This is a genomic window from Paenibacillus oryzisoli (assembly GCF_050467285.1).
GTDB classification, from domain to species: domain Bacteria; phylum Bacillota; class Bacilli; order Paenibacillales; family NBRC-103111; genus Paenibacillus_E; species Paenibacillus_E oryzisoli_A.
Genome location: NZ_JBCMUN010000026.1, coordinates 1 through 57,671, shown reverse-complemented (window position 1 = coordinate 57,671; position 57,671 = coordinate 1). Strand labels below are relative to the sequence as shown.

58 protein-coding genes, 1 tRNA gene and 2 riboswitches (1 of these 61 running past the window's edge) are annotated in these 57,671 nt (G+C 53.8%); of the genes, 6 read left to right on the top strand and 53 right to left on the bottom strand.

Annotated elements, in window-relative coordinates; all coding sequences use genetic code 11:
* The 27 genes from ABE504_RS30765 to ABE504_RS30635 all read right to left on the bottom strand — a co-directional run.
* A protein-coding gene (locus ABE504_RS30765; RefSeq protein ID WP_430096346.1) for an S-layer homology domain-containing protein crosses the window boundary here: on the bottom strand, positions 1 to 1,126 show its beginning. The gene continues 2,819 nt to the left of window position 1, outside the view; the window shows 1,126 of its 3,945 coding nt (coding positions 1-1,126); it begins with the start codon at positions 1,124 to 1,126; its stop codon lies beyond the left edge, outside the window.
* 259 nt (positions 1,127 to 1,385) lie between these two features.
* The gene (locus ABE504_RS30760; RefSeq protein WP_430096344.1) at positions 1,386 to 2,489 is read right to left on the bottom strand and encodes a glycosyltransferase family 4 protein; all 1,104 of its coding nucleotides are present in this window, start codon (positions 2,487 to 2,489) and stop codon (positions 1,386 to 1,388) included.
* A gap of 134 nt (positions 2,490 to 2,623) precedes the next feature.
* On the bottom strand, positions 2,624 to 3,409 hold the full coding sequence (locus ABE504_RS30755) for a WecB/TagA/CpsF family glycosyltransferase (protein ID WP_430096342.1): 786 nt from the start codon (positions 3,407 to 3,409) through the stop codon (positions 2,624 to 2,626).
* Between the two features lie 33 nt (positions 3,410 to 3,442).
* Positions 3,443 to 4,606, bottom strand: a complete 1,164-nt coding sequence (gene csaB, locus ABE504_RS30750) for a polysaccharide pyruvyl transferase CsaB (protein WP_430096341.1) — start codon at positions 4,604 to 4,606, stop codon at positions 3,443 to 3,445.
* Positions 4,579 to 6,630 (bottom strand): DUF5693 family protein, encoded by a 2,052-nt coding sequence (locus tag ABE504_RS30745; protein ID WP_430096339.1) that lies wholly within the window; start codon positions 6,628 to 6,630, stop codon positions 4,579 to 4,581. Before ABE504_RS30745 ends, csaB begins: the two co-directional genes overlap by 28 nt.
* Positions 6,631 to 6,817: 187 nt before the next feature.
* Complete coding sequence (locus ABE504_RS30740) at positions 6,818 to 8,512, bottom strand: phospho-sugar mutase (RefSeq protein ID WP_430096337.1); 1,695 nt, start codon at positions 8,510 to 8,512, stop codon at positions 6,818 to 6,820.
* Positions 8,513 to 8,543: 31 nt separating this feature from the next.
* On the bottom strand, positions 8,544 to 8,972 hold the full coding sequence (gene fabZ, locus ABE504_RS30735) for a 3-hydroxyacyl-ACP dehydratase FabZ (protein WP_126144918.1): 429 nt from the start codon (positions 8,970 to 8,972) through the stop codon (positions 8,544 to 8,546).
* 159 nt (positions 8,973 to 9,131) lie between these two features.
* Entirely contained in the window at positions 9,132 to 9,659 is a 528-nt protein-coding gene (locus ABE504_RS30730) for a CDP-alcohol phosphatidyltransferase family protein (RefSeq protein ID WP_430096334.1), read from the bottom strand.
* A 104-nt stretch (positions 9,660 to 9,763) separates the two neighbouring features.
* Positions 9,764 to 9,991 carry a DNA-directed RNA polymerase subunit beta gene (locus ABE504_RS30725; RefSeq protein WP_164716833.1) on the bottom strand — a complete coding sequence of 76 codons (228 nt, stop codon included), beginning with the start codon at positions 9,989 to 9,991 and terminating at the stop codon, positions 9,764 to 9,766.
* A 26-nt stretch (positions 9,992 to 10,017) separates the two neighbouring features.
* Positions 10,018 to 10,884, bottom strand: a complete 867-nt coding sequence (locus tag ABE504_RS30720; RefSeq protein WP_430096332.1) for a flagellar hook-basal body protein — start codon at positions 10,882 to 10,884, stop codon at positions 10,018 to 10,020.
* Between the two features lie 23 nt (positions 10,885 to 10,907).
* Positions 10,908 to 11,801, bottom strand: coding sequence for a flagellar hook-basal body protein (locus tag ABE504_RS30715; protein WP_430096330.1), 894 nt, complete (start codon positions 11,799 to 11,801; stop codon positions 10,908 to 10,910).
* Between the two features lie 31 nt (positions 11,802 to 11,832).
* On the bottom strand, positions 11,833 to 12,834 hold the full coding sequence (locus ABE504_RS30710) for a rod shape-determining protein (protein ID WP_126144922.1): 1,002 nt from the start codon (positions 12,832 to 12,834) through the stop codon (positions 11,833 to 11,835).
* A gap of 167 nt (positions 12,835 to 13,001) precedes the next feature.
* Positions 13,002 to 13,292 carry a sporulation transcriptional regulator SpoIIID gene (spoIIID, locus tag ABE504_RS30705; protein ID WP_126144923.1) on the bottom strand — a complete coding sequence of 97 codons (291 nt, stop codon included), beginning with the start codon at positions 13,290 to 13,292 and terminating at the stop codon, positions 13,002 to 13,004.
* Positions 13,293 to 13,575: 283 nt separating this feature from the next.
* The gene (locus ABE504_RS30700; protein ID WP_430096328.1) at positions 13,576 to 14,316 is read right to left on the bottom strand and encodes a peptidoglycan DD-metalloendopeptidase family protein; all 741 of its coding nucleotides are present in this window, start codon (positions 14,314 to 14,316) and stop codon (positions 13,576 to 13,578) included.
* Between the two features lie 84 nt (positions 14,317 to 14,400).
* Complete coding sequence (gene spoIID / locus ABE504_RS30695) at positions 14,401 to 15,450, bottom strand: stage II sporulation protein D (RefSeq protein WP_430096326.1); 1,050 nt, start codon at positions 15,448 to 15,450, stop codon at positions 14,401 to 14,403.
* Positions 15,451 to 16,446: 996 nt separating this feature from the next.
* Positions 16,447 to 17,766, bottom strand: a complete 1,320-nt coding sequence (gene murA / locus ABE504_RS30690; protein WP_430096324.1) for a UDP-N-acetylglucosamine 1-carboxyvinyltransferase — start codon at positions 17,764 to 17,766, stop codon at positions 16,447 to 16,449.
* A gap of 286 nt (positions 17,767 to 18,052) precedes the next feature.
* A complete protein-coding gene (locus ABE504_RS30685) occupies positions 18,053 to 18,313 on the bottom strand; it encodes a DUF1146 family protein (protein ID WP_241242909.1) in 261 nt (86 codons plus the stop codon).
* A gap of 24 nt (positions 18,314 to 18,337) precedes the next feature.
* A complete protein-coding gene (locus tag ABE504_RS30680) occupies positions 18,338 to 20,866 on the bottom strand; it encodes a S8 family serine peptidase (protein WP_430096321.1) in 2,529 nt (842 codons plus the stop codon).
* A 339-nt stretch (positions 20,867 to 21,205) separates the two neighbouring features.
* Entirely contained in the window at positions 21,206 to 22,720 is a 1,515-nt protein-coding gene (locus ABE504_RS30675) for an NADH-quinone oxidoreductase subunit N (protein WP_430096318.1), read from the bottom strand.
* A 4-nt stretch (positions 22,721 to 22,724) separates the two neighbouring features.
* Positions 22,725 to 24,347 (bottom strand): complex I subunit 4 family protein, encoded by a 1,623-nt coding sequence (locus ABE504_RS30670; RefSeq protein ID WP_430096316.1) that lies wholly within the window; start codon positions 24,345 to 24,347, stop codon positions 22,725 to 22,727.
* Positions 24,337 to 26,262: an NADH-quinone oxidoreductase subunit L gene (gene nuoL, locus ABE504_RS30665; RefSeq protein WP_430096314.1), complete on the bottom strand. Its 1,926-nt coding sequence runs from the start codon at positions 26,260 to 26,262 to the stop codon at positions 24,337 to 24,339. The genes ABE504_RS30670 and nuoL overlap by 11 nt, the downstream gene beginning before the upstream one ends.
* Before the next feature lie 15 nt (positions 26,263 to 26,277).
* Positions 26,278 to 26,589, bottom strand: coding sequence for an NADH-quinone oxidoreductase subunit NuoK (gene nuoK / locus ABE504_RS30660; RefSeq protein ID WP_430078698.1), 312 nt, complete (start codon positions 26,587 to 26,589; stop codon positions 26,278 to 26,280).
* A 2-nt stretch (positions 26,590 to 26,591) separates the two neighbouring features.
* On the bottom strand, positions 26,592 to 27,128 hold the full coding sequence (locus ABE504_RS30655; protein ID WP_430096313.1) for an NADH-quinone oxidoreductase subunit J: 537 nt from the start codon (positions 27,126 to 27,128) through the stop codon (positions 26,592 to 26,594).
* A complete protein-coding gene (gene nuoI, locus ABE504_RS30650) occupies positions 27,121 to 27,573 on the bottom strand; it encodes an NADH-quinone oxidoreductase subunit NuoI (protein WP_126141947.1) in 453 nt (150 codons plus the stop codon). Before nuoI ends, ABE504_RS30655 begins: the two co-directional genes overlap by 8 nt.
* Positions 27,574 to 27,586: 13 nt before the next feature.
* Entirely contained in the window at positions 27,587 to 28,591 is a 1,005-nt protein-coding gene (nuoH, locus tag ABE504_RS30645; protein ID WP_430096312.1) for an NADH-quinone oxidoreductase subunit NuoH, read from the bottom strand.
* Entirely contained in the window at positions 28,591 to 29,691 is a 1,101-nt protein-coding gene (locus tag ABE504_RS30640) for an NADH-quinone oxidoreductase subunit D (RefSeq protein ID WP_430096310.1), read from the bottom strand. Before ABE504_RS30640 ends, nuoH begins: the two co-directional genes overlap by 1 nt.
* 3 nt (positions 29,692 to 29,694) lie before the next feature.
* Positions 29,695 to 30,144 (bottom strand): NADH-quinone oxidoreductase subunit C, encoded by a 450-nt coding sequence (locus ABE504_RS30635; protein WP_430096308.1) that lies wholly within the window; start codon positions 30,142 to 30,144, stop codon positions 29,695 to 29,697.
* Between ABE504_RS30635 and ABE504_RS30630 the strand changes: the two genes are divergently transcribed.
* On the top strand, positions 30,134 to 30,796 hold the full coding sequence (locus ABE504_RS30630; protein WP_430096307.1) for a hypothetical protein: 663 nt from the start codon (positions 30,134 to 30,136) through the stop codon (positions 30,794 to 30,796). The two genes, ABE504_RS30635 and ABE504_RS30630, sit on opposite strands and share 11 nt — an antisense overlap.
* Here the strand turns inward: ABE504_RS30630 and ABE504_RS30625 are convergent.
* Entirely contained in the window at positions 30,732 to 31,250 is a 519-nt protein-coding gene (locus ABE504_RS30625; protein WP_126141951.1) for a NuoB/complex I 20 kDa subunit family protein, read from the bottom strand. The two genes, ABE504_RS30630 and ABE504_RS30625, sit on opposite strands and share 65 nt — an antisense overlap.
* Positions 31,235 to 31,603: an NADH-quinone oxidoreductase subunit A gene (locus tag ABE504_RS30620; protein ID WP_206438423.1), complete on the bottom strand. Its 369-nt coding sequence runs from the start codon at positions 31,601 to 31,603 to the stop codon at positions 31,235 to 31,237. The genes ABE504_RS30625 and ABE504_RS30620 overlap by 16 nt, the downstream gene beginning before the upstream one ends.
* A 297-nt stretch (positions 31,604 to 31,900) precedes the next feature.
* Between ABE504_RS30620 and ABE504_RS30615 the strand changes: the two genes are divergently transcribed.
* On the top strand, positions 31,901 to 32,200 hold the full coding sequence (locus ABE504_RS30615) for a hypothetical protein (RefSeq protein WP_430096304.1): 300 nt from the start codon (positions 31,901 to 31,903) through the stop codon (positions 32,198 to 32,200).
* Between the two features lie 72 nt (positions 32,201 to 32,272).
* Here ABE504_RS30615 and ABE504_RS30610 read toward each other — a convergent pair whose 3' ends face one another.
* The 13 genes from ABE504_RS30610 to ABE504_RS30550 form a co-directional block, all read right to left on the bottom strand.
* On the bottom strand, positions 32,273 to 32,677 hold the full coding sequence (locus tag ABE504_RS30610; protein ID WP_430078689.1) for a F0F1 ATP synthase subunit epsilon: 405 nt from the start codon (positions 32,675 to 32,677) through the stop codon (positions 32,273 to 32,275).
* A gap of 67 nt (positions 32,678 to 32,744) precedes the next feature.
* The gene (gene atpD, locus ABE504_RS30605) at positions 32,745 to 34,142 is read right to left on the bottom strand and encodes a F0F1 ATP synthase subunit beta (protein ID WP_430096303.1); all 1,398 of its coding nucleotides are present in this window, start codon (positions 34,140 to 34,142) and stop codon (positions 32,745 to 32,747) included.
* A 49-nt stretch (positions 34,143 to 34,191) separates the two neighbouring features.
* Complete coding sequence (atpG, locus tag ABE504_RS30600) at positions 34,192 to 35,049, bottom strand: ATP synthase F1 subunit gamma (RefSeq protein WP_430096301.1); 858 nt, start codon at positions 35,047 to 35,049, stop codon at positions 34,192 to 34,194.
* A 119-nt stretch (positions 35,050 to 35,168) separates the two neighbouring features.
* Positions 35,169 to 36,683, bottom strand: coding sequence for a F0F1 ATP synthase subunit alpha (gene atpA / locus ABE504_RS30595; protein ID WP_430096299.1), 1,515 nt, complete (start codon positions 36,681 to 36,683; stop codon positions 35,169 to 35,171).
* 33 nt (positions 36,684 to 36,716) lie between these two features.
* Positions 36,717 to 37,250, bottom strand: a complete 534-nt coding sequence (locus ABE504_RS30590; protein ID WP_430096298.1) for a F0F1 ATP synthase subunit delta — start codon at positions 37,248 to 37,250, stop codon at positions 36,717 to 36,719.
* Entirely contained in the window at positions 37,247 to 37,732 is a 486-nt protein-coding gene (atpF, locus tag ABE504_RS30585; protein ID WP_430096296.1) for a F0F1 ATP synthase subunit B, read from the bottom strand. Before atpF ends, ABE504_RS30590 begins: the two co-directional genes overlap by 4 nt.
* 77 nt (positions 37,733 to 37,809) lie before the next feature.
* Positions 37,810 to 38,034 (bottom strand): F0F1 ATP synthase subunit C, encoded by a 225-nt coding sequence (gene atpE, locus ABE504_RS30580; RefSeq protein WP_430096294.1) that lies wholly within the window; start codon positions 38,032 to 38,034, stop codon positions 37,810 to 37,812.
* A gap of 75 nt (positions 38,035 to 38,109) precedes the next feature.
* Positions 38,110 to 38,808, bottom strand: a complete 699-nt coding sequence (atpB, locus tag ABE504_RS30575) for a F0F1 ATP synthase subunit A (RefSeq protein WP_430096293.1) — start codon at positions 38,806 to 38,808, stop codon at positions 38,110 to 38,112.
* A gap of 45 nt (positions 38,809 to 38,853) precedes the next feature.
* Positions 38,854 to 39,231, bottom strand: a complete 378-nt coding sequence (locus ABE504_RS30570; protein WP_430096292.1) for an ATP synthase subunit I — start codon at positions 39,229 to 39,231, stop codon at positions 38,854 to 38,856.
* On the bottom strand, positions 39,231 to 39,455 hold the full coding sequence (locus ABE504_RS30565) for an AtpZ/AtpI family protein (RefSeq protein WP_430096290.1): 225 nt from the start codon (positions 39,453 to 39,455) through the stop codon (positions 39,231 to 39,233). The genes ABE504_RS30570 and ABE504_RS30565 overlap by 1 nt, the downstream gene beginning before the upstream one ends.
* A gap of 216 nt (positions 39,456 to 39,671) precedes the next feature.
* Entirely contained in the window at positions 39,672 to 40,814 is a 1,143-nt protein-coding gene (wecB, locus tag ABE504_RS30560; RefSeq protein ID WP_430096288.1) for a non-hydrolyzing UDP-N-acetylglucosamine 2-epimerase, read from the bottom strand.
* A gap of 24 nt (positions 40,815 to 40,838) precedes the next feature.
* The gene (upp, locus tag ABE504_RS30555; RefSeq protein ID WP_430096286.1) at positions 40,839 to 41,468 is read right to left on the bottom strand and encodes a uracil phosphoribosyltransferase; all 630 of its coding nucleotides are present in this window, start codon (positions 41,466 to 41,468) and stop codon (positions 40,839 to 40,841) included.
* A gap of 140 nt (positions 41,469 to 41,608) precedes the next feature.
* Positions 41,609 to 43,453: an ABC transporter substrate-binding protein gene (locus tag ABE504_RS30550; protein ID WP_430096284.1), complete on the bottom strand. Its 1,845-nt coding sequence runs from the start codon at positions 43,451 to 43,453 to the stop codon at positions 41,609 to 41,611.
* Between the two features lie 183 nt (positions 43,454 to 43,636).
* Between ABE504_RS30550 and ABE504_RS30545 the strand changes: the two genes are divergently transcribed.
* Positions 43,637 to 44,941, top strand: a complete 1,305-nt coding sequence (locus ABE504_RS30545; RefSeq protein WP_430096282.1) for an MFS transporter — start codon at positions 43,637 to 43,639, stop codon at positions 44,939 to 44,941.
* A 111-nt stretch (positions 44,942 to 45,052) separates the two neighbouring features.
* Here ABE504_RS30545 and glyA read toward each other — a convergent pair whose 3' ends face one another.
* From glyA to ABE504_RS30490, 11 genes are all read right to left on the bottom strand, one after another.
* Positions 45,053 to 46,303, bottom strand: coding sequence for a serine hydroxymethyltransferase (gene glyA, locus ABE504_RS30540; RefSeq protein ID WP_430096281.1), 1,251 nt, complete (start codon positions 46,301 to 46,303; stop codon positions 45,053 to 45,055).
* Between the two features lie 79 nt (positions 46,304 to 46,382).
* Positions 46,383 to 46,988, bottom strand: a complete 606-nt coding sequence (locus ABE504_RS30535; protein ID WP_430096279.1) for a TIGR01440 family protein — start codon at positions 46,986 to 46,988, stop codon at positions 46,383 to 46,385.
* Positions 46,989 to 47,003: 15 nt separating this feature from the next.
* Positions 47,004 to 47,462 carry a ribose 5-phosphate isomerase B gene (rpiB, locus tag ABE504_RS30530; protein WP_126141968.1) on the bottom strand — a complete coding sequence of 153 codons (459 nt, stop codon included), beginning with the start codon at positions 47,460 to 47,462 and terminating at the stop codon, positions 47,004 to 47,006.
* A gap of 105 nt (positions 47,463 to 47,567) precedes the next feature.
* Positions 47,568 to 47,648: riboswitch (ZMP/ZTP riboswitch) on the bottom strand.
* Positions 47,649 to 47,730: 82 nt separating this feature from the next.
* The gene (locus ABE504_RS30525) at positions 47,731 to 48,309 is read right to left on the bottom strand and encodes a low molecular weight protein arginine phosphatase (RefSeq protein ID WP_430096277.1); all 579 of its coding nucleotides are present in this window, start codon (positions 48,307 to 48,309) and stop codon (positions 47,731 to 47,733) included.
* A 53-nt stretch (positions 48,310 to 48,362) separates the two neighbouring features.
* Positions 48,363 to 48,923, bottom strand: a complete 561-nt coding sequence (locus tag ABE504_RS30520) for a manganese efflux pump MntP family protein (protein ID WP_430096276.1) — start codon at positions 48,921 to 48,923, stop codon at positions 48,363 to 48,365.
* A 168-nt stretch (positions 48,924 to 49,091) separates the two neighbouring features.
* On the bottom strand, positions 49,092 to 50,171 hold the full coding sequence (locus ABE504_RS30515; RefSeq protein ID WP_430096275.1) for an L-threonylcarbamoyladenylate synthase: 1,080 nt from the start codon (positions 50,169 to 50,171) through the stop codon (positions 49,092 to 49,094).
* A 15-nt stretch (positions 50,172 to 50,186) separates the two neighbouring features.
* On the bottom strand, positions 50,187 to 50,987 hold the full coding sequence (gene spoIIR, locus ABE504_RS30510; RefSeq protein WP_430096273.1) for a stage II sporulation protein R: 801 nt from the start codon (positions 50,985 to 50,987) through the stop codon (positions 50,187 to 50,189).
* A 682-nt stretch (positions 50,988 to 51,669) separates the two neighbouring features.
* Complete coding sequence (gene prmC / locus ABE504_RS30505) at positions 51,670 to 52,548, bottom strand: peptide chain release factor N(5)-glutamine methyltransferase (RefSeq protein WP_430096271.1); 879 nt, start codon at positions 52,546 to 52,548, stop codon at positions 51,670 to 51,672.
* Complete coding sequence (gene prfA / locus ABE504_RS30500; protein WP_430096270.1) at positions 52,548 to 53,624, bottom strand: peptide chain release factor 1; 1,077 nt, start codon at positions 53,622 to 53,624, stop codon at positions 52,548 to 52,550. The genes prmC and prfA overlap by 1 nt, the downstream gene beginning before the upstream one ends.
* Before the next feature lie 32 nt (positions 53,625 to 53,656).
* A complete protein-coding gene (gene ychF, locus ABE504_RS30495) occupies positions 53,657 to 54,757 on the bottom strand; it encodes a redox-regulated ATPase YchF (RefSeq protein ID WP_430096268.1) in 1,101 nt (366 codons plus the stop codon).
* Between the two features lie 161 nt (positions 54,758 to 54,918).
* Positions 54,919 to 55,647 (bottom strand): PilZ domain-containing protein, encoded by a 729-nt coding sequence (locus ABE504_RS30490; protein WP_430096266.1) that lies wholly within the window; start codon positions 55,645 to 55,647, stop codon positions 54,919 to 54,921.
* Between the two features lie 127 nt (positions 55,648 to 55,774).
* A riboswitch (cyclic di-GMP riboswitch) is annotated at positions 55,775 to 55,864 on the bottom strand.
* A gap of 252 nt (positions 55,865 to 56,116) precedes the next feature.
* Here ABE504_RS30490 and tadA point away from each other — a divergent pair.
* From tadA to ABE504_RS30475, 3 genes are all read left to right on the top strand, one after another.
* Complete coding sequence (tadA, locus tag ABE504_RS30485) at positions 56,117 to 56,584, top strand: tRNA adenosine(34) deaminase TadA (RefSeq protein WP_430096264.1); 468 nt, start codon at positions 56,117 to 56,119, stop codon at positions 56,582 to 56,584.
* Positions 56,585 to 56,703: 119 nt separating this feature from the next.
* Entirely contained in the window at positions 56,704 to 57,429 is a 726-nt protein-coding gene (locus ABE504_RS30480) for a stalk domain-containing protein (RefSeq protein WP_430096263.1), read from the top strand.
* 88 nt (positions 57,430 to 57,517) lie between these two features.
* Positions 57,518 to 57,594: transfer RNA gene (locus tag ABE504_RS30475), tRNA-Arg, on the top strand.
* Positions 57,595 to 57,671 lie beyond the last annotated feature (77 nt).

Here is a 57,671-nt window from a genome sequence, read left to right as displayed (position 1 = left end):
TCGAGAGTGTAGGAATACTTACTGTTACGTTTCTGACAACATACTCTTGACTACGAGTAAGAGAAGAACTTGTGCTGCTATAGGTTGCTCCGGTCACATTCGTATCTGATGTGTTTGAGAGACTTGCCAAATCAAACGTACCTACGGCACTATCATTCACGGCAACATCCACATAACGATAACGCAACGATGAGCCCGACGAATCGTAATCACTTTTCAGGCCTGCCGTAAACGTCAGCGCACTCGTTTGGAACGTTGGAACAGTAATCAAATCCTTGGTAGTTGTAACACTGCCAACAGTGCCCGAAATTATCCCGTTAAACGCAAACGGCTGCCCGTTATCGTACCACAGCTTTTTCACCGCTTGATACTTATTCGTATCGTTACTCGCGGTAAAGCTGATAATGTTATCTCCTGGCGTCAAACAGAAGCTCGTTACCGAGGCGCAAGTCGAAGAGGATTTATTCTTGTCATCACCTGTGAAATAGAAATAGCCGTCATTGCTCTTAAAACCTTGCTTTGGCAAACTATCTCCTGTCAGGGTCGCCTGAACAGCGCTCGCATTAGACGCTTTCGTTTTGATCTGAATGCCCGTCGTACCCGCTTTTAGCGGACCGCGGTCGACCGGATAGATTTTGCCGTCTTCCAGTTGCACATCATTGACCGTAATGTCCGACAAATTCGTTGTCGGCGCATAGTAGAGCCAGCCCGGAGCTGATGCAATGGCATTGGATTCGCCCAGGTACACGACGACTTTGTTCAGACCTTCGGTCAGTTGGATGTTCTCGAATTTCACCAAATTGGCGCTTACAGTCTGCGCCTTATTGTTCTTCTCGGTCACCACCGCACCGGAGTTCATATTGGTAATCTCAAAATAAATCGATGAGATCTGGGAATCCGTCACGTTTGTCGTTTCTACGTTCAACGTAAACGGCAGTTGGGTAACTCGAGTCACCAGACTGGTATCATGCGGTGCCGCTGTCGACTGCCCAGCATTATCCGTGTCCGTGTACAAGTTCTTAATCACAAGCGTAGAAGCCGCGCTTGCCGACATCGCAGGCAAAAGGCTGATCATCAAGCTCATGATCAACACAATGCTCGCCAGTTTCGTGTGAAGTCGTTTCAAAGCAAGTTCCTCCTTAATGGTTTATCTAAATGTGGTTAGCATTTGTATGTACCTGCAAGCCTCGTTCATGTCTACCGTTCGACAATCCCTCCATTTTCCTTCCAGCTTTCTACAGTATTAGACGCGGTATTTCGCCAAAAGTTGTTGTAATTTACTTATCGGTCAAAGCCGAGGAAATGTTTAGAGGAAGCGAATTTTTCATAAAATTGAAAAAAAACCCAACCACAAGGGTTGGGTTCGAAAAATCAACGATAAAGTGCTATTTCCCATCGCTTTGAACTTGCTTACCGACCAGACGCTGCAGGAAGCTCAGCACCGGCTTGCGGCTTTTACTAATAATGCCGATCGCTTCCGCCCCGACGAGCATGCCCATGAACAGCGCGATAATAATCAGAATCAGACCCCACGTGGAGTTCTGGGAAATAAAGACGGAGCAGATGACCGCGCTGCCGCCGAACATCGCTGCAATGCCGTAAATAATGAGCACGCTGGCGCGGTGGCTGAAACCGAGCTGCAGCAGGCAGTGATGCAGGTGGCTTTTATCCGGTGCGGAAATCGGAAGCTTGTTCACATAACGGCGCAGCATCGCGAAGAACGTATCCGACAGCGGAACGCCGAGAATCATAATCGGAATCAACAGGGACACAACCGCCGCCTGCTTAAAGCCGAGGATCGACAGGGTCGCCAGGGCAAAGCCCAGGAATAAGGCACCCGAATCGCCCATGAAAATTTTCGCGGGATGGAAGTTGAAGAACATAAAGCCGGAGATACTGCCGAGCAGAATCACGCACAGCAGAACAACCGTCACATTGCCCATCATCAAGGCAAGGATAAGAATCGTTGTCGTGGCAATCCCCGATACCCCTGCAGACAGGCCGTCGAGGCCATCAATCAGGTTAATCGCATTGGAAACGCCAACGATCCAGAATATCGTAATCGGAATACTGAGCCAGCCAATCGGCAGGTTGGTCGTTCCGAACGGAATGTTGACCAGGTCAATTTTGAGGCCAAATGCAACAACGATGCACGCGGCAATCAGTTGGCCGAGCATTTTCCATTTGGGTGAAAGTTGAAAACGATCATCCAGCGCTCCTGTCACCACAATCACCAGACCGCCGAGCAGCAACCCGTAGGCTGCATTCGAGTTCAGCGCATCGAGTGCCGGAGAGACGATAAAGTATGCAGCGACAAAAGCGAGAAAAATAGCTAGCCCGCCAAGACGCGGCATAATTCGCGTATGTACCTTGCGTTGGTTAGGGGCATCAACCGCGCCTACCCAAAAGGCAAATTTTTTGACCAGGGGTGTAAGCAATAGCGCAATAATCAACGCTGCGACAAACCCTATCACATATAATCCATACATGTCTTCTTCACAGCTCCTCTTGTCATGGGTGGCAGATGACCGCCGAAATGAATTATACTCCCATTTGTCCACAAATACTACTGCTAAATTCCACTGAAATGACCGTTTTCAGGCAGTTTTCAGAAAATTTTTCATCATTTTGTGACGTTATCTTTATCGCGCATCACTTTCACTGCGAATTTCGGCAGCAGAAGCATTCGCTTGTAGCGCCAAGGCTCTTGCAGAAGGCGGTAAAACCATTCCAGACGCAATTTTTGGAAAACGATAGGCGCTCTTTTTAGCTTGCCCGAAAGCACATCAAAACTTCCACCGACGCCCATCATGACCGGCACGCCGAGCTTTTCCTTGTATTTGGCGATCCAAGGCTCTTGATTCGACGCAGCACGTCCGACGAGCAAAATATCCGGCCCAGCGGCCCTAATTTGCGCGATGACCTCTTCGTCCTGCGGATCTTTGAAATATCCGTCACGCACACCGACGAGTTTAACGTCCGGGTACAACGTACGGATTCGGTCCGCAGCCGCCTCAATCACCTCAGGAGAAGCGCCGAGCAGGAACACCTTCCAGCCTTTTGGCCCTCCGGTTTTCATCAACTCATGGATCAAATCATAGCCAGGCACCCGCTCCGCGACAGGCTGGCCCACATAATTCGCTGCCCAGACGACGCCGGTGCCATCGGGCACAATCAAGTCTGCACCTTGCATCATGCGGAGGTACGCGGGATCGTCCAGCGCCGCCATCACCATAATCGGATTGGCCGTTACCACTTGATGCGGCTTGCGGCTCTCAATCGCGCGGGTCAAGTATTCGACGGTTTGCCGCATGCTCATTTTGGAGAAAGGCACGCCGTAGATGCGAACCTTCGGAAAGGGTTGCTCCGCAGTCTGGGCAGACCCGGACATAAAAGATGTCGTACTCATGCTATCTCTTCCTTATTATTGACGTTGTAGGGTTCAAAATGGTTGCTTTTTGTAAAAAGCGGCGATCCGCTGCGCGGGCAATTGGGCCTGCGCTTTCAAGGCTTCGATGGCGGCGCGTGAAGCAGCCGCCCACTGGTCGCGGCCATCGAGGAGACGCAGCGCCTCCTCGAAGAACTTGTCGGCATCGAACGCCGACGTCGATGCCGCGGCCTTCATCCCGAGCCGATGGAGAAACTGGTCGATCTTCGGATCGTACGAGATGCCGACCATCGGCACAAACTGCGAGGCTGCATAGATCAAAGAATGCAGCCTCATCCCAATCAGCAGGTCGCACCCCGCGACCTGCGCGAGCATGTCCTGCGGGTGCTCGATCCCTCGCACCAGCTCCGCCCTTGCCCCGTGATCGCCCAGCCGGTCGATCACGAACTGCGACGCCACCTCATCCGAGGGGAGGTGGAACGGCAAGAACCGCAGCCGCACCTCCGGGCGTGCGGCGAGCAAAAGCGCCAAGGACCGCGCGAGAGCTTCCAGCTCGGAGCGATCCGCGTTCCAGAAGCGGACGGACACGCCGACCGTCCGCACCGCACGGCCGGACGCCGGCGCAGCCGCGTCCGAACCCCCGCCCCCCGACGAGCCGGCCCCTCCGCGTGCATCCGCACGCAGCGGCAGGCCCATCACCGGGTCCGGCACAACCGTGATGCGCTCCTGCGGGAGCCGCATCTGCCCGAGCAAGTCCGCGGACTCCTGGTCGCGGACCGTCACCACCGCGCAGCGCTTAAACACGCTGCGGATCCAGCCAAAGAACATCGGCCGGTTCACCGGCCCGATGCCCTGCGAATACACAAATGTCGGCTTGCCGAACATTTGCGCCAGCTTCAATACCGCCAAGTAATACGGAATCGTCTTGGCGCTCGTTGCATCCTGCAGCAGGCTGCCGCCGCCGCTGATGAGACCGTCCGCTTCGCGCAGCGTGCGAAGCAGGTCCCCCGGCCGCATGCGGTGCGCGGCGCGGACGCCGTACATCGCAGACGTTTTGGCCGGATTCGCCGACAGCACGATCGGCTCGATCTGCACGCCTTGCGCTTGACCCTGCTCCTGCAGGGCGAGAAGAATCGACTGCAGCACCGCCTCGTCGCCGCTATTATCGAAGCCGTAATAGCCCGACAGCGCTATTTTAACAACTGGGGCTTGACCCATCGTTTCCAACTCCTTGCGACAATTTCCCATGCAGCGCAAAGGATGAGACCGATAATCGCGCCGATCACTAAACCGTAAAAAATACGAAGCAGCGAAATGTGCAGCGGCGTATGCAAGTGTGCGAACGTGTCAACGAGCGACAGTTGGCCGACAACGCCGATAAAGAGCAGGTACACCGCATGACGATAACGGACAGCCAAGTAGCCGCCAAGCACGAAAATCGGATGCGCCACGAGGAATTCTTTCGTCCGCGGTCTGACGCCCATCGTGTTTTCCAGGTAAGAACGGAACAGTTTTTCTACGGTAGACGCCTGGCCTTCGTTGCCTGTACGGGACAAGTAGTAATACACAGCCGCCAAGCCAACGCCGGCAATGACGATCCAAAGTACACTAATATAGGAAGAGAGAATGCGGCGAATATTCGCCAACTTCTCGCTATACGTATTATTCTCACTAAAGAACAGGAGATACAGCCCCGCAATCGCAATCGGAAGCAGGTGCAGCATGCCGACGCCGCGGAATTGCTGCAGTACGAGCGAATACGTGATGTGATTAAGCAGTGCAACTTCATATACGATGCCGATCAGCGAAATGAGCGACGTCCGCAGCAGTAGCCAGAGGCCGAAGCCGATGCCGGACTTCCACTTGGCCGAAGCGCCGGAACGCACGGTGCGAATCGCCAGCATAACCGCTACGCTCGGTGCCGAGATCGCCGTCATAAGGGCAAGACCCTGTGCGTACAAATTCGCGGAGAGCACGTGTACGCCCACAAGTCCGATCAAACCCAGTACGAAGAAGATGAGCGTCCCTTCCGGGATGAAGAAAGACAACATCAACACCACAAGGCTAAGGCCGCCGATCAAAAGGAAGACGCGGGCAACCTTTTGCCAGGACGTTGTATGCACCTCAAACGCTTGCGCCGGCCCCAGGTTGAAGCCGAACTTCTCAATGCGCGGAATCGCGCCGTCTGTTCCGGTCAAGCTCTCATAGTAAGCCGACAGTGGGTCGACCACTTTGGCGCGGTCCAAGCTTTTCACGGCATGTCCATTGATGAACACCATCCGGATATTGCGATCTTTGACCGCCAGCACAAAACGATCGGAAACGCCTTGAATACGACCCTCCAGCTCGGATTTCTTAAGCGGCTCGGTCAGCTTCTCGCCGTCTTTCTCCGTAAACGAGTGCAGACGTACCACGTTGTAATTCGTCTGCTTGGCCAGCGTGCTGAACCCTTTCTGCGGCTCTTTCAGCAATTCGATCGCGGCAAGCCCCATGCCGTATTTGTTCAGCAAATCGGCCATTTTATTGAGATTCTCCTCGGTATTCTCTTCGGTATACCCAGGTACCTCATTGCCGTCGACGATAATGCGTTTAACCCCCAAATCATGCAGCTGCTTGAGGAGACGATCCATATCGTTCGATTTGAATTCGCGGTGGTTCGATAAACGAACGACGAGCTGGAAGCCTTGATCTTTCAGCATTTGCATCGCAATCGGGTCCGGATCCATCGCTTTGATGGACGCGTCGTCCTGGCTCATTTGAATGACAAGGCCGCCCCGATTCTTAAAGCTCCAAGGCTTAACGCCAACGCCAAGGTCGGCGAATGTTTTCTGAATCAGCGGCTCCAGCTTCTGCTGCGCCTCGTTGTTCGTAAACAGAAGATACGTGAAGTTCTCGCTCGGATCGCCAAACGTTTGTGTCAGCGCAGCCGCTTCACGCGAGTTGTACAGATCGATGCGGCGGCTTTCCTTGAATTCCGCCAGCGTGCTTTCATACACCGCCATCGAGCCGATGCCGGCAGCTTTCATATTACCCAACTGATCCTGAACGAACTTTTGTGGATTTGTCTGCAAATCCGCAATATCCAAAAGATCGCGATAGTCAAAAACAAACTCCACGTTCTTCGTCGACGTCTCCGTCTCATGGCGCATATACGCCAGAGGCAAAGACCCGAGCATGCCAATGATGACGAGCCACCACAGCAGATTTTTGAGAGGGTTATTCCAGGTTTGATACCAATTCACGCGATGTCCACTCCTTAGAGCATTTACTTTTCCTTTACCGGGGAACGCCCGTATACATTCGAAAACCTCTCCGACCCCGCAAGCAGGAGACGGACGCCCGCAAAGCTGACAGATGCTGTGATCTGCTACTCATTTAGACGACCCATCCCCCGCTCCGGTTCTGAAGAGGTTCTCCATGCCTATTGTTCTATCCGTCTACACGCGTAAGGACATATTGAATAATTCCGTTCAACTGCTGCGTAGCCGCGGCTTCTGTCTTGCCTTGTACAGCGAAGTAAAATTTGATTTTCGGCTCCGTGCCCGACGGACGCAGGCAGAACCAGGATCCGTCTTCCAGCTTGAACTTCAGCACATTCTCCTTCGGCAAGTCATACAAGCCTTGTGCAAAATCTTCCATCGATGTGACGCGCGTACCGCCAATTTCCACCGGTGGATTCGTTCTCCATGCTTCCACCATGCGGCCGATTTGCTCTACGCCGTCTTTGCCTTTGAGTGTTCTTGATTCCAGTTTTTCCAAAAAGTAACCAAAAGAACCATACAGCTCTTGGAGCACTTCATACAAGGTTTTGCCTTGTTTCTTATAATAAGCGGCCGCTTCTGCAATCAGCATCGAAGCAATAACCGCATCCTTGTCGCGTGCATAATCGCCGGCCAGGTAGCCGTAGCTCTCTTCATAGCCGATCAAGTAGGTATGCTCACCGGACTTTTCGAACTGCGACATTTTTTCCCCGATATATTTAAAACCGGTCAGCGTATTCAGCGTCGGAATGCCGTAGTGGTTCGCGATCACCGCACCCATCTCGCTCGTCACAATCGTCTTGATGACGACGCCATTTGCCGGCAGCTTGCCCCGCTCTTTCATGGAGGACAGCAAATAGTGCACCATCAGCGCGCCGGACTGGTTGCCGGTCAACACGACGTACTCACCGTTCGTGTCCTTCACAACTGCGCCCATGCGGTCTGCATCCGGATCCGTCCCGATAATAATGTCGGCGTCCCAGGCTTTCGCCTGCGCGATCGCCAGCGTGAACGCTTCGCGCTCTTCCGGATTCGGCGACTTCACGGTCGAGAACTGCGCATCCGGCAGCTCCTGCTCAGCGACGACTTGCACTTGGCTGAAGCCTACGGCTTTCAGCACTTCACGCACCGGAACGTTGCCGGTCCCATGCAGCGGGGTGAACACAATACGGAAATCGCCGCTGATTTCACGAATCACGTCCGGATTTTGGCTCACAGCCGTAACCGCCTTAATGTAGGCTTGGTCGACATCTTCACCCAGCCACACAAGCAGCCCTTGCGCTTCCGCTTCCTGCTGGGACAGCTTTTTCACTTTATCAAAAGAGTCGATACTCTGTACCTGCGCAATGACTTGCTCCGCATACTCCGGTACAAGCTGGCCGCCGTCCGCGCCATACACTTTGTACCCGTTGTATTCGGGCGGATTATGGCTCGCCGTTACGACGACACCAGCTGTCGCTTTTAAATAGCGCACAGCAAAAGAAAGCTGCGGCGTCGCATGCAAGGTCGAGAACAAATACGCTTTAATGCCGTTGCCTGCAAAGACAAGCGCAGCCTCCAGCGCAAACTCCGGCGACATATGGCGGGAGTCGTAAGCAAGTACAATCGCCGGCTCCGCAGTGCCTGACCCTTTCACGAATTGCGCGAGACCCTGACTTGCCCGGCCAACGGTATACACATTGATCCGGTTCGTTCCGGCGCCAATGACCCCGCGAAGTCCGCCTGTCCCAAATTCAAGATCTTTATAGAAGCGATCTTCAATTTCCTTGTCGTCTGATCCAATAGCCAGCAATTCTTGTTTCGTTTGCTCATCCACAGCAGGATCTTGAAGCCATAATTGATACTCCGTTTGTACACGCGTCATCGTCGCAGGTTCATCTCCTTTAGGTTCTCTCTTATTTATTAGCTAGGGCGAACATTAATTCGCCTTCGACTACGACTTTGTCGCCAACTTTGGCTACGGCGTTGCCTTTCACAATCGTGCCTTTCGCGCGCGTAATCGTCATTTCCAGCGTAAGCGTATCTCCCGGCACGACCTGCTGACGCCAACGCACACCGTCAACTCCGGCGAAAAGGCCGATTTTGCCCCGATATTCCGGCATCGACAGGACAGCTACAGCGCCAACTTGCGCGAGAGCTTCCAGAATCAGCACCCCCGGCATGACCGGATAGCCCGGAAAATGTCCTTTAAAAAATTCCTCATTCATCGTAACATTCTTAATCCCTACCGCTCTGACGCCTTCTTCCACCTCGAGGATGCGGTCAACGAGCAGGAATGGCGGACGGTGCGGAATGATCTCTTGGATTTGATTAATATCTAGCATGGTACAGGTGATCTCCTTTCAATTACTTGCATAAAATGGGGCGCAATGACCTACAATAGGGTTGTCCCTTCATGCCCTGCAGACGTGAGGGGTTGATATAAGGGGAGCTTATGTAAAAGCCTGCTTGGCAGGCCCTTACATAGGCTCTTTTTAACATGTTCACATACCGGTGTTCCGGTTCGTATTGCGATTGAGCAGCAGGAACTGGCCTATATAAATAAAGGACGTGAGGAAGGATACGCCAATCACGAACCACAGGTAGACCAGCGCAAATGAGGCTTCAAACACGATGAACAAAATCGCGAAGTAATAGAGAACGGTCGTCAGCTTCCCCATAACATTCGCCGGCACCGTTAATTTTCCTCTAAAATGAAAGAACGCCGAGCCAATAATCATGCCCGCGTCACGAATGAACATGGCGGCTGCCGCCTGCCACGGAATCATCTGCGAGATCAGCAGCGAGAGAATCACGGCGATCATCATACATTTATCGGCCAGCGGATCGAGCATCACGCCCATAGGGGTAATGAGCTTGCGCGTTCTCGCAATATAGCCGTCAAGAATGTCCGTTAACCCGGCTAGAATCAGGATAACAAAGGAGGTCCGGATATGGCCGTTAAAAAACAGCACCAGGTAAATGGGAATCAGAACAAACCTGCTAAGGGTAAGCATATTCGGTAAATTCAAGGTACGCCTCCTGTGCCTTCGTTATCCGATATTTGACAGTTCCCAGCCTTCCATCATTATACCGTTACCATGATAAAAATAAAACTCCCGTACGGGAGTTCGAATTAATTCGCAAAAACGAGATCGTATAAATGCCGCCACGTACTGATATGAAGAATTTCTCCCGACGGTTGATGGCCGAGCTTTGTATATCCAATATACAGGCCGATATAGACGGCCAGCACGCAAAGTACGGGAATCCGTACGATTTTGAAAATAATCCAAAGGATGTGCTGCCATCTCGGCCTCGGCTTTTTCTTCTTTCGTTCCGCTTGAGCCGGCTTGTCTGCCATTGCGCCCATCCCTTCCTTTCTTGCAATCAGACGCGTAAGTTATTCGCTATGTTCATCATCTGATCTGAAGATGTAATCGCTCGGGAATTGAGCTGAAGCGCTCTTTGGACGATAACCAGGTCCGTCATTTCATCGGAGAGCGTAACGTTCGACTGCTCCAGATAGCCCTGCATCAGGCTGACCCGAGCCCCTGGTTTCGCTGCAAGACCGTTCACGTCCTGCAAAATGTTCGCCTTCTCCGCAACCGTCAGCGCAGCTGGAAGTGTGTAGAGATTATCTCCCACGTCTTGAAGCAGCTGCGGCCGCACGACGCGGACCAGCTTAATCTGCCCGACCGGAATCGGCTCGGCCGCCGGATCCTGTTCATTGTATCCCAGAATCGTACCGTCCTGGCCCACAACCGCTCGGTAGCCGACCGGAACCCGGATCGGTTCGCCGTCAATCCCGTTGATGAAATGCCCCTCTTTGGTCGTCAGCACCTTGCCGCCCTGCCCGTCAGGGCTCAGGCTGAATGCGCCGTTGCGCGTCCAGGCCGGTTGGAACACCTGATTGCCGTTCTCGTCCACCTTGCTGACGGACACCTCAAACAGCCCATCCCCTTGGATTGCAAAATCCGTCGGATTGTTCGTCGGCTGAATCGGCCCCTGAGCCAAATCCGTCTGGATCTGCACCAGCTTCGAGCCCCAACCTTGGTTGAACCCCAGCGGGGAGAAACGCCCTTGCTGACGGAATCCTTCCGGCTGCGCACTCACATTCGTCAAGACGTCCTCGAAGGACGCTTCCTTCTTTTTAAAACCATTGGTATTGACGTTCGCAATGTTGTTGGAGAGAATATCCAGCTTTTGCTGTAAGCTGTGCATGGATACCGATGAGTTAATCATGGAATTGTTCATGGTGAGCCCCTTCGCCAGCTAGATTAGACGCGTCCGACGTCGTTCGCTGCTTTGTCCATACTTTTATCATACGACTGAATAACCTTCTGATTCGCTTCATACGCGCGGAGCGCCGACATCATGTCGACCATCGACTGTGCCGAATCCACGTTCGAACGCTCGATGAAGCCTTGGCGCACTTCCACTTGATCGCCTGGCGCCACTTGCGTAACCGTCGCTTCATCGCCCGGATTAATGCGCAGCAGCCCATTCCCTTCGCGCAGCAGCAGATTCGGATTCTCTGCCCGCGAGAGCATGAGACCGATAGGCTGGCCGTTCGCGCCGAGAATCGGACGACCGTCACTGTCGAGGAATTCCCCTTTGTCCGTCACTTTAAAGTTCGCAATCGGCTCGCCGTTTGTGTCCATCAGTACCAGCGGCTGCCCATCGCGGCCAAGCACCTGGTTGCCGTTGGCGTTCACAAGCTGCCCGATGTTGTCCACAGTAAACTTCCCGTTCAGGGAATACCGCGGCTCGCCATTCGCATTTAACACCGTAAACAGCGCCTGTGGCTGGAACGTGCGATCGCCATTCGCGTCGACGTATTTGCCCGTTGCATCAAAGGTCATACCTGGCACTTGAATGTTGGATACCAGGGCAAAGTCGAACGGATTTTTCGTTTCTTGCAAATCGCCCTGCGTATGTATCGCGATGTTCTCCTCGGAGAACACGCCTAAACTCATTTTCCCCAGCGGTGCCGTAGAGGCACCTTGTCCACCGCGAATCGTAGAAATGAGCATTTCCGGGAACGAGCGGGAAAGCGAGTTGCCCTGCTTGAAGCCCGGCGAATTCAGGTTGGCGATATTGTTCGTAATCGTATCGTGTCTGCGCTGCTCGGAGATCATTCCTGCGGCCGCGGTGTACAGTCCTCTTAACATGGTTTCACCTCTTGGGTAGTCTGATGATTGATTAGCCCATCTTGCGCTTGGACACTTTATCGAGGTTGTCCAGCATAATGCCTGTCCCTTTAACGACGCAGGACATCGGATCTTCGGCGATCAGCACCGGCACTTTCAGCTCATCCGCCAACAATTGATCCAGGCCGTGAAGCAAGGCGCCTCCGCCTGTCAAAATAACGCCGCGATCAATAATATCCGCCGAAAGCTCAGGCGGCGTCCGCTCCAGTACGCTCTTGGCAGCCGTCACAATGGAGGAAACCGGATCCCATAGCGCTTCCTGCACTTCGCTCGAATGAATCGTAATCGTCAGCGGTAGGCCGGATACCATGTCTCTTCCGCGAATATCCATCTCCTGATCTCTGCCGTGTGGATATACCGTCCCGATCTTGAGTTTAATATCTTCACTTGTCCGTTCACCGATCAACAACTTGTACTTATTCTTGATAAACTTCATAATCGCCATGTCGAACTTGTCGCCGGCGATCTTGATGGAAGAGGAGGTGACGATGTCGCCCATGGACAACACGGCTACATCCGTCGTCCCTCCTCCAATATCTACAACCATGTTGCCGCTTGGTTGGAAGATGTCCATGCCGGCGCCAATCGCCGCCGCCTTCGGCTCTTCTTCCATGAATACTTCCCGGGCGCCGCTGCGCTCTGCCGCTTCACGGATCGCCTTCTGCTCAACCGACGTAATGTTGGTTGGGGCGCAAATCAGGATTCTCGGATGAGAGTACCAGTTCTTGCCCCCAATTTTTGCAATAAAATGCTTCAACATCATTTCCGTAATGTCAAAGTCCGCAATAACGCCGTCCTTCAGCGGACGGATTGCGATAATGTTGCCGGGTGTGCGACCGACCATGCGGAACGCTTCTTCACCGACAGCCAGCACGCGTTTCGTATCGCTTTCAATGGCAACTACGGAAGGCTCGTCGAGCACAACGCCGCGACCTTTCACATGAATCAGCACATTCGCCGTGCCGAGATCTATCCCAATATCCTTGCTGAACATTTTCCAATAATCCTCCTAAACCTTATCGTCCATCCCGTGAAGAATCGGCGCTCTGATAGTCAGTTCTAATTATAAGCTAAATTCGCGATAAATGCATTAATTCCTCTTTTTCCGTTAAATTTCGACAGCGCCAGATTCAGGAAGTCAACGGGATGAAGGGTGAGCGTTTAGGACTTAACCGTAACCAGATTCTCGGATTGCTTTGGGCTCCGGGTCTTCCGATACTTAATCTTGGTCGCTTCCCCTCCCCTAAGGTGACGGATGGACTTGTGATATTCCAGAATATGCTTCACCTGATTCGCCAGGTCCGGGTTGATTTCCGGCAGTCTTTCCGTCAAATCCTTGTGCACCGTGCTTTTGGAAACGCCGAATTCCTTCGCAATCGTACGAACCGTGTTCTTGGTCTCGACGATACAGGTCCCAATTTTAATGGTCCGCTCTTTGATGTAATCGTGCACTCCCCTCGCCTCCCTACTCGAGATAGTTTGGTAAAGTATATGAGGGGCATGACTAGATATTCTACGTAGCCAAGCCTGACGAGCCGAATTCCCATATTTATTTTCAAAATAAACCCAGAAATCCCGCTTTTGGCGTCATTTTCGCGGCGGACAAGCGTGCCAAAGTTCCTTCGCTTCGAGGGATCTGTGTGCCGATACGAGCAAAAAAGCAGCAGGAAAAGTTCTCCCGCTGCCCTGCTATATGTAGGCCGTTACGGCCTCATCTTGTGAAACTGATTTGCGCTTATTGCTTCGCGTTCAGCAGCGTTTCCGGATTGACGGCTGCGTTGTCGCTCACTTGACGCACTTCAAAGTGCAAGTGAACGCCGTCCTCTTTCTCGAAATCGTTGCGGCCTGCTTTCGCAATCACATCGCCCTTTTTCACCTCAGCGCCCTTCGTCACTTTCACGTCGGCCAAGCTTTGGTATACGGAGATGAGCCCATTGCTGTGGGTGATTTCGACAAGATTGCCGACGACCGGATTATTTTCCACCGCCGTTACCTTGCCGCTTAGTGCTGCCAGAACGTCGAACGCTGCGCCGTCTTTGGCTTTCAAGTCAATTGCGGTATGCGGCGTCAGTTGATCGCCGTATTGAATCATCGCCGCTTGCTTCACTTCATTCGTTGCGTTGGTGTCATAGAACGGAACTCCCACTTCAACCAGCGATCTGTCTTTCACTGGCCATTGCATCGTCTCGGCTTGCGCATTTACAGCAACTGCTCCGTCTTTCGGTGCGATTGGATTGTCAGTACCTACATCCTCGCTGCTAACCTTAATGCCCAGATCTTCTTGGCTGACTGTTTTGGTCCCTGCATCCTGGTACACCCACATTAAGGTTAAGATAATTGCTGCCGCAGCCACGTATGTCGCTGGAAATACCCATTTCTTTGCAAGCAGCCTCTTCCATGCAGATGTTGAACTTTGTGCTCCTTGAACAGTTTTAGGAGCTTCTTCTTTTTGAAAACCTTTGTTTTGATCATTCATGGTTATCACCTCATCAACCATTCTTGACACAATTCAAGGTTTTATACTTTTCCAAAAAGATATTTTTATAGAAACGTGATCCCGTCAGGATTTGCGGATAAACGGCGTCGCATTTTCAATAGAAATGCCTGTGTAATAGTAGGTTACGATCTGCTCTGCCGTCTTCCCTTCCTTGGCCATGCCGTCCGCGCCCCATTGGCTGAGGCCGACGCCGTGCCCGTAACCGTACGTCGTAATCGCAATCTGCGAACCCGACCATTTCCACGAGAATTGCGAGGAAGCGAGTCCGAGCTTCTCTCGCACCTCCCGGCCGGTGAACACCTTGCCGCCGATGGTCATCGATTTGATCCGGTGGCCGTCCGACCAAGTGAGCACCTTCATGCCTTTGGCGCTGCCGTCGATCGTAGAGATGCTGGGAACGCCCAGCTTTTGCAGCAGGGTCTTATAGCTCAGCGTCACCGTCTCCTTGTAATGAGAGGAGAGCTTCTCGTCCCACGGGCTGGCGACGCTGCGCAGGTAGGGGCTTTTGAACGGCCAATAGTCTTCCGAATTCTCGGTGTACCCGTTGCTCGTAGAAAAAAACGTCGCATTAATAGGCTCATGATTATACGTCAGAATCTTGTCCTTCGTCTCGCTGACCGCTCTATCAATCTTGGCCATATTCGTCTCGTAGTCGCTTTTGCCCCACTTGTCCCGCAGCTCTTCGTCGGTCAAGTACACCTGATGCGCCGTCGTATCCGTGACCAGCGCATCGTCCACCGGCATATTGCTGTAGTCCTTCTCGATCACCCGGCGCACCACATACGTGCGAGCAGCCATCGCCTGCGCCTTCAGCGCCTCCAGCTCAAAGCTGACGGGCATTTCCGCGGCGAGCACGCCTTTGACATACGCCTCCAGCGGCACGGTCTGTATCTTGGCCTGTTTCGTCAGATACACGGGGATCATCAGCCCCTTCTCGCTGACCGCTTCCTGCAGCTGCGCACCTTCGATCGGGACCGGGTAGGCGCTGGCGCCGCTGGGAATCTTCTTGACTAGCAAACTGGGGACGATAATAGTGACAGCCAGCATGGAAGATAGGCAAACAGCCATCCAGAGGATGACTTCTTTTCGGATGACGCGTCTTTTCTTGAACATAAGTCTAGGCAGCCTCCAATAGCGCGTTTACTAGGGTGAATAGGGTATGCCTTAGCTTATGAGGTGCGTTGCTAGAATAGAACTTGGGAGAGAGGGAGGTGGGGGATTTTCGGGGGTGAAGAGAGTGATGTATGGAACCGACAGGAGGCGTGTTAGTCGGGGAACGAGGTTGTATTTCACACGAAACGGTTGATCATGGGGAAAGCAGCGGGATGGCGAGCGAACGGACAAAAGCATAACGAAAGCAAGCTATTCATAAAGAGACACTTTACCCTGACATTCTGGACTGTGCTCGCCACCGACCACCCACCGCTGAGCCGTCGCTGAGCCTGCCGCGATCACCTGCCCGCCGCTCCGCATAATGAAATGGAATTTCTCCTGTTCATTTGCGCATTTTCGCCGAAATCGGGGTGCTGAACTGGAATTCTTCCAGTCCAATTGCCCTTGCAAGGGCAATTCGCTTCAAACTGCTGAAATGGCCTGGAGATTTTCCAGTTCAGCTAACACCAGAGCCGTTTCCAGATGAAACGAACTGGAGGTTTTCCATTTCATGGATACGCCAGGCCGCTTAACTCGCTTGATGCCGTCTGGCTGCCATCGTTGTATATGTAAAGCTCACAGTGTGCCGCCTTAACCTGACAACATTGGGCTTGGGGACCAGCCTCCTCATCGCTAACGGTCGCCTTGGTGCCTATTTGGCGCAAAGCGCCACCTTTCCAGGGCTAACGGTTGCAGCGGCGCCTATTGGGGCCAAGCTGGCCAGGTTTCGCTCGTTTTTGAACAAATACGGTCTGCAGCAACCATTACAATTTGAAATAGCGAATTTTAAGCTAAATAGACGCTGTGGTTTAGGAATCAGCAGGCTGATGCGTCCCCACAGCTCGTCAGCTCTCGTTCGCATACAACAAGCCAGAAGCTCGCTGCTGCTTCCACCTCGCGCGGCCTCAATTTAACAAAAAGAACCACCCAGCACTAATGCCGGATGGTTCTCCCTATTTAAGCCAGCGTAGGCTGAATGCTGAAAAAGCCCAGCTCCGCCGCTTCCTCTTCCACTTCCTGCGGCACCGACCGTTGAATGTCGGCGCCCAGATCCCGCAGCACGTCGGTAATATCGACGTAGCCGCGATCAATATGGTGAACGCCGGTAATCTCCGTCTCACCGTCCGCCGCTAACGCGGCCAAAATCAACGCGGCCCCCGCCCGCAGGTCGGTTGCGCAAACCTTCGCGCCGCGCAGCTTCGTGTTGCCGCTAATAATCGCCGTGCGTCCATCTACCTTGATGGCGGCGTTCATGTTGGAGAACTCGTCGACGTGCATGAACCGGTTCTCGAACACCGTTTCCGTCACGAGACTCGTGCCGTCCGCAACCATCAGCAGCGCCATCATCTGCGACTGCATGTCGGTCGGGAAGCCCGGATACGGCAGCGTCTTCACGTCGACCGCGCGCAGCGGCCCGCCGCCGCGTACGCGAATGCCGTTCTCGTCTTCCTCGATCTCGACGCCCATCTCCTGCATTTTCGAAATGACAGGACGAAGGTGATCGCCGATCGCGCCCTCCATATACAGCTCGCTGCCCGTAATGGCCGCAGCAATCATGTACGTTCCTGCTTCAACGCGATCCGGAATAACCGTATGTACCGCTCCGCAAAGCTTATGTACACCTTCAATACGAATAACACCTGTGCCAGCGCCGCGAATGACACCGCCCATCGCATTCAAATAGTTCGCCAAGTCCACAATTTCCGGCTCTTTGGCGGCATTTTCAATAATCGTCGTGCCTTCCGCCAGCGTCGCAGCCATCATAATATTCTCTGTTGCGCCAACTGACGCGACATCGAGATAAATTTTGGCGCCCTTGAGGCGACCTTTGACCCTGGCTTCAATGTAGCCTTGGCCCAGCTCAATATCGGCCCCCATCGCTTCAAAGCCTTTGAGATGCTGGTCAATCGGTCTTGTACCGATCGCACAGCCTCCCGGCAGCGAAATTCGCGCTTGACCGAGACGCGCCAGCAAAGGTCCCATCACGAGGAACGAGGCTCTCATTTTACGAACCAGTTCATATGAGGCTTCACAGGTCTCAATCCGCCCGGCACGAACCCGGATGGACTGCCGGTTATATTCGACTTCAATCCCCAAACTTTGCAACACTTTATTAATGACCAGTACATCGTCAAGGGGAGGCGCATCGTGGATGACGCTTTCACCTTCCGATCCCAGGATGGAAGCTGCAATAATCGGCAGAACCGCATTTTTCGCTCCGTTAATTCTCACACTGCCAGCTAACTTTCGGCCACCGCGGACGATAATTTTGCTCATCATGGTCCCTCCGCGAACTTATTTTAGTATTTCAGAAAGCACATCCTCGAAGCGGCTCAATACCACCAGTAAACGCTCACGTCCATGAATATGACGGCGGATCCGTTTATCTTCGTTTGACACATTTCGCACATTTCTTAATCTTATCATTGGTTGCCAGGTGGACACAACTGTGTTCTTTTGGCATTCGGATAGCCCCACATAGAGTTCGTAGCCGCTTTCCATTTTGATGCCGTTCTACTATCCATTGTTGACAACAAAGTTGCGCCTTATTCGGAAATCGCCATTAAAACATTCGGCTGAAGTCCAGAGAGAGACCTAAATATTGAATGAAAAAAGAGGCGACAAGGTGCCCAAGCCCGATCGCCAGCAGGATCTGCAGCATGATCGCCTTAGCACCTTTCGGCTGTTTGAGCAGAACGTCAAAGCGAAACGCCTGCAGCGCCCACCACGCAAGACCGATACAGGCAATATAGACCACAATATCCACCGTGTTCATCAGAGATGCGTATTTAGCTGCCTCGCTCCACTTATCCGTTTCACCCATTCGCCTCGCCTCTTCCTTCGCAAATTATCGATTTAACAGTTTGGCTACAATCGTGAGAAATTCAGCCCGCGTCGCGCCGTCTTCCGGATGGAACGAACCGTCCGGGTAGCCGCTGATCCAGCTGTCTGCCGCCATCTGCTTCACAATCCCAACACCCCAGTACGTCTCGCCGACATCCGGGTACGGGGAGTTGCCACGCAGCTTGCCGCTCATACCGAGCGCCTTGGCGACCATTTGCGTCATTTCCATCCGCGTCAGCCCGCGATTCGGGCCGAACGTGCCGTTCGGGTAGCCGTCGACAATGCCTGCCTGCACGACCTTGGCAATATCCGCATAGCCCCAGAAGCTCGTCGCCACATCGCTAAAACGCAGCTCCCGCTGCTTCGTCAAATGCAGGGCGCGGGCCAGCACCGTCGCTGCTTCCGCTCGGGACACAGGCTGATCCGGCGCAAAACGGTAGTTGCCATAGCCGCTAATAATGCCTTCGCTCGTCATCTCGCTGATCGTGCTTTGCGCCCAATGATTCTCGATATCCCGATACCCGCTGATCAGTACAAAACTATTGATCTGCAGACGGTACATCTGGCTCATAAACCACTGGTTCGCCCGCAGTTTAATATAATACGTACCGCTGGACAGCGGCTTCTCGAACGCAAGACTCGTATTCCCGAGCGTGCTCTGATACGTGCCCAAATCCTTCATCGAACTGTCATAGAGCGTCGCATACAATATACGAGTGGTCGGTAGATTCGTAAGCGACACCTGAGCGAGACTTTCCTTCGTCAAGCGGAATTCAAACCAATCGACATCCTCATTCCGGCTAAAAACACCCTCATACCCGCTGTTCAACGCGGCAAAGGTGGCTTGGTACGACTTGTCGTTCGGCTCATTCGGATCAATGAGCTTCGGCGTGTAGTCGATGTCGAGCGTGTACTCGCCCGTAATCGGCTCGATATAATCCTTCACATTGCTAACCCGGATATAGTATTGCCCAGGCAATACATCCATCTGCGACGTAATTTCCATCCCACCGTCGCCCGTCTGATCGTAGGTCAGCGATTTCTCGCCTTCCTTCTGAATAAACAGCATCGGATCAATACGACCGGTATCCGTCGTAACCTTGATCCGCATCGTACCGGAATGCTCCAGATAAATAGAGAACCAGTCAACGTCCCCTTTCTGATGGAACGTACCTTCAAGCGTCTGGCTGCGCTCCGGCAGCGCAAACGCTTTGTACTGCTTATCGTTATCCTCGAAAGGATCCGTATAAATGATAAAATCAGTCCGCAGTGCATAGTTCAGCGCTGTTTGGCGGGCGCTGTCGACGCCCTGCAGCTGGATGTACGTGCGGCCTTTGCGCACGTTCACGGTGAAGGGCTGGCTGCTATCCCCGCCAGCGACGAACGTCTCGCCGGAATCCACACGCAGCCGGATGCTGCCCGCCGCCGAGCTCTCCTCCGGCTCCAGCCAAAACTGCAGTTGGCCATCGTACGCCGTGTCGATGGCATACCAGTCCTGGTCCTGCCCGGAGCTGAGCGAGGCCTTGATGGCCGTATGCGCCGGCAGCAGCGCCGCCTGCGCCTGCGTGTCGTTCGGCTCGAAGCGGTCCTGCTTATACGGCTCCGTCAGCGCCTTCTGCACGTTCAGCAGCCCGTAGCCGGTCTTCGTGTCCCACCCCGGGGACATGAGGTCCTCCGCGGTCTGCTCCAGCTGTGAGCGCACCTGGAAGGCGCTCATGCCTGGGTACTTACCCCAGACGAGCGCCGCAGCGCCGGCCACCTGCGGGGCCGCCATCGAGCTGCCGTCCTGGTATTGGTAACCGCCGCCGAGGGCGGTGGTGTACACGTCCCACGGCGCCATAATGTCCAGCTCCGGTCCGTAGTTGGACCGGGGATCGGCGGTGCGGTCGGGGCTCACGCCGCCGACGGCCAGCACCGACGGATACGCCGCGGGGTATTTGACGCTTGTGCTCTCGTTGCCGACAGCGGCCACGAGCAGCACATTGCGATCCTCCGCGTACTGCACAATCCCTTGCAAATACGCGGAGTATTTGTTCAGGCCAAGCGACAACACGACGATCTTGGCACCGTGATCGACGGCGTATTTGATGCCTTCGCCCAGCTTGGCTTCGTCGCCCGTGCCGTCCGATTCCAACGCTTTGATCGGCATGATCCGCGCATTTGGCGCGATACCGGCAATGCCCTTGTCATTGTTCATCGCAGCAACGATAATCCCGGCGACATTCGTGCCGTGGCCATTATCGTCGTAAGGCTTTGCGCCGGGCTGGAGCAGATTGACACCGTCCACCAGCCGTCCCGCCAGATCGGGATGCGTCAGATCAACGCCCGTATCGACGACCGCGACGATCAGCGGCGTACGTGTGTCCTCCGCGGCGGCCCAGGCGCCATTTATGTTAATCATATCTAAATACGTTTGCTTCACCCGCATCGGATCCGAAGAAATAGGATAAGCTGCCGAGGCGGTCGTGACATGGCCGACCAGGCCTAGAACGAGCAGCACAGCGAAGGGTCCTACGTATCGAAACCAGTTCATTGCATCAGGTCCTTTTAGTTCGAATTGAGCGTAAAAAATGCACTTCTCTATCTATACCACATTCCACCGCTCCTCGATAGCTATAACGGTTTTTCTTCGCAAAAAGTTCAGACTTAGGAACATTTTTTTTAGATGTATTTTCTGGATAATGAGCATTTACTCGTGCTTACCCTTTTTTTGTGGCTGTGAAACTGCCGATGCGCCAAAAATAAACGGCTCCGCCGTCCTTTCGAGGACGGTAGCGTTTACTGATGACATGGAGCTGCTTCGAGGATATACTTTCTGGCACACAAAAAACCTCTCCCTGCTTATACGCAGAGAGAGGCCTGGAGTCGCACCTTATCGGATAATAAAATCGCTCGTCAATGTAAAAATCGTTTCGATGCCTTTCAGTACCACTTGCGGCACGACGCCGAGCGCGACGCTGACCAGCGCGCACAACCATACGACGATGCCCAGCGGCACGGAGACTCGAACCGGAGCCGGTTCGTAATCACTGCGCATGAACATCTGCCGGACGATGCCGAAGTAGTAATACAACGACACGACGCTGGTCGCGATCATGAGCGCGCCGAGCCAGTACTGCTGAGTCTGCATCGTGCCGAGGATGATGTAAAATTTCCCGAAGAATCCGCCGGAGAGCGGTATTCCTGCGAGCGAGAGCACGAGCAGCACCATTGCAACGGCCGTCAGCGGCGCGCGATAGTACAAGCCGGCGAAGCCTTTGGCTTCGGTGTGGCCTTCGGCGGCCTCGACAATCATCAGCACCGCGAATGCCCCGATATTCATCACCAGATACGCAATCAGGTAGAAGATGAATTCCGAGAAGTTCGCATAATGCGTGACCGAGAAATACGTCGCAATCGGCACCAGGATGTACCCGGCGTTCGCGATTCCGGAATAGGCGAGGAGCCTTTTCATATTCGTCTGCTTGAGCGCAATGAAGTTGCCCACGACCATCGCAATGGCGGCCATGACGGAAATCGCCAGGAATACATCGGACTGGAGCTGTGTATCCTTAAAGCTGTTGAATGCGAACAGCACGTAGAAGACGCGGAACAAAATTGCGAAGCCCGCCGCCTTGGAGACGACAGCCAGGAACGCTGTGACCGGCGTCGGCGCGCCTTGGTACACATCGGGTGCCCAGCTGTGGAACGGGGCGGCGGCAATTTTGAAGCCGAAGCCCGCCAGCAGCAGGAAGAACGCCAGATAGAGCAGCGGCTCATAAGATGCCGTCATCGATGGCAAAGTCGCCCCAATCTGCGCCAGGTTGGTCGAGCCCGATATCCCGTACAGGAACGACATCCCGTACAATATAATGGCGGACGAAATCCCGCCCATCACGAGATATTTGAACGCGCCTTCGTTGGAAAGGCCGTCTTTCTTTTTCATGGCCACCAGCAGGTAAGATGTAATGCTGAGCAGCTCCAATCCGACATACAGCGTAATCAGATCGCCGGAGGAGGACATGATCATTGCGCCCAGCGCAGCCGGCAAATAGAAGTAGTAATACTCGCCGACGTGCGGGATGCTGTCTTCTTTGACAAAGCCGATGCTCATCAGCACGACCAATGCGGTGCCGGTGAGAACGAGCAGCTTCATGATATTCGAGAAGTCATCGACCCGGTAGCTGAAATTCAGCAGCTGCACAGGCTCAGCGGGATTCAGCTGCAGCGCGACGAAAACGCCGGACACCACAATGCCCACAAGGGTTAGCCAGCCGATGAACGTCCGATTGATGCGGTTCGGCAAAGCAAGATCCAAGAGAGACAGGATGACCGCGGTCACAACCAGCGCCAGCTCAGGGAGCAGATACTGCAAATCGGAAGCTTGGAGTCGTAAAATCTGTTCCACTGGACTAACCTCCTATCTTCCCGGCTACGCTATGGATCAACTGATCCAAGCTGCCGATGGTTTGTTGAAGCGGCTGCCCCAGCACGCTCGGGTACACACCGAGCAGGAGAATAAAGGCGACGAGCACGATCATCGGCACCGCCTCGATCAACCTCGCATCGCGCATGCCGGACTGCAGCAGTTCCGGCCGCTTCGGCCCGAACGTGATGCTGAGCACCCCGCGCAGCACGTACACCGCTGCGAGAATGATGCCCAGTGTACCGGTAATCGCGTACACGCGATGGTTTTCAAAGAGTCCGACGAAAGCCAGGAACTCACTGATAAAGCCGGAGAGGCCCGGCAATCCGAGCGAGGCCATGCCCGCAATCAGCAGAATACCGCTGATGAACGGGATCGATGACGCGAGCCCGCCCAGGGCGCTCAGCTGCGTCGTTTGCGTGCGCTCGTACAGGCTGCCGACGAGCAGGAACATCAGGGCGGAAATCAGACCGTGTGAGATCAACTGGAACACAGCGCCTTGCAGCCCTGAGATGTTGAAGGCGGCGAGGCCGAGCAGCACGATGCCCATATGCGAGATACTCGAGTAGGCGAGTACGAGTTTGAAATCTTTTTGCACGATCGCGAGAATCGCGCCGTACACGATGTTGATGACGCCGAGCAGCGCCAGCACCCAGGCCCACTTCTGAGCCTCCGCCGGGAAGAACAGGATGCCGAAGCGGATGAGACCGTACGCCCCCATTTTCAGTAAGATACCTGAGTGAATCATAACGACAGCCGGAGGCGCCTCGGCATGCACTTTGAGCATCCACGTGTGGAACGGGAAGATCGGCAGTTTAATGCCGAACGCGACGAGCAGCAGAATGAACATCGTCCATTTCATCGCTGAGCTCAGGAAGAATGGCGTGCCCTCCTGATTCACGTAGGCATTTGCGTCCTGAAGCAGGTTATGTGCAATTGTCTGAATATCCCCGCTGTAAGAGATGATGTTCTCCGTTGTAGAAGGGTCCTGCGCAAAGCCAGCCGTCGTAACGAGCAGGATGAACGCAATCAGCATGATTGCAGAGCCGAGCCCGTTGTACAGGAGGAACTTGTTCGCCGCCTGCTCCCGGTTCATATAGCCCCAAATGCCGATCAGGAAGAACGTTGGAACCAGCGTAATTTCAAAGAACACGAAGAACAAGAACAGATCCTGCGCCATGAAAACGCCGAACATCCCCACTTCGAGCAGAAGAAACAGAATGTAGTACGTTTTCCAGCGTTTTTTGATGTAGACGGAAGCCAGCGCCGCCATCGAGGAAACCAAAGCCGTCAGAAACACGAGCGGCAGCGATATGCCATCGACGGCAAGCGAATACTTGAACTCAAAGAAAAAGCTTGCAATCCCATCAATGCCCTCATGGTTAAGCGGCACCTTGATCCAGCTCAGCGATTCCTTGTATTGCAGCGGATCGCCTTGAAAATTGTAATCGGCGTACAGCCAGGCCGCCAGCAGCAGCGGGATAAACGTTGTCGCGATGCCGATTGTTTTGACGAGGCGACCCCGGTCGCCCGGGGTGAACAGCAGCACCAACACGCCAAGCAAAGGTGAAAGAGCAATCAAACTTAAAATAGGTAAGCTAGCCGGCATGGATGAACCTCCTTCCTGCAATCGCCAGCGCCAGAATCAGCATGCCAAGCAGCATGATGACGCCGTAGGATTGCAGCTGGCCGTTTTGAAGCCGGGAACCGAGACGGCCCAGACTGACGACGCCGAAGGCCACCAGCCGCACGATGCCGTCAATGATGTAGACGTCGATGACATTCAGCACCCAACCCAGCCCGCGCAGCGGTCGCACGATAACCGTGTCGTACAATTCGTCCATGTAATATTTGCGGTTCAGCAGCGCATACAGCCAAGGCGCCTTGCTGGACACCACGTCCCGAGGGATCGTCCGTTTGAGATAGATCAGGTAGCCCAACCCGATGCCGAGCAGACCCGCCAGTGTCGACAGGATGATGACCGACCAGTTGGCCGCCTCGTCATGCTCCTGCCCGGTGAGCCAGTGGCCAAGCCATTCGTTGAACGGCGTGTTCACGAAGCCGGCAACGACCGCCAGCACGGCCAAAATAATGAGCGGCGTCGTCATGGAAGCCGGCGATTCATGCGGCTCATGCGCAGCAGCATGGTGATCGTCGTCGTGCGCAGCATCTTCATGGACGGCTTTGCCCCGCGCCTCGCCCATAAAGACAAGAAAGAACAGGCGCGACATATAGAACGCCGTGAAGAAGGCGGCGATGACGCCAACCCAGAACAGCAGCTGGTTATGGTCATATGCTTCGCTGAGAATCATATCCTTCGACCAGAAACCGGCGAACGGGAAAATACCGGACAAGGCCAGCGTACCGATCGCAAACGTCCACGTCGTAATTTTCATTTTGCGGGACAGTCCGCCCATTTCGTTAATGTCCTGCGTATGTACGGCATGGATCACGCTGCCTGCACCCAAGAAGAGCAGCGCTTTGAAGAAAGCATGCGTGAACAGGTGGAACATCCCCGACGTGTACGACACGCCGATACCCAGCGCCATCATCATGTAGCCGAGCTGACTGACGGTCGAGTACGCGAGAATGCGCTTGATATCGTTCTGCGCGATACCGATAGTGGCGGCGAAGATGGCTGTAAAGCCTCCCACATAAGCAACAACGGTCAACGCATCCGGCGAAGCATGGAAAATATCAAACGTACGCGCCACGAGGTACACCCCGGCGGCAACCATCGTTGCGGCGTGGATGAGCGCCGAAATCGGCGTCGGCCCTTCCATCGCATCCGGCAGCCACGTGTGCAGCGGGAATTGGCCGGATTTGCCGATCGCGCCGACAAAGATCAGTACAGCGATCCAGGTGACGATCGATGGGTCGATTTTGCCCGTCGTAAACGCATTGTGGATCGAGGTGAAATCCAGCGCATGCCCTGGCATGTACCAGTACAGCAGCAGGATCGCAATGAACAAGCCGACGTCCCCGATGCGGGTGACGATGAACGCTTTTTTCGCTGCGGCTCTCGCCTCCGGCTTGAAATACCAGAAACCGACGAGCAGGAATGAGCAGACGCCCACCAGCTCCCAGAAGATGTACAGCTCGAGCATATTTTCGGAAATAACTAGGCCTAGCATGGAGAACGAGAACAGCGCGATATACGCGAAGAAGACGTGAATGCGCTCGTCGCCTTTCATGTAGCCCTTGGAGTAGATGTTGACCAAGAGGGAAACCAGCGTCACGATGACAAGCATCAGCGCGTTCAGGTTGTTGACCTCAAACCCCATGCGGAGCGAGAAGTCGCCGACCTGCAGCCAGTTCATTTTATCCCACGTGTAGTCTTCGACATTGCCGCCGACCCGCTCGATGAAAATGAGCAGCGCCACGATAAACGAGGCGAGCATCGCAACAATGCTGATGTAGATGCCTACATCTTTTAACTGACGTCCCATCGCCGTGAGCGCAAGAAATGCAAGCAGCGGAAACAATGGAATGAGCCATGCGTACTGTGAGTAGTCCGATACCATATCCGTGTTCGCCTCCTAGCGCTTCATGGAATCCAGATCCGTCACATCTGAAGTTCCTTTATTCCGGTAAATCGCAATCAGAATCGCAACGCCGACAGCCGCTTCGGCCGCCGCAATCGTAATGTTAAAGAGAGAGAAAATCTGGCCGGTCAGCGCAGGATGGTCGCCAAGCTTCGAGAACGCCACCAGGTTCAGGTTGACTGCGTTCAGCATCAGCTCGATCGACAGCAGCACGATAATGCCGCTCCGCTTGGTCAGCGCGCCGTACAGCCCGATGCAGAACAGGATAGCTGCCAATGTTAGATAAGGCGTAATAATCGTTCCCACCGCTAATCCTCCTCTCGCTTCGCCACGACGATCGCCCCGATAAAGGCCACCGTCAGCAGCACCGACATAATTTCAAAAGGAATCACATGCACGTTATACAGCAGCTTCCCGATTTCGAGCGTGTTGTCTTTCCCCGCATCCAGCGTGCCGTTAGCGACGAACGTAGACTTCTGAATCGCGTAGAAAATAACCCCGAACAGCGCCAGCGAGCCGACAATCGCCAGCCCTTCGTGCCATGGACGACGCGGTGCTTCCTCCTCTTCGCTTCTGTGTTTCGTCATCATAATGCCGAAGATCATCAGAATCGAAATCGCACCCGCATAGATCAGTACCTGAACAAAAGCTACAAACTCTGCTTCCAAAATAATGTAAAGGCCTGCCAAGCTGATAAACGTCAGCGCAACCGCGACGACCATGTGAACGACTTTGGTAAACGAAATCATGAAGATCGCGCCGCCGATCGCCAGCAGGGCGAAAACAAAGAACATCCAGCTCGTGCCGCTGGACAGGAAATCTCCAAGTCCGCTAAAGCTAAACATCTTTCTTCGCGCCCCCTTTCGGCATGGCCGAGTTGTTCTCCTGACGGATGTTCTGGTTGTTCTCGTTCAGCCATTCCAGATTTTTGAACAGATCGTCCCGGCTGTACGTGCTCAGCTCGAAGTTATTCGTCATGACAATCGCTTCCGTCGGACACACCTCGGTGCACAGATCGCACAAGATGCAAATTTCAAAGTTGATGTCATACGTATCGATGACCTTCCCCTTTTTCTCAGGGTCCGGATTCGCTTTCCCCGTCAACGTGATACATTCCGTCGGACAGATGCGCGCGCACTGGTTGCAGACGATGCATTTCTCGGGATCAAAATGTTGGATGCCGCGAAAGCGGTCGGGCATTTGAATCGGAACGTCCGGATAGGCGTACGTAATTTTCTTTTGGGTCATGCTTTTAAACGTAAAGCCGAGACCTTTCATGATCCCTTTCATACGGTTCAACTCCTTAGAAAATCGTCATCACAATCGCCGTCACCAGCATGTTCACGAGCGCAAGCGGCAGAAGCACTTTCCAGCCGAAGCCCATCAGCTGATCGATGCGTACCCGCGGCAGCGTCGCGCGCAGCCAGAACAGGAAGAACACCACAGACGAGAATTTCAGCAGGAACCAGATGATGCCCGGAATGAAGTCCAGGAATTCGAAAGGCGCATGCCACCCGCCCAGGAAAAGCAAACTGGTCAAGGACGCGATCACGAAGACGTACACATACTCGGCCAACATGTAAAAAGCAAAACGGAATCCACTGTACTCGACGTGGTAACCGGCTACCAGCTCGGACTCTGCCTCCGGCAAGTCGAACGGCGTCCGATTCAATTCAGAAACACCGGCAATGACGAAAATGATAAACCCCAGAATTTGCGGGATGAAATTCCAGTGCCAGAAGCCTCCGGCCTGATGGTCGACCATCGCATGCAAGTTCAGCGTGCCGGTCATCATGATGACCCCGATCACGGAGATGACAAGCGGCACCTCATACGAGATCATCTGCGCCGCCGAACGCATTCCGCCAAGCAGCGCGTATTTATTGTTAGAGGCCCAGCCGCCGAGAATAATCCCGATCGTCGAGAGCCCGGTGAGCGCGACATAGAACAGCAAGCCGACGTTCAGATTGGCGTTGAACATCCGATCCGAGAACGGAATCGTGGCGATAATCGTGAACGAAGGAATGAACGTAATAATCGGCGCAAGGATGAACAGCTCGCGCTCGGCCTTCTTCGGAATCGTATCTTCCTTGATGAGCAGCTTGGTAACGTCCGCGACGCTCTGTAAGAGCCCCAGCGGCCCCGTGCGGTTCGGTCCGATCCGCAGCTGCATCCAGCCGATAACTTTGCGCTCGAAGTAAATGGCATAGGTTACGAAGCCAAGGACGAGCAGCAGCATGACGATGCCCCAGAACAGGAAGACGAGGAAATTCGTCCACGTGAGGCTCTGTTCCAATAATCCTGTCATTAGGCGTCAACCTCCCCTACGACAATATCGATACCGCCTAGAATCGTAATCAGATTCGTCATCGTCTCGCCCACCAGCAGCTTTGGCAAAATTTGCAGGTTCACGAAGGAAGGACGCCGGAATTTAAGCCGGAACGGTTCTTGTTTTCCCCGGGAAATAATGTAGCAGCCGATCTCGCCACGAGGCGATTCAATGGCCGCATACACTTCGCCTTCCGGCGGACGAATGACCCTCGGCACTTTGCCCATGGTGTCGCCTTGCTCCGGAATTTGCGCGAGGGCCTGCTCCAGAATGCGCAGGGACTGCTTCACTTCTTCCATTCGGACGAGATAGCGGTCGTAGCAGTCGCCCCCGGTGCGCAACGGCACATCGAACTCAAAGCGGCTGTAGAGGCTGTAGGGCTGCGTTTTGCGGATATCCCAGTCGATGCCCGTGCAGCGCAGGTTAGCCCCGCTGAGGCCGTATGCGATGGCTGTCTCGGCATCATATTTGCCGACGCCCTTGATCCGGGACAAGAAGATCTCGTTGCCGGTCACAAGCGTATGGTATTCTTCCAATTTCTTATACATATACGGAATGAACGCCCGGACTTTATCCAGCCAGCCCGGAGGCGCGTCCCATTTGACGCCGCCTACACGCATGTAGTTGTAGGTGAGACGGGCGCCGCACAATTCGTTGAACATGTCGATGATCATTTCCCGGTCGCGGAACGCGAACAGAAACGGGCTCATCGCCCCGATATCCAGCAGGTACGTGCCCCACCATACCATGTGGGAGGCGATGCGCTGCAGCTCCATCACGATCAGGCGCAGGAAATCAGCCCGCTCGGGGATTTCCAGCCCCATCATTTTCTCCACGGCATTGACGAGCACGTAGTTATTGGTCATCGCCGACACGTAATCCATGCGGTCCGTGTACGGAATAATTTGCGTATAGTTGAGGTTCTCGGCCAGCTTCTCGGTACCTCTATGTAAGTAGCCCATGACGGGGATCGCTTCTTTAATAATTTCCCCATCCAGCTTGACGATGACGCGAAATACGCCGTGCGTGCTGGGATGCTGGGGGCCGACGTTAAGCAGGAGTTCTTCTGTCCGTAACACGTGCTACACCTCCGGATCGAGCGGTTCGTAGTCTTTGCGCAGAGGATGACCCACCCAATCGTCGGGCATCATGATTCGCACTAAATTCGGATGGCCCGGAAAATCGATCCCGAGCAGGTCGTACACCTCGCGCTCGTTCCAGTTCGCCGTCGGCCAAATGTCCGTGACGGACGGGATGCTCGGGTTCTCGCGGTCGGTCTTGACCTTCACGCAGAACTCGTGGCGATGCGAGAGCGACAGCAGGTGATACGCCACCTCGAGGTGCGTCTCCTGGTCCACGCCCGAGAGGTTGCGCAAGTAGTTGCAGTGCAGCTCCTCGTGATCGCGCAGCGTCGTGGCCGCCTGCACCCACCGGGTGCTGTGCACGACGATGTAAGGCCGGTGTCCGTCCTTCTCGTTGATGAAGGCATCAACGATCGCATCTTCGCCGGCCTCGGCCTTGATGATCGCCACCAGCCGGTCTAGCAGCGGCTGGTTCGGCGAAGGCTCTTTCGGCGCGGCTGGCTCCGCCGCATCGGTTTTGGCGCCGCGTGCTGCCGCACGCGCGGCGCGGGCTTCTGCGGCGGCCGCTGCTTTGGCCGCCTTCTCGTCGTCGCCGGCGTCTGCGGACGCTGGCGCTTGGGTTGCTGCCGACGCAGGCTCGGCAGCTCCGTCCGCCGCCGCGCGCGCAGCGAGGCGCGCGGCCCGTGCCGCGGCGCGCTGCGCAGCCGCGTCGTCAGGGCTAGGCTTGCCCGCGTCAGCGGCAAGCGGTTCGCCCGCCGGCGGCGTCGCAGACGCCGGCGTTTCACTCGCCGATGCCGCAGGGCCATCGGCCTTCTCGCCTGGCGCCTCAGCTTCCGCTGGCGTCGCACTTTCCTTCACCGCCTCGCCCTCAACGCTCGGCGCACTGGCCGGCTCTGGCGGCGCTTGCCCTGCCGGAGCCGTACCTTCCTCTTGCTTCGCAGGCTCGGCTGTACTTCCGGCCTCAGCCGGCGCGCTCGCTTCCGAAGCCGCCGTCTCCTCGGCTGGCTTTACCGTTTCCTCCGGCTTTTTCTCCTCGCTCATCGGTTCGTCACCTGCTTCCCGGTCTTCGCTTCATAGCGAATCTTCTCCTGAAGCTTGTTGATGCCGTAGATCAGCGCAGCCGGATTCGGCGGGCAGCCCGGGATATACACGTCCACAGGCACGATCTGGTCGACCCCTTTAACAACGGAGTACGAACGTACATACGGTCCACCCGCAGTTGCGCAAGAGCCCATCGCAATAACCCACTTCGGCTCCGGCATCTGTTCGTAAAGACGGCGCAGCAAAGGAGCCATTTTCTTCGTAACTGTCCCTGCGACAATCATCACATCGGATTGACGGGGCGACGTACGGAAGATGACTCCAAATCGGTCTAAATCATAGTGAGAACCGCCTGTTCCCATCATTTCAATGGCACAGCAAGCGAGACCAAACGTTAGCGGCCACAGAGAATTACTGCGAGCCCATGCCTTAATTTGCTCCAAAGTCGTCATGAACACATTGCGGTCAAGCTCTTCGCGTTCTTGCGGTGAAATCGTTTCTAGACTGAAGTCCATTGCAGCACCTTCTTCTTCCAAGCGTATATTAAACCTATGGCTAGCAAGGCTACAAAAATACACATCTCAACGAGGGCAAACAAACCAAGCTGATTAAAAGCAACAGCCCACGGATACAGGAACACGGTTTCCACATCGAAAATGACAAACATCAACGCAAACAAATAATAACGAATGTTAAATCGAATCTGGCCTTCTCCTACGGGTTCATTTCCACTCTCATACGTCGTGTACTTCTCCTCGATCGGCTTCGTCGGTCTTAACCATTTACCAATCGTCAGCGCAGCTATGGGCAGGAAAATCCCGAGTCCCAAGAAGATCGCTACGATTACATAATTATTTGTGTACAACATGTAAATGTAACCGCCTCCAATTCATAGTCCTTGTCTTTTACAGCTCAGCAGTTCTGGTAATAATCGCCTTTTATAGTATAACAAAAAGGCCTTAGGGCGTCGATGACTAATTGACAAGCCTTGCCCAGGCTAAGGATACGCCTGCGGCTTTTTCTAATTTTTCCCTGTCGCCCCTTTCATATACCTCCTGCGTACAAATCCAGCGCATAGGGTAATACTATGCAAGGGAATTCGGCCTAAGACCTTGTTTGAGTTCCCGCCTACCCACAACCCTATACCCGAAAGGATGAAGAAACGATGGCAACTGCAACCAAACAGCACCGTACAAATGAAACGGTAGAGGAGACCGGCGCTTATATTTGTGAAGCCGGCAAAGTTCAAGAGCTTACGCAAGGTGACAAGTTTCCCAATTGTCCGGTGAGCGGAACTGCGACAACCTGGCGCCATGTCAATCATACGCACCAAACCGGTGAGCAAGTGACGGAGTCCGGCGAATACCAAGACGCAGATGGTCAAAAGATTACACTCGAAGCCGGCAGCACCTTCCCGGCTTGTCCGAAAACCGGCCAATCCACCGCTTGGCACCACGTAAGCTAAATTTATTGCATGCAAAAAAGGCTATCCCCGCATTCACTTTCGTGAAGCAAGGGATAGCCCTCTTTCGTATTCTTATTTACCAGATACACCGATCCGATTCAGTGCTCTTTGCAGCGATGCTTCCGCACGTTTGAAATCCACGTTCTCTTGCTTCGTTTCCGCAAGACGCTTCTCCGCACGCTCTTTCGCCGCTTTCGCACGATCGATATCAATTTGTTCCGGCAGCTCGGCGCTTTCCGCCAAAATAACCACCTTGTCCTTGCGGACTTCCATGAAACCGCCGTTCACGGCCAACACTTGGTCTTTTTGACCTTGTTTCTTAACCGTGATCGGAGCAATTTTGAGTGGAGTTACAAGTGGAATGTGATTCGGCAGAATACCAAGCTCTCCTGCAACACCCTTCACGCTGACCATGTTCACGTCTTCCGCGTACACTTTGCGCTCCGGAGTAACAATTTCAAGTAGGAATGTACTCACTTGGATTCTCCTTCCTGTAAGTTTCGCCTAAGCAAAACCGGCTTCGAAAGCTTAGCTAGCGTACGCCTTACAGCGTTTTCGCTTTTGCAATCGCGTCTTCGATCGTACCTACGTTGTGGAACGCAACTTCAGGAAGATCATCGTGCTTGCCTTCAAGAACTTCTTTAAAGCTGCGCACAGTTTCTTTCAAAGGTACGTACAAGCCTGGGAAGCCGTTGAACGGCTCAGCAACGTGAAGCGGCTGAGACAAGAACAGACGGAGACGACGCGCACGAGTAACGACCAGTTTGTCCTCGTCGGACAACTCATCCATACCCAGGATCGCGATGATATCCAGAAGCTCTTTGTAACGTTGAAGCACTTGCTTAACGCCTTGTGCTACTTTATAGTGCTCTTCGCCTACGATTTCTGGCGCCAATACACGGGAAGAGGAAGCAAGCGGGTCAACGGCAGGGAAGATACCTGCAGCCGCGATGCTACGCTCCAAGTTTGTTGTTGCATCCAAGTGCGCGAACGCAGTCGCTGGCGCTGGATCCGTATAGTCATCCGCAGGAACGTAGATCGCTTGAATCGATGTTACGGAACCTTTTTTCGTGGATGTAATACGCTCTTGCAATTGACCCATTTCTGTTGCAAGCGTTGGTTGGTAACCTACCGCGGAAGGCATACGGCCCAGCAATGCGGATACCTCGGAACCTGCTTGTGTGAAACGGAAGATGTTGTCGATGAACAGCAGAACGTCTCTGCCTTCAACGTCACGGAAGTATTCCGCCATTGTCAAACCTGTCAAAGCTACGCGAAGACGTGCGCCAGGAGGCTCGTTCATTTGGCCGAACACCATCGCTGTTTTCGCGATAACGCCGGAGTCGCTCATCTCGTGATAAAGGTCATTACCTTCACGCGTACGCTCGCCAACACCCGCGAATACGGAGATACCGCCGTGCTCTTGTGCGATGTTGTGGATCAACTCTTGCATCGTTACGGTTTTACCTACGCCCGCACCGCCGAAGAGACCGATTTTACCACCTTTTGCGTAAGGCGCCATCAAGTCAATAACTTTGATCCCAGTTTCCAGAATTTCCGATTTCGTCGACAAGTTGTCGAATTTCGGAGCTTCTTTGTGGATGGGGCTAGTCAGTGTACGGTCAACCGTGTCGTTGCCATCGATTGGCTCGCCAACAACGTTGAACACGCGGCCCAGCGTTGCTGCACCCACCGGTACTGTAATCGGAGCGCCTTGGTCTACGGCTTCAGCACCACGGACAAGTCCGTCTGTGGAAGACATCGCAACGCAACGAACGAGGTTGTCACCGAGGTGAACAGCCGCTTCAACGGTAATAGAAACCGTTTGTCCGTTTTCTGTTTTTTCAATTTTGATTGCATTCAGAATTTCAGGAAGCTGTCCGCGCTCGAACTCAACGTCGACGACAGGCCCTGTAATATTCACAACGCGCCCTTTGCTCATGGTTTCCCTCCTAAGAAAAGCTTTGCCTCTAGACGAGGACTTTTATAAATTAAGCATTCGCGTTCGCGCCGCTGACGATTTCCGCAATCTCTTGCGTAATCGCTGCTTGACGCGCCCGGTTGTACGCCAGTGTGTAATCGCCGATCATCTTCGTCGCATTCTTCGTTGCTGAGTTCATCGCTGTCATTCTCGCGCCAAACTCACTCGCTTTACCTTCCAGTACTGCGCTGTAAATAATGGTTTCCGCATATTTCGGCAGCAATACTTCCAGCACGCCTTCAGCAGACGGCTCGTATTCGTAACTCGCCGTTGTTGCCGTTGTGACTTCCTCCATCGGAAGCAAGCGAACCATGGTTGGCACTTGGCTGATCGCGTTTTGGAACTTGTTGTAGACCAGGAACAACTGATCGTACGTACCGTTCACAAAGTTATTCACAGCCGATGCCGCAATGGACTTAATGTCCGCAAAAGTCGGGGAATCCGGAAGACCCGTTACTTCCTGTACGATCGGCACATCGCGTTTCGAGAAGAAGTTGCTTCCTTTACGACCGATTACAAAAACCGAGTATTCCGACTTCGATTGATGTCTTTCGCGAATTTCGTTCATCGCTTTACGCAAGACGTTCGCATTGTAACCGCCCGCCAAACCGCGATCCGAAGTAATTACCAAATAAGCGGTTTTCTTCACTTCGCGCGTTTGCAGCATCGGATGCTTCACGCCTTTTGTGCCTGCCGCGATGCTCGCTACGACTTCTTTCAGCTTATCCGAGTAAGGACGAGCCGCTTCCGCCGCTTGCTGCGCACGACGCAAGTTCGCTGCCGCGACCATCTCCATCGCACGCGTAATTTGCTTCGTGTTTTGAGTCGATTTAATCTGGCGCTTAATCTCGCGCATTCCTTTTGCCATACCTGTCACCTCTCTTTTGAGGCCTTGGAGAGCCTTCATTCGAAGGCCTGATCTCAGACGCCGGAGCGCCCAATCTCAGGCAACATGCGGACAGCCTGCGCCGGGCAGGCTACCCTCTATTATTCAGAAACTGCGAAGCTCTTTTTGAACGTGTTGATTGCATCAACCAACGCTTTATCGGTATCCGCAGGAATATCTTTCGTATCGCGAATGCTGTTCAAGATTTCCGTACGGTTGGATTCCAAGTAAGCCAAGAATTGCGCTTCAAAACGCGTAACGTCTTGAACCGGAATGTCGTCCAAGTGGCCTTTGACTACTGTGTACAGGGAGCAAACTTGTTTCTCGAGGGAAAGCGGTTGGTTAACCCCTTGCTTCAAGATTTCAAGTGTACGAACCCCACGGTCAAGGCGCGCCTTAGTCGCTCTATCAAGGTCGGAACCGAACGCTGCGAATGCAGCAAGCTCACGGTATTGAGCCAAGTCGACACGCAGTGTACCGGCAACTTTTTTCATTGCCTTCGTTTGAGCGGAACCACCTACACGGGATACAGAGTTACCAACGTTAACCGCTGGACGCTGACCGGAGTAGAAGAGGTCGGACTCAAGGAAGATTTGACCGTCCGTAATGGAAATTACGTTCGTCGGAATGTAAGCGGAGATGTCGCCTGCTTGTGTCTCGATGAAAGGAAGCGCAGTAATCGAACCGCCGCCCAGCTCATCGTTCAATTTCGCAGCGCGCTCCAGCAAACGGGAGTGCAGGTAGAATACGTCACCTGGGTAAGCTTCACGACCTGGTGGACGACGAAGCAAGAGGGACAACTCACGGTAAGCTGCAGCTTGTTTGGACAAGTCATCATATACGATCAAGACGTGCTCGCCTTTGTACATGAAGTATTCGCCCATTGCGCAACCGGAGTACGGAGCAAGCCACAGCATCGGAGATGGCTCTGATGCGGAAGCTGTTACAACGATGGTGTAATCCAACGCGCCTGCAGCACGAAGTTTTTCAACTACGCCGACAACCGTGGATTGTTTTTGACCAATGGCAACGTAGATACATTTCACGCCGTTGCCTTTTTGGTTGATGATTGCGTCGATCGCGATCGAAGTTTTACCTGTTTGACGGTCGCCGATGATAAGCTCACGTTGACCACGGCCAACTGGAACCATCGCGTCGATCGCTTTGATACCTGTTTGCATTGGCTCATGAACGGATTTACGAGCCATAACGCCTGGCGCCATGTTCTCAACAGGGCGGAATTCCGTTGTTGCGATTGGACCTTGACCGTCCACTGGCTGACCCAAGGAGTTCACAACACGGCCGAGCAGAGCTTCCCCTACAGGAACCTCCATGATACGTCCTGTACGTTTCACTTGGTCGCCTTCACGGATGTCTTTGTAAGGTCCGAGAATAACGATACCTACGTTGCTTTCTTCCAAGTTAAATGCATAGCCGAGTACGCCGTTTGGAAACTCAAGCAGCTCGCCTGCCATAACGTTTTCCAAGCCGTGAGCACGAGCGATACCGTCACCTACTTGGATGACAGTACCCACATCAACCACTTGGATATCGGAATTAAAGTTTTCGATCTGTTGCTTAATCAATAAGCTGATTTCTTCCGGTTTGATACTCAACGAACTTCACCCCTATTCTTACAGTGCTTGTTGTTAAACTAACGCTTTAGACAAACGATCCAGTTTGCCGGACAAACTGCCGTCATATAAACGATCACCGATTCGTACTTGCATGCCGCCAAGCAGTTTAGGCTCGACAACATTCGTCACACGAATCGTTTTACCTGTAATTTTGCTGAATTGGGAACCCACTTCCGCTTGCTGCGCATCAGAAAGACCTGCAGCCGAATACACAACCGCAGTCGCTTGTCCAAGTGCCTCGTCGGCAACTTTGGCAAACTCGTTAACCAATGCGTTCAAAATGGATTGTCTTCCTTTATCGATCAAGACCAGCAGCGTATTCCACACCGGCTCGGAAACTTTGCCTTCGAAAATCTGCTTCAGCAGGTCCGTTTTCGAGGACGTCCCGACATTCGGATGGTTAAGGATCTTCTGCAGGTCTGCATTCTCCTTAATCGCACTAGCTACAGATTTCAGCTCTTCTTCAACTTGGGAAATGATGCTCTTTTCCTTCGCTACTTCGAACAGAGCTCTGGCATAACGCTTCGCTACGACGATGTCACTCATACCTTGCCTCCTACCTCTTTGAGGTAATGCTCAACAAGTTCTTCTTGGGACTTCTCGTCGATTTGTTTTTCGATAATTTTCGAAGCGATCAGCACGGACATTGCGCCCACTTGGCTGCGCAGCGCAGCAACAGCTTTCGTCTTCTCATTCTCGATATCTTTAATCGCTTCGTCTTTCAGACGAACGGCTTCCGCACCAGCAGCATGAATAATATCATCCGCTTGCTTGGAACCGGTTTGCTTGGCTTGCTCGATAATTTCGTAAGCTTCTTTGCGCGTTTGTTGCAGCGCTTGTTTTTGTTCCTCTAACAGTTGATCAGCTAACTTACGGCTATCTTCAGCTGTTTGAATTTGCTCTTTAACCAGCTGTCTGCGTTTTTCCATCATGCCGAACAGCGGACCGAACGCAAATTTGGAAAGCAAGAAATACAAAATCAAAAACGCAACGATCTGTATAAAAAATGTGGACCATTCAATATGCAAGTAACGTCACTCCCTTCTGATAACGTGGGCAAAACGAAGGCGTGGTGGCATCTAGGCCATCAACGCCAAACGGTTTCTTAAGCTTTACCCAAAAAGATGAACGCAAGAACGAGCGCAACAACCGGCATTGCCTCTACCAGACCTACACCGATAAACATTGTTGTTTGAAGCGTACCACGAAGTTCTGGTTGACGGGAAATCCCTTCCAAAGCGCGACCTACGATCAAACCGTTACCGATACCAGCACCAAGTGCTCCCAAACCGAATACGATACCTGCTGCTACTAATGCAATTGCTCCCATTGTGAAAATCCTCCCTTAAACTCTTTAAAGTTTGTTTTGGTTTTATAAGTGACTCGAGACTACCCGAGGTAAGTCTTAATGCTCTTCTTCGTGAATCAAGGATTGCGAGATGTAAACCATGGTCAGCATCGTGAATACGAAGGCTTGAATCGCACCAACGAACACAGAGAAGCCCTGCCATGCAACGAGAGGCACAGCACCAATCGGACCTAATCCCATGATGACAGCAATCATAATTTCACCCGCATAAATGTTCCCGTAGAGACGGAAAGCAAGCGTCAGCGGCTTGGAGACCACTTCAATCAAGTGAAGGATCAACATAGCGCCTTTAAACTCGAAGTAATGCGCGAAGTAATGCTTCGTGTTGCGCGTAATCCCCAAGTAGTGGCTGAGGAAGATTACGATAACGGTAAGCGCTCCTGTTACAGCGATGTCCGCTGTTGGCGATTTCCACCAGGAAACGTGATCTTCCGTCACAATTGAGAAAGGAAGACCCAGCATGTTGCCGATAAAGATGTACATGATCAGCGTCAGGCCAAGTGCGATAAACCCCTTGCCGTGCTTGGAACCGATCGTGCTTCCGATAATGCCTTCGACAAACTCAATCGTCCACTCCATGAAGTTTTGCATTTTGGAAGGATTCGATACGGAGAGCTTGCGAGTACCTGCGAAAGCAAGAATAAGAACGATTACCGTTGTAATCCCGATCATCATCAATGCCGATGCGTCGAAGTGAAAGCCTAACCACTCAAACTCTGGTACCTTATGATCCATTTTTCCATTTTCACCCCTTTCAATCGTGGAAGTTACATCGTGGAATTACTTTGACTTTCGATTAGAAACAATACCCAGTACGAGTGTTGCCAATTGAGCAAAAAAGTATCCAACGATTGTCGTAGTCAGTGCAACTTGCTCCGGGTATCGAACAGCAACCAATCCTGCGAAGCCGGCTAGAGCCGCCCTTGTCAGGAAACCAAGGGTTACCTTGCGCCCTTTCTGCTCTATTGCAGCTGCCGCCAGCTTGTTGATCTTGTAGGCCAAAAACCTCGCGTTAATCATACTCACTAAAGAGCCGAGCATGATGCCGGCAATGTAAACCCGGTAATCGACAAAAAACGCCCATGCAGCCAAACAAAAGGATAAAAAGAAAAGAAAGATGTTTTGAACCGTTTTCAGAGTGGCTGAAAATTCGTCCATCATAGCCCTCCGTACCGCTTAATCATGAAGTAAATGCTGATGATGCCGGTTACAAGCCCCAGCAGGAACCCGCCTAACAACCAGAACTGCCCGCCCAGCGTGTGGCTGAGCCAATCGCCAAAGAGATAGCCGGCTGCCAAACATACGACAAGATCGATGCCGATTGCACTTGTTAACGCAACTGCTCGCCACGGATTATCGTTGTTCGAATGGTTCCGTTTCATCGCATCCTCCTGGGAGTTTTCCACGCGGAAAACCCGCTCCGTAGACATAGTTCTACGAATCCTCATTCATTGTACTTAAGCGCTGCAAGGTTTGTCAATTGACGGAACTTCATTTGTGACATTTCACAAAACCGCTTAGAGCCTTACGGCTCTAGGGTTTGCGAGTTTTCAAACCAAACAGTCCAACTGTACGCTGTAGCGTTTGTCATGATTTTGTCACGGTTGGAAAGGCTGTGGTCGTTCGGACGTTCTGCCGAAGTGATGGAGAATGCCTTTCACGATACGCTCGGATGCTTTGCCATCGCCGTAAGGGTTGGCAGCTTGGCTCATTTTATTGTATAACTGAGGGTCTGTCAGCAACGCGCGCGCACGCGTGTAGACCGCTTCTTCATCCGTGCCGACCAACTCCAGCGTCCCTGCATCGATGCCTTCCGGACGCTCCGTCGTGTCGCGCAGGACAAGCACCGGTACGCCGAAAGATGGCGCTTCTTCTTGAATACCACCGGAGTCAGTCAAAATCATGTGGGTATGCGGGTAAAAGTTATGGGTTTCCACGACATCCAGCGGATCAACCAGTTTGATACGAGGGTGATTGCCCAAAATCTCATGAGCAGGTCCTTGAACGGCTGGGCTCAGATGCACGGGATACACGATCGCGATGTCCTCGAACTCGTCAGCGATGCGGCGTACTGCCCGGAAAATCTGGCGATGCGGCTCCCCTTGCGATTCCCGACGGTGCGCCGTCATCAGAATCAGCTTGCGGCCGCCCACCCAGTCCAGAATCGGGTGCCGGTAGTCTTTTTCCACCGTATATTGGAACACATCCGTCACCGTATTGCCGGTCACATAAATCTGCGACTCGGATTTGTTCTCCTTGCGCAGGTTGTTCGCCGACAGATCGGTAGGCGCAAAATGCAGATCAGCCAGCACACCGGTCAGCTGACGGTTCATCTCCTCCGGATACGGGGACATTTTGTTCCACGTGCGCAGGCCCGCTTCGACGTGACCCACCGCGATTTTCTGCATAAAAGCCGCATAGCTCGCCAGGAACGTCGTCAACGTGTCGCCGTGCACGAGAATGAGATCAGGCTGCGCTTCCTGGAACACAGGCTCGAGGCCCTGCAGCACGCGCATCGTAATTTCGTTCAGCGTTTGGCGGTCTTTCATGACGTTGAGGTCGTAGTCCGGGGTGATTTTAAAAATCTCAAGCACCTGATCCAGCATTTGACGATGCTGCGCCGTCACGCAGACGAGCGACTCGATCTGCTCCGGATGCTTCTCCAGCTCCAGGATCAGCGGCGCCATTTTAATCGCTTCAGGTCTTGTTCCGAAGATCGTAATCACTTTCAAGCGTTTCATCGGTTTCCTCTCCCTTATGTATGATCAGTCCGTCCCATACAGACGGTCGCCGGCATCGCCGAGCCCTGGCACAATATAGCCGTGCTCGTTCAGATGGCTGTCCAACGCAGCGACATAAATGTCGACGTCCGGATGAGCCTCCTGTACCGACTTCACGCCTTCCGGCGCGGCAATCAGGCACATCAGCTTAATGCGCGAGCAGCCCCGCTTCTTAAGCACCTCAATGGCTGCATTGGCCGAGCCTCCGGTCGCCAGCATCGGGTCGATCACGAGAAGGTCGCGCTCCAGCACATCCTTCGGCAGCTTCACGTAATACTCAACCGGCTGCAGCGTCTCCTCATCGCGGTACAAGCCGACATGCCCGACTTTGGCCGCCGGAATCAGCTTGAGCACCCCGTCCACCATACCAAGGCCCGCCCGCAAAATCGGAATCAGCCCCAGCATGCGCCCGGAGATGACATTGCTTTTCGCCGTCGTAACCGGCGTCTTCACGTCCACCTGCTCCAGTGGAATGTCTCTCGTAATCTCGTACACCATCAGTGTCGCCACTTCATCGACCAATGCCCGAAAATCCTTCGTGGTCGTATTCTCATCCCGAATATACGTAAGCTTATGTTGAATAAGCGGATGATCGCAGATAAATAACTGTCCCATAGTTTCCTCCTAAAATACATGGCTATACTATGTAATTCGACGTGTTTCCCTAATTTTTGGATTAAAAATCGGCAAACCTCGTTTATTATATCATATGTTATCCTAAAAAACCGCCTGAGAGTATCTCTCAAGCGGTCTGGTTACACAGGAAGCGAGCTGCCATCTTCCAGGGAATCCGTCCGATACCAAATGTTCTTGAAATCGAACCATCCGATCGTATTAAATGTTATGCCCTGCAGGTGAGGGCTGTATACCAATTGTTGGGTCGTATGGAGCAAAAACAGGACGGCATAGCTGTCCGAAACCAGCGCCTGCATCGCGCGAATCCGCTGCAAACGCCTGTCGGCGTCGGGCTCCGCTTCAATGGCAGCGATCGTTTCATCGAACACTTCGCGCTGTTCATCCGTCGCGAATAAGCGCGTGGGCATATTGCCGATTTTGTACATCTCGATCAGGCATCGAACCTCGTCGTCATCCGCAACGACGCCTCCTAGCACCACATCCGCCTCCATCAAAAGCTGCACATTGGTCATCTGTTCGTAGGTGTAGACCTTCAGATCAACGGGAATTCCGATCGCCTTGCAGGAAGCCTGAATCCATTCCACCTGGGCAACATTCTTTTTCGTACAGATCATCAGAATCGGCGCTCCTGCATACCCGCATGCCTGCAAAAGCGCCCTCGCCCGCTCCGGCTGGTCATCGTCCGGGGGCAGCCCAGGCGCCAGCGGCGGCAGGAAATCTGCGGCCGGTCTGGCATGATGGAGGCCCAGCTCTTTGATAAGGCCGCACCGGTTCAGGACAAGCTGGATCGCCTGCCGAAAGTTCGGCGCTTGCTGCGGCCCTGGCTTGCGCAAGTTAAACACCAATGTGCTGGAGCCCAGCATCATGATTTCTTTCCTGCGCCAGTGCGCAGGAGCAGGCTTCGTGTAATGATTGAGCTTCCCCATCTGGAAGTTGAGCTGCTGCCATCTTCGTTCGCTGACATCATCCGGCACATACATCAGCTCGATCCGATCAAGATGCGCACACTCCCGGTAATAATCCTCAAAGGCCTCCAACGTCACGCCGCCCTTATCATGCCTCGTAATCCGGAACGGCCCTGTCCCCACAGGGAGCATGCTTGAATCCGCCGCGCTGACAGCGCTGTACACATCGGCCGGCACAATCGCTGCCTGATACGAACTGAGATATTGCGGCAGCAAGTAATTGGGCACATGCATCTTCAACCGAACCGTTAGCCTATCAACGGCCCGGATGTCTTTTACCGACTTCATCAGCCAGCGATTCGGCGAGCCCTCTGTACCAATGGTCCGAAGTCGGCCGAGTGTGAAGACCACATCGTTGGCCGTCAGCTCGCGGCCATGGTGAAACTTTACCCTTTTGCGCAAATAAAAGGTCCACTCCGTCGCATCGTCGTTGCTGACCCATGCATGAGCAAGCGCCGGCTCCACACTCCCGCACACCGGATTGAAATAAAGCAGCGTATCAAAAGCTTGCTTAATGAAGTGAAGGTCGCGCGAGAAGAGCACGTTCACCGGGTCTAACGTCAGCACGCGAAGCTGCATCGGCAGGCGGAGCGTCTCGGAATTGCCGGATTCGGCGGTTCCCCTGTAGCCGAAATAGCTGCCGAGCCAAGCCAGAAAGCGGTCCATGACGGCGCCGTCCAAGCCCTCCATTTGAAATAAGCCCATGGCGCTGTTCAAATTCCCCTGCTCTACCAGAAGCTTCGCTTCCGCGAGCAGCAAATCTTCCGCCGAGGCCAGGAACCGGATGGCGGAACGATGTCCGCGACCGCGTCCCGGCGTCCAGACGATCCAGCCGATTTCGCTCATTTTGCGAATCAAAATTTTCACATTGCGTTCCGAACAATAAAGGTATCCGGCAATTTCTGCAATTGATACCGGCACGTCCATATGCGGGTGGGAGCTCTGTAGAGCGCGCGCTATCGATGTCTTCAACTGCGCATACTGCAAGGCAAGCTGCATGAAATTACCCTCCTCCTTGATGAGTTAACCAAGAGTATAGATGCTATCTGACCAACGGTCAACATTCTGCAGAAGGAGAAAAAGGTGAAAGTTTTCATGCCCGGTATACACTTTTTAACTCGTGGTCATTTGTTATGATAGGTTGACCAAGACGTGAAAGATTATGAGAAAAGGTGATCCAGCATGACTTTCTTTCAATTTCATCCCAATGTGCGGCTGCGCATTGCGCTAAGCTTCCTGACCAACGTACTCAGCAACATGATCCTTCCGTTCATGTCGATTTATATCGCTCGAACGCTCGGTACGGCGATAGCCGGCTCGGCCACCACCATTTCCATCGCCGTCGGCCTGCTTGCCGCCACTATTGGCGGGCATTACGCGGACCGGCTCGGCCGTAAAAAAATGATGCTGCTTGGCGAAGGCGTCGCCCTTCTCGCTTATGTCATTATGACCTTCGCCAACTCGCCGCTATGGCATTCTGCAGCATTGACGCTGCTCATGACCGTCATCTCCAGCGCTTCCTGGGGGCTGAGCAAGCCTGCCGTAGAAGCCATGCTGATTGACGTGTCCACTCCGGATACACGCAAAGCGATCTATCGCATCAACTACTGGTCGAACAACCTGGCCATTTCGTTTGCGGGATTGATCGGCGGTTTTTTCTTCAGCAAATATCTGTTCGAGCTTCTGCTGGCGGCTAGCGGGATGTCGCTCGTTGCGTTCATCATCACTACCATCTTCATGTCGGAGACGATGCCTAAGATGATGCCTGCGGCTGACCGTTGTGCAGCGGACGTGCCTGCCGAGGCCGAGGCTAAGGCTGAGATCAAACCAAAGCAGGTCTCCATGTTCGAACGGTACAAGGAAGTGCTGCGCGACCGACGATTCGTTCGCTATTTGCTCGCCAGCGTGCTCGTTGTTTCTGTCGAGATGAATCTTAACGGATTTATCGGCGTGCGGATCGCGCAAGATATTCAGCATACCCCGTGGCTCCCCGGGCTCGCCGCGACCGTGGACGGGCTGCCGCTCGTCGGGATCCTGCGAACCGAGAACACGATAGCCGTCGTACTCCTCTCCCTCTTCGTCGGCCGGCTGCTGCGAAACAGCTCCGACACCAGAATAATGCTGCTGGCCATGTTCCTGAACGTAGCCGGCTACTCATATCTCGTCATCGGCGGCCAGCCGGCCATGCTTCTGCTGCTTATGCTAGTGGCGACAATCGGGGAGATTACCTACGTCCCGCTCAAACAAGCGATGCTGGTGCAGCTCGTCCCCGATCATGCCCGCAGCTCCTACATGGCACTCAGCTCCATGACGAATCGCGTAGCCATGATGCTTAGCGGTCTGAATCTGATCCTCGGCGGCTTTCTGCCGTCCGGCGCCATGGCGATCTTCATTCTGCTGACCGGTGTGGCCGGCATCGTCTTGATCTCATCCATCCTGCCAGGCCTTAGGGAAGAGGAGCGTGTGCGTCAGGCGGCGGCGTTGTGAGGGAAAGCTGATCTTTCTTTGCCACATTCCGATGGGTGGGAGCTTCTCGCCCCCACCTACTCCAACAAGCACAAAAAAAGAGCAGGAGGTCTCCCCCTGCTCTATTATTGCTTAGTATGTCAGACCTGCGTACAGCGGATATTGCGCTGTCAGGTCTTTCACGAGGCCGCCTGCTTTCTCAAGCGTAGCTTCGTCTTTTGGATTTTTCAACGTCATGGCAATGACTTTCGCGATCGTTTCCATCGCTTGCGCGTCCATGCCGCGGGATGTCACCGCAGGCGTGCCCAAACGGATGCCGCTTGTGATGAACGGGCTCGTAGGATCGAACGGAATCGCGTTTTTGTTCGCGGTGATGCCCACTTCGTCCAATACGTGCTCAGCGTCTTTACCTGTGATGTTCAGGTTGCGCAGATCAACCAGCATCAAGTGGTTGTCCGTACCGCCGGACACGAGGTTGATGCCTTCCGCCGTCAAAGCGTTCGCCAGCGCTTGCGCGTTGTTGATCACGTTTTGACCGTAGACTTTGAAATCAGGTTGCAACGCTTCACCGAACGATACAGCTTTCGCTGCGATTGTATGCATCAACGGACCGCCTTGCGTACCTGGGAATACAGCCTTGTCGATCGCTGCCGCCCACGATTTGCGCGTCAGGATCATGCCGCCGCGAGGACCGCGAAGCGTTTTGTGCGTCGTTGTTGTGACGAAATGCGCGTGAGGCACTGGGTTCGGGTGAAGGCCCGCAGCAACCAAGCCTGCGATATGTGCCATGTCGACGAAGAACAGCGCGCCAACATCGTTTGCGATGGAAGCGAGCGCTTCGAAGTCGATCGTACGCGGGTACGCGCTTGCGCCTGCTACGATCATGCGAGGCTTATGTTTGAATGCCGCTTTGCGGACATCGTCGTAATCGATGCGGAAATCTTTTTCGCTAACGCCGTAAGCAACGAAGTTGTAGATGATACCGGAAGCATTCACCGGGGAGCCGTGCGTCAAGTGACCGCCATGCGCCAGGTTCATACCCAGTACTGTATCGCCAGCGTTCAACGCAGCCAGGTAAACGGCCATGTTCGCTTGCGCACCGGAGTGCGGCTGAACGTTCGCGTGCTCGGCACCGAACAATTCTTTCGCGCGGTCACGAGCGATATCTTCAACGATGTCTACGTATTCGCAGCCGCCGTAGTATCTTTTGCCCGGATAGCCTTCTGCGTATTTGTTCGTGAGCACTGTACCCATGGCTTCAAGCACGGCTTGGCTTACGATGTTCTCGGAGGCGATCAGTTCGATTTTGTCGCGTTGGCGGCCCAACTCCAGGTTCATTGCTTCTACAATTTTCGGATCTTGCTTGCTCAAAAAGTTCGTCATTTTCATTTCCTCCCATAAAAATAATAACTACTTAGGAGACTTTCTGAAATAAAGTTCTGCTCCATTTCAGAAAGCTCCATTAGCAATCCGCGTCAGGCGCGGCTTGTTGATATAACGTCTTCGCGGCTTCTTCCGTATAAACCGCCCTCACACCGCCGATCAGCTTCGGCCGTGTATACGCCATTGTGACATACGCTTGACCGATATGTCGCACAGGCGGCCTTGCCGGCACAGCAACTCTTCGCAAATGCATGCCAATCAACGTGCTCCCAATATCGATCCCGGCGTGTGCTTCAACCGTCTCAACCACGACAGGCTCGGCAAAATGCCGATACGCATACGACGCCATCGACCCGCCAGCCTTCGGCACGGGGATCACCGATACCGGCTCCAGCTGCGGATAGCGCGCCAGCGTTGCCGCCTCGACCACAATCGCGCGGTTCAAATGCTCGCAGCATTGATACCCCACGAACAGACCGAACTCGGCCGCAATACGCTGCGTCGTTTCGTAAATCGGCTTCGCCACATCCAGCGTCCCGGACGTGCCAATGCGATGGCCGAGAATTTCACTCGTACTTGTTCCCACGACCAAGAAGTGACCAGACTTTAATTGCCCGACCTGGACAAGCTCCCGAAGGTTCGCTTCCAGCGCCTCAGCGATAGGGATTCCGGCTGTATCTGTCATCGCGAGTCCCCTTTCTTAGGGATGAACCGTGAAACGGTCTTCAATGCTTTGCACTTTGTTGATCCGGTTCTGGTGGCGTACGCCTTGGGAAAATTCCGTTTCCAGCCAAATCTTCACGATTTCCTCGGCTACACCGGGTCCGATCACGCGTTCGCCCAGCGCCAGCACGTTCGTATCGTTATGCTCGCGCGTCGCTTTCGCCGAGAACAGATCGTGCACCAGCGCGCAGCGAATGCCCGGCACTTTGTTCGCCGCAATGGACATCCCGATGCCCGTTCCGCAAATCAGAATACCTTTGTCCGCATCGCCGCTCACGACTTGCTGACACACTTGCAGCGCATAGTCAGGATAATCCACGGAGTCCGCGCAGCTGCAACCGTAATCCGTCACTTGGTGGCCTAAGGATTCAATAAAAGGAATGATAACATCTTTCAAACGGTAGCCTGCATGATCCGCGCCAATTGCAATTTTCATGTGTTCGTAACGCTCCTTTGCTTGTTCGAATTCGTCCATCCTATTATAGCCCAAAAGTCCACGAAAAACGAAAAAAGAGCGAACACGCTTAAGAAAAGCGCGCTGCTCTTGTGCCCAGGCGACCGGCCGTATACCTCAATGCTCCATTGTGGTTACACCCACTCGTCGCCAGTTACATTGAGTCTTGCTACATATCTCGTATTTTATCGCATTCCGTGCGGGCTGTAAAGCCTCTTCCTCCTGGCAAAACCGCCCGTTTCCCGCCATATTACGAGGATTCCTTCAGCTTGCGGACCAATTTGGCCAAGCATTCCTCGATTTCCGCCGCCGTCGTCCGATAATCGGACAAGGAGCCGCCGAACGGATCGGAAATATCGTAATCCGGAATCGCATCCTCAAGGGTGTATAAGCGGTCCCGCTCTTCCTTTGTAATCGCCTGCGACAGCGCCTGCTTCATCTGCAGCTCGGAAATAAGCCGCTCCCGCTCCGCAATCGCCTCCAGGTTCTCGGCGTTATCTTCTACATATTCTTTGAGGGTAAATGTTTTATCAATGGCATTCGGAAACCGCTGAATCACCGTTCGTTTATGCCCATTCGTCATCGTTAACACTACATCAGCCCACGCAATATCCGAGGACTGAATCGCAAATGAGGAGATCGTTTCCTCAAAGCCCGCCTCCTGTAAAAGCGCTGCGCTATGTCGGGAAATCGGTCCCCCCGTCATCGCCGATACGCCTGCGGACCGGACTTCTGCCACAAGTCCCTCTTGGCGTACCTTCATACGCATCAAACCTTCAGCCATCGGGCTGCGGCACGTATTTCCCGTACAAACAAACAGAATTCGCAACTTGAAATCCCCCTTCCTGCGGCTTTGAACCTGTGAACTACCTCTACATTTTATCACAGTAAAAACTTGATCCCAAATGCTAATAGAATGAGCCCGCCGAACGCCTCACCGTACTCGCCAATCCACCCGCTCACATGCCGGCCCAGCAGCAGCCCCAGAATCGAAAGCAATCCGCCGAAGAAGCCAAACACGAGCACCGTCAGCGCAATATCCGTCGAGAACATGCCCAGCGACACGCCGACAGAGAACGAATCGATACTGACACTCAGCGAAAACACCGTCAGCCCCACAATCGTTCGATGGTCAAACGAAACCGCCTCTTCGCCCCGAATCGAACTGTACACCATATGCGCGCCGAGGATAATGAGCAGACAGCCGCCGGCTGCTGTCGCCACGTTGCCTAACAGCAGCGACACATATTGCCCCATAAACATCCCCATCAACGGCATCAAGACGTGAAAAATGCCGATAACGACGCTGATTTTCAATATATCCAGCAAGCGAATGCCCTTCATCCCGATGCCGATGCCCAAGGAGAACGCATCAAGACCCAGTGCAACCGCCATGATGCAGATCGTCATGATTTCGCCTAACTGTATGTCCGATACGAGCATTGCACAAGTCCCCTTTGTCCACGATTCTTTCTCAAGATATGCGGACAAACTGGGAATCATGCTAGTTGACATTCGGTAGGAAGGAGATGCACTTGGCAAAATAGAGCTGATGTCCACCTGCCTTCATAAGCAGAGTGGTACTCGGTCAGATCGGCGCATTCGTAAAAATTACACCTGCACCAACCGATGGCCTGCGGCTTTGCGCAGCCGATTCATGACGGCTTGGCCGATCCCCGTCTCCGGGCAGCCTTCTGCGGCAATGTAGCGGATGCCCTGCTCATCAAACGTACGCAGCGCCGCATAGAGCGCCTGCGCAATCGAATCGGGCTCCGCGAGCGAGCCGCAGGCGAGCACCAGATCGGCGCTGTAGCGCTGCACATGCTCGGAAAAGGTCAAAATCCCCGTCGTCTCCCCCCGGGCCTTCGCTTTATCGATGTCCCGCTGGAGCCAAGCCGCTACCGCGGCTGGATCGTCGCCGCTGACAATATGCATGTACCCTTGCGGCGCGTAATGCGTATACTTCATGCCCGGCGCGCGCGGCGTTTCCGACGCCCGTACCTCTTCGTGCGCCGCCGCATGAATGCGCATGTGCGGCAGCACGCGCTGCAGCTGCTCCGTCGTCACGCCGCCGGGGCGCAGGACGTACAGGTCGCCGTCAGCGAGCTGGACGACCGTGGACTCCACGCCCACGCCGGCAGGGCCGCCGTCGACGATGCCACCGATGCGGCCGTCGAGGTCGTCCCGCACGTGCGAAGCGAGCGTCGGGCTGGGCCGGCCGGAGCTGTTTGCGCTCGGGGCGGCCACAGGCACGCCCGTTTCGCGCAGCAGATCGAGCGCGACCGGGTGATCCGGCACGCGGACCCCGACCGTGGTGAGGCCGGCCGTCACCAACGGCGAAATGCTGCCTGACTGAACAGGCAGCACGATCGTGAGCGGGCCGGGCCAGAACGCCCGCATCAGCGCGCGATGCGCGTCCTGCAGGGCGTCCGCCTGGACAAGCCCGGCGAGCTGGTCTTCGTCCGCAATATGGACGATCAAAGGGTTATCGGAAGGCCGCCCCTTGGCCTTAAAAATGCGCTCCACCGCCGCAGAGCTCGTCGCGTCGGCCCCGAGCCCGTACACCGTTTCCGTCGGAAACGCGACGGTGTCGCCCTCGCGGAGCAGCTGCGCCGCTTCGGTTAGCGCCTGCCGGCAGTCAGCAGCCGAAGCCTCTTCTATATTCCAATAGACTGTCACGATAGTCGTCATCCTTATGCATTAATTTTAGCTGAACCAGGAGGCGATTTTTTGGATCACTTCCCAGATAAAAAACTTCACTTGCGGCTTAGCTGGTGCGTCCGTGCTCGTGTCAGCAGCAGCCGCCGTTGTCTTGTCCGCAGCTGCTGAGGCAGATGCTTTGTCTCCCGCTGTCACTTTCGAAGCAGGGGAAGGCGAAGCTTTACCGTCTTTGGCTTCCTTCGCATTTTTGTCGACCTTCGCTTGGGCCTTCGCCGTCTCCACCGGCTTGTCCTTGCCTTCGGTTTTGGCAACCACCGCCGAGGCGGCAATCGCTTCGCCCGAAACCGAATCCACAAAACAGAGCGGCGGGAACAGCACACACCACCAGTTCTGGCCCTCACCGGAACCGATCACCACACGCAGCGCTTCGTAATCGCCGGCGGGATAGACGTCATTGCCATACATTTTTGTCGGGAACGGGACAACGCCCAGCTCCACCGAATGTGTATATGTGTAGCCGCGCTCCTGAATCATTTGACCAACCAACTCGTCAAACTCAGGCAAATGCTGCCGCACGACCGCGCGCGCTTCCTCCAGCGAATGCGGGCCTACGACCCATTCTTCCATGCGGGCGATAATCGCGTCGCGAATCTCTCTTTTCAGCGCTTGATCCTGCGCCGAATCCGAGTTTGCCAGAATGCGCAGACGAATCGACTCTTCCGGAATTAAAGGGGATACCACCGCCGCATTCGTGCGGTTCGATTCCCAACACATCATCATCACAATAAGTGCAAAAGCCACGAATAATAAGTTCTTGAATGATTGGCGCTCTGTTCTCTTTACCATGAGGAAAGCCCCTTTCTCTTACTGTCTACTAGCCAGTATGGGCAAGAAAAGAGGGGGCTAAACCTAGCAATCTATGAAAATTTTGATAGAGTCGGTGTGGGAGATGTGTGAGGGACCGCGGACTAACGCCGCCACAACCTGCAAAATGTACAGGTAAATCGCCCAAAAGGTGCGAAAATTTAAAAAGACCTGTAAAACCTACATCAAAAAACCGCGAATTTCACAGATTCGATGAGTTTTTCGAAAGAAAGGGAATTTTACCTGTACAAAATGCAGGTTTTGGACTCCATCTCCGCGTTTCGGCTGAATTTACTGTAGAAAATGCAGTTAATCTGCATCCGCCTCCCCTCACTTCAACCAGCTTCAACAGCTTTTAGCTACTTGCGGACAAGTGACTTTTTGCGCTGGATAGAAAGATCGAGGGGAAGTGGCTGGTTGTGCTAAGATCGCGCTGAGATCGTTAGCGGTCGATGGATGCTAGCGTCTGAGCAAGCTCCCGGCGGACAAGCGGCTTCATGCGCTGAAGGGAGACGGTTGCGAGAAGCTGCTTGTTGCAACTAAAAGTCTTGCTAAGCTCGTTAGACGATTGATGGACGGCAGTGTCTGAGCAAGCCTCCGCGAGAGACGCGCCCAAATGCAAGAACAAACTGCTGTGAAAGCACCAATCGCTGTCGTAGACAGCCTACCGCGGCCCGATCGCGATCACGTGGCGATCGATCCCCTGGAGATCCGGCACGAAGCGGATCTCCTCCCAATCGGCGATGCCGCGCAGCATCGCCGCAACGGCCTCCGCCTGCCGGATGCCCACCTCGAGCCCGACCAAGGTCGGGATTCGCGGGAGCTGCGGCAGTTGCGCCACCAAGCGGCGGTACAGGTCGAGTCCCTCGACACCGCCGAACAACGCTGTGTGCGGCTCATACAGCCGCACCTCGGGCATCAACGCGGGCAAGTCGCCGTCCGGAATATAGGGTGGGTTGGACACCACCATATCCGGCGCGAGCCCGCGGGCGATATACGGCTCGAGGAGATCGCCATCGAGCCAATCCACGCGCGCAGCCACTCCGTGGCGCTGCGCGTTCACCCGAGCCATCTCCAGCGCCGACGCGGAGATGTCGCTCGCCGCCACGCGCCAGTCGGGGCGCGCGTGCGCGATCGTCACCGGGATGATCCCGCTCCCGGTGCCCACATCCGCAAGGAGCGGCGCCCCTTGCGGGAACAAACGCGAGCCCTCGCGGAGCACCGCCTCCACGAGCAGCTCGGTTTCCGGCCGCGGGATCAGCACGGCCGGGTTGACTTCAAACGGAAGGCCGTAAAAATCCTGCTCGCCGAGGATATACTGTACCGGCTCGCCCGCGGCCTTCCTGTCCATGAGCTGGCTCCACTGAGCGGCCAGCTCCTCCGGAAAAGGCTCCTGCCAACGGAACAGGAGCTCCGTTCGACTGCAGCCCAGCATGTGCTGCAGCAGCAGCTCGGTGCAGGCCGGCGCCTCCGCCACGCCCTGCCCCGCTAAAAAAGAAGAAGCCTGAACATAGGCTTCTCGAATCGTTCTCGCAGTCGGCATCACATCGCCTGCTCTCCTTTTTCCAGCGCATCGGACTGCGCTGCGATCGTCAGGGCGGATACGATCTCGCCCATGTCGCCGCTCAGCACCGTCTCCAAACGGTGCAGCGTCAGGCCGATCCGGTGATCGGTCACACGGCTTTGCGGGAAGTTGTACGTACGGATACGCTCAGAACGGTCCCCGGTACCGACCTTGGACTTCCGCTCGCCTGAATATTTTGCTTCTTCTTCCTCGCGAATTTTGTCGGAAATCCGGGCTCTTAATACCCGCAGCGCCTGCTCTTTGTTCGAGTTTTGCGATTTGCCATCTTGGCACGTCGCCACAATGCCTGTCGGCACGTGCGTCACACGAACCGCCGATTTCGTCGTGTTAACGGACTGCCCGCCGGCACCGGAGGAACAGAACGTATCGACGCGAATATCCGCATCGTTGATGATAACTTCCACTTCTTCCACTTCCGGCATGACGACAACCGTCGATGTCGATGTGTGGATCCGGCCGCCGGACTCCGTCACAGGAATCCGCTGCACGCGGTGCGCGCCGCTCTCGTATTTGAGCTTGCTGTACGCGCCTTTGCCCGTAACCATGAAAATAATCTCTTTAAAGCCGCCGAGATCATTGACCGAAGCATCCATAATTTCCGTTCGCCAGCCCTGGCTGTCGGCATAGCGCGTGTACATCCGGTACAAATCGCCCGCGAACAGAGCTGCCTCGTCTCCACCCGCCGCGCCGCGAATCTCCACGATGACGTTCTTGTCGTCGTTCGGGTCCTTCGGCATCATCAGGATGCGCAGCCGTTCTTCCAAGTTCGCGGATTGCTCGCTGAGCTCCTCGATCTCCATTTTGACCATTTCGCGCATCTCGTCATCCAGCTTCTCGTTCTGCATCACCTTGGCGTCCGCCAGCTGTTCCGATACGCTCTTGTATTCATTGTAAGCGTCGTAGGCTTCCTGCAGATCGGACTGTTCCTTCGAGTACTCTCTTAATTTCTTCGTATCGCTTGTCACATCCGGGTCGCACAGCAGCTCGCTCAGTTTCTCATAGCGGTCCGCAATTGCCTGAAGTCGATCCAACATAAGGGATCTCTCCTTTCTCATTTTTTATCGTTTTACACATTGAAACGGAAATGCATGACGTCGCCGTCGTTTACGACATACTCTTTGCCTTCCAGACGAACCTGGCCTCTTTCCTTCGCCGCGTTCATCGAGCCCGCTGCCATCAGATCGTCGTACGCAACAACCTCGGCACGAATGAAGCCACGCTCAAAATCCGTATGAATCACGCCCGCCGCCTGCGGCGCTTTCATGCCTTTGCGAATCGTCCAGGCTCTGACTTCCTGCACGCCCGCTGTAAAATACGTATACAAGCCCAGCTTGCGGTACGCCGCTTTAATCAATCTATTCAAACCGGACTCTTGCAGTCCCAGTTCTTCGAGGAACATCGCTTTTTCTTCGTCTTCGAGCTCGGCGATCTCGGATTCCACCTTCGCACTGATGGAAACAACTTCGTTGTTTTCCGCTTCTGCGAATGCTTTTACCTTTTGCACATACGGATTCTCGTCGGCTTTCGCCACTTCATCCTCGCCTACGTTCGCCGCGTACAGCACTGGTTTCATCGTCAACAAATGAAGATCGCGGATGATCAGCTTCTCGTCGTCGCTGAGTTCTACGCTGCGCGCCGGTTTATCTTGGTACAGCACTTCCTTGATGCGTTCCAGGCACTCCACCTCGGCTGCAACTTTCTTATCGCCGCCCTTGAGGTTTTTGCGTGAGCGCTCGATTTTCTTCTCTACGGATTCAATATCCGCCAGGATTAGCTCCAGATTAATCGTCTCGATATCGCCAATCGGATCGACTTTTCCGGAAACGTGCGTAATATTATCATCCTCAAAGCAGCGCACAACATGCACAATCGCGTCTACTTCCCGGATATGCGCCAAAAATTTATTGCCAAGCCCCTCGCCCTTGCTCGCACCCTTCACCAAACCCGCGATGTCCACGAATTCGAAGGCTGTCGGAACAATGCTCTTCGGCACGACCAACTCAACCAGCTTCTGCAATCTTTCGTCCGGTACTTCGACAACCCCAACGTTCGGATCAATCGTACAAAACGGATAGTTCGCGGACTCCGCACCCGCTTGTGTAATTGCGTTAAACAATGTCGATTTTCCTACGTTCGGTAGACCGACGATTCCTGCTTTCAAAGCCATTTGATTACAACTCCTTAATGTTTGAAGATCATCCTTCTTATTATATAGTACTTGGTGCGCAAAAAAAAGCCCGCTTTCCCTCAAACAAAAACCCAAAAGAAGGCTTCCCTGGTAATTGGGGGCCTCTTTCGGGTTCGTTTGGACTTGGTCCTCTGTCGATTCTATTGACTAGCAGCGGCCTTCTTTTCCATCGCCTTCTGGTATTCCAGATCCCGCTTCTGAATGAAATACGTTTCGATCTGTTTGCGTAAAATGAAGCCTCTCAGCGCCTTGGCCTGCTCCGTCTCTATACTAGTGAAACTTGCGCCGTAATAAAAGCCTTCCTCCAGCCGTTCCTTCCGGACGATCTCTATGGAAGAGATCATATTGAAATCCAGAATCAGCTCCACGTCGAGCAGCGATTGCTTTTGAATAATTTTATCGATCATCGGCGCGTCTTGAATGGTGAATCCAATGCCGCTCATGGAAATATTCTGAATCTCAATCGTGATCGGATTCTCCAAATGATGCTGGGTCCCCCGCCCCTGCAGCCCAATCAGCATGCCGGAGTAACCAACTTGCACCCGCGCATGCTCACGCTTCTCCGTGAACTTCCGGCGATTTTCCGGCGGATTCAGCACCATTAACGAGCCCGCTTCCTTCGCGACCACGGTCGTATGCAGGACAAAAAGGCCCGATTTGGAATATACGACCATCTTGACCTTGTCCCCGAGCCGAAATACGTCGTATTCCGGAAGCTCGACTTCCATAATATCGCCCAGCGCATAGGTGAGGACACCCGTGGCGACGAAATCGTCTTTGCCTACCATCGTTTTGCTGTCAATTAATACATCTGCATCATATCCCTCTTTGCTGCCGTACAGTTTCAGGGCATTTTGATTATGTAACACTTCTCGCCACACCTCTTCCTATTTCTGTTCTTGTCAGGCGTCGCCAGCGGGGCTGCGGAATTGCACTGGTTAAAATAAAAAAGACCGCTCCCTTGCACGGAGCAGCCCATTACCTCATCAAGTGATTTTCGGTAACCAGGCTGCCATAGTTCTTGTCCAGAACCTTAGACCCTCAGCTTTGCGTCCTTGCCTTTCAGCAAGTTTGCCATTGTCGAACCTGTTATGTAATTGTCGAATGTGGGGCCATCAAAGACCCGCGGTTACTTTCATTATACGAGAGCGAGCGGCGATCTTTCAAGGAAAATCCTTGCAACGCTTCTCCATTTAGTGTAAAAATGGGAATGGTACAAATATCCACAGTGGATAATAGGTTATCCACATGATTATCCACAGCTTGTTAACAACGAATGCTTGTTCGATTTTCATGCACATGTGGATAAAAGATTTTTAAATTGCGAGGTGTCCCCTTGTGGATGAATATAACGAGCATATTCCCTGGATGCGGGAAGCGATAGCCGAAGCTCTGAAAGCGGAAGCGATCCGCGAAGTGCCGATCGGCGCCGTCGTCGTGCACCAAGGGCAGATTATCGGCCGCGGCCATAATCTGCGGGAGACGACGCTGGACCCGCTGGCGCATGCGGAGCTGATCGCGATTAAACAGGCCAGCGAACACCTGGGTGCTTGGCGGCTGCTGGACTGCCAGCTCTATGTGACGCTGGAGCCTTGTCCGATGTGCGCGGGCGCAATCGTGCAGGCGCGGGTGCCGCAGGTGATCTACGGCACGATCGACCCTAAGGCGGGCTGTGCAGGCACGCTGATGAATCTGCTGCAGGAGTCTCGGTTCAACCACCGCGTTGACGTGGTTAGCGGCGTGCTGCAGGAGGAGTGCGCGGCGATGTTGACGCAGTTTTTTCGCAAGTTGAGAGGGAAAGCGTAGCTAGCCAAGAGAGCGGAGGATTGATGTTATTTGGATAAAAAGAAATTACTCATCGGGACAGCTGCTCTGCTGCTTTGCTTGCCGCCAGCCTGAATGGCGATTATGCGGGGAATCCCATCGTGAAAGTGCTCTTCGGAGGCAAGGAATTGCAGGTCGAAGACGTGCCCGGCGTCATCCAAGACGGCCGTACGCTCGTGCCGCTTTATTTGTTGAAGCAAACCGGAGCATCAGTTACTTGGGACCCTGACAAATACGCGGTCGATGTGTCGTTCCCGAATAAAATAGAGGATTTTACTGCGACAATTCCTGCTTTAAATGAACAAGCTAAAGCCTACGCAGCCAAAAACATTCAACTGATCTACAATGAATACGGTCCTTATGTAAAAGCTGAGCTTGAGCAAGCAGGCGATTCAAATACCGATAACGATCATATCATCGCCGTGTCTCAACTCCTCCTTCATTCACCAGTAGAAGAGCTGATTGTTGAAACCGTCCATAATCATCAAGTATTTGGGATTACCGCCGTGAAACGATTGGATGCCGAACAGTTCCATCAGAAGAAGCTGTCTGAGTATGACTTTATTCGACGTTGGCGTTTCCAGCCCAACAATTCAGCCATTGACCTGACTGCGCCCAACCGCCCTCAACCTTCGCCTCCTCAACCCACCGTTGGCACAGGTATCGGACCGGCATGTCAGCAAATTACAGCTAACTACAATGCGCAGATGCTAGAGGCTGTAAATACTTATAATGCTAGTGTTACTTCACATTCCAGCGGCTTTGATGAATACTTAAGTAAATTGCAACAGTCCATGGAAGTGGCTTTGAAAGAAAACCATTGTTAAATGAACTGAACGTTACCTAGGGCGATCGCTTTCTGCAACCAAAAACATTGCACCACACAAGGCTTCGTGCTATCATAAATGGTGCTATGCGCCCGTAGCTCAGCAGGATAGAGCAACAGTTTCCTAAACTGTAGGTCGTACGTTCGAATCGTATCGGGCGCGCCAACGTATAAGATCGAGAACCGCAGCAAGATGCGGTTCTTTTTGTTTTCCAGCCCATGAGTAGAGTAAGACGGGGGATT

Bases quoted from the DNA above. Each gene is read 5' to 3' on its own strand.
- atpE (WP_430096294.1), bottom strand. From the start codon at position 38,034: ATGGGAGCAATTGCATTAGTAGCAGCAGGTATCGTATTCGGTTTGGGA.
- ABE504_RS30615 (WP_430096304.1), top strand. From the start codon at position 31,901: ATGGCAACTGCAACCAAACAGCACCGTACAAATGAAACGGTAGAGGAG.
- ABE504_RS30755 (WP_430096342.1), bottom strand. From the start codon at position 3,409: ATGAGTACGACATCTTTTATGTCCGGGTCTGCCCAGACTGCGGAGCAA.
- ABE504_RS30620 (WP_206438423.1), bottom strand. From the start codon at position 31,603: ATGTTGTACACAAATAATTATGTAATCGTAGCGATCTTCTTGGGACTC.
- ABE504_RS30590 (WP_430096298.1), bottom strand. From the start codon at position 37,250: ATGAGTGACATCGTCGTAGCGAAGCGTTATGCCAGAGCTCTGTTCGAA.
- ABE504_RS30535 (WP_430096279.1), bottom strand. From the start codon at position 46,988: ATGACAGATACAGCCGGAATCCCTATCGCTGAGGCGCTGGAAGCGAAC.
- ABE504_RS30725 (WP_164716833.1), bottom strand. From the start codon at position 9,991: ATGGCAGACAAGCCGGCTCAAGCGGAACGAAAGAAGAAAAAGCCGAGG.
- ABE504_RS30565 (WP_430096290.1), bottom strand. From the start codon at position 39,455: ATGAAACGGAACCATTCGAACAACGATAATCCGTGGCGAGCAGTTGCG.
- ABE504_RS30760 (WP_430096344.1), bottom strand. From the start codon at position 2,489: ATGTATGGATTATATGTGATAGGGTTTGTCGCAGCGTTGATTATTGCG.
- ABE504_RS30700 (WP_430096328.1), bottom strand. From the start codon at position 14,316: ATGAATGATCAAAACAAAGGTTTTCAAAAAGAAGAAGCTCCTAAAACT.
- prfA (WP_430096270.1), bottom strand. From the start codon at position 53,624: ATGTTGGATCGACTTCAGGCAATTGCGGACCGCTATGAGAAACTGAGC.
- upp (WP_430096286.1), bottom strand. From the start codon at position 41,468: ATGGGACAGTTATTTATCTGCGATCATCCGCTTATTCAACATAAGCTT.
- wecB (WP_430096288.1), bottom strand. From the start codon at position 40,814: ATGAAACGCTTGAAAGTGATTACGATCTTCGGAACAAGACCTGAAGCG.
- ABE504_RS30570 (WP_430096292.1), bottom strand. From the start codon at position 39,231: ATGGACGAATTTTCAGCCACTCTGAAAACGGTTCAAAACATCTTTCTT.
- ABE504_RS30715 (WP_430096330.1), bottom strand. From the start codon at position 11,801: ATGTTAAGAGGACTGTACACCGCGGCCGCAGGAATGATCTCCGAGCAG.
- atpD (WP_430096303.1), bottom strand. From the start codon at position 34,142: ATGAGCAAAGGGCGCGTTGTGAATATTACAGGGCCTGTCGTCGACGTT.
- ABE504_RS30550 (WP_430096284.1), bottom strand. From the start codon at position 43,453: ATGCAGCTTGCCTTGCAGTATGCGCAGTTGAAGACATCGATAGCGCGC.
- ABE504_RS30625 (WP_126141951.1), bottom strand. From the start codon at position 31,250: ATGGACTTCAGTCTAGAAACGATTTCACCGCAAGAACGCGAAGAGCTT.
- rpiB (WP_126141968.1), bottom strand. From the start codon at position 47,462: ATGAAAATTGCAATTGGCGCGGATCATGCAGGCTACCGTTTGAAAGAT.
- ychF (WP_430096268.1), bottom strand. From the start codon at position 54,757: ATGGCTTTGAAAGCAGGAATCGTCGGTCTACCGAACGTAGGAAAATCG.
- spoIIR (WP_430096273.1), bottom strand. From the start codon at position 50,987: ATGGTAAAGAGAACAGAGCGCCAATCATTCAAGAACTTATTATTCGTG.
- nuoI (WP_126141947.1), bottom strand. From the start codon at position 27,573: ATGAAAGGGATCATGAAAGGTCTCGGCTTTACGTTTAAAAGCATGACC.
- nuoH (WP_430096312.1), bottom strand. From the start codon at position 28,591: ATGACAGGATTATTGGAACAGAGCCTCACGTGGACGAATTTCCTCGTC.
- ABE504_RS30670 (WP_430096316.1), bottom strand. From the start codon at position 24,347: ATGCCGGCTAGCTTACCTATTTTAAGTTTGATTGCTCTTTCACCTTTG.
- ABE504_RS30655 (WP_430096313.1), bottom strand. From the start codon at position 27,128: ATGTTTAGCTTTAGCGGACTTGGAGATTTCCTGTCCAGCGGCACGAGC.
- ABE504_RS30515 (WP_430096275.1), bottom strand. From the start codon at position 50,171: ATGACGACTATCGTGACAGTCTATTGGAATATAGAAGAGGCTTCGGCT.
- ABE504_RS30630 (WP_430096307.1), top strand. From the start codon at position 30,134: ATGATCGCCACCAGCCGGTCTAGCAGCGGCTGGTTCGGCGAAGGCTCT.
- spoIID (WP_430096326.1), bottom strand. From the start codon at position 15,450: ATGTTCAAGAAAAGACGCGTCATCCGAAAAGAAGTCATCCTCTGGATG.
- ABE504_RS30720 (WP_430096332.1), bottom strand. From the start codon at position 10,884: ATGAACAATTCCATGATTAACTCATCGGTATCCATGCACAGCTTACAG.
- atpB (WP_430096293.1), bottom strand. From the start codon at position 38,808: ATGGATCATAAGGTACCAGAGTTTGAGTGGTTAGGCTTTCACTTCGAC.
- csaB (WP_430096341.1), bottom strand. From the start codon at position 4,606: ATGGGTCAAGCCCCAGTTGTTAAAATAGCGCTGTCGGGCTATTACGGC.
- glyA (WP_430096281.1), bottom strand. From the start codon at position 46,303: ATGACGAACTTTTTGAGCAAGCAAGATCCGAAAATTGTAGAAGCAATG.
- prmC (WP_430096271.1), bottom strand. From the start codon at position 52,548: ATGCCGACTGCGAGAACGATTCGAGAAGCCTATGTTCAGGCTTCTTCT.
- ABE504_RS30710 (WP_126144922.1), bottom strand. From the start codon at position 12,834: ATGTTCAGCAAGGATATTGGGATAGATCTCGGCACGGCGAATGTGCTG.
- ABE504_RS30740 (WP_430096337.1), bottom strand. From the start codon at position 8,512: ATGACGCGTGTACAAACGGAGTATCAATTATGGCTTCAAGATCCTGCT.
- murA (WP_430096324.1), bottom strand. From the start codon at position 17,766: ATGAGCAAAATTATCGTCCGCGGTGGCCGAAAGTTAGCTGGCAGTGTG.
- atpG (WP_430096301.1), bottom strand. From the start codon at position 35,049: ATGGCAAAAGGAATGCGCGAGATTAAGCGCCAGATTAAATCGACTCAA.
- ABE504_RS30685 (WP_241242909.1), bottom strand. From the start codon at position 18,313: ATGGGTGAAACGGATAAGTGGAGCGAGGCAGCTAAATACGCATCTCTG.
- nuoL (WP_430096314.1), bottom strand. From the start codon at position 26,262: ATGGTATCGGACTACTCACAGTACGCATGGCTCATTCCATTGTTTCCG.
- ABE504_RS30545 (WP_430096282.1), top strand. From the start codon at position 43,637: ATGACTTTCTTTCAATTTCATCCCAATGTGCGGCTGCGCATTGCGCTA.
- ABE504_RS30520 (WP_430096276.1), bottom strand. From the start codon at position 48,923: ATGCTCGTATCGGACATACAGTTAGGCGAAATCATGACGATCTGCATC.
- fabZ (WP_126144918.1), bottom strand. From the start codon at position 8,972: ATGCTAGATATTAATCAAATCCAAGAGATCATTCCGCACCGTCCGCCA.
- ABE504_RS30680 (WP_430096321.1), bottom strand. From the start codon at position 20,866: ATGAACTGGTTTCGATACGTAGGACCCTTCGCTGTGCTGCTCGTTCTA.